At 69.6% G+C, this 57671-nt stretch carries 46 protein-coding genes and 1 pseudogene; 21 read left to right on the top strand and 26 right to left on the bottom strand.

Annotated elements, in window-relative coordinates:
* Nucleotides 1-112 precede the first annotated feature (112 nt).
* From ACWDAG_RS41350 to ACWDAG_RS41335, 4 genes are all read right to left on the bottom strand, one after another.
* Complete coding sequence (locus tag ACWDAG_RS41350; protein WP_450700719.1) at nucleotides 113-2149, bottom strand: NAD(+) synthase; 2037 nt, start codon at nucleotides 2147-2149, stop codon at nucleotides 113-115.
* Between the two features lie 187 nt (nucleotides 2150-2336).
* On the bottom strand, nucleotides 2337-4277 hold the full coding sequence (locus ACWDAG_RS41345) for a S53 family peptidase (RefSeq protein ID WP_450700718.1): 1941 nt from the start codon (nucleotides 4275-4277) through the stop codon (nucleotides 2337-2339).
* 224 nt (nucleotides 4278-4501) lie between these two features.
* On the bottom strand, nucleotides 4502-5134 hold the full coding sequence (locus ACWDAG_RS41340; protein WP_450700717.1) for a DUF305 domain-containing protein: 633 nt from the start codon (nucleotides 5132-5134) through the stop codon (nucleotides 4502-4504).
* Nucleotide 5135: 1 nt separating this feature from the next.
* Nucleotides 5136-5810: a DUF3105 domain-containing protein gene (locus ACWDAG_RS41335; RefSeq protein WP_450700716.1), complete on the bottom strand. Its 675-nt coding sequence runs from the start codon at nucleotides 5808-5810 to the stop codon at nucleotides 5136-5138.
* Nucleotides 5811-6163: 353 nt separating this feature from the next.
* Between ACWDAG_RS41335 and ACWDAG_RS41330 the strand changes: the two genes are divergently transcribed.
* Nucleotides 6164-7525, top strand: a complete 1362-nt coding sequence (locus tag ACWDAG_RS41330; protein ID WP_450700715.1) for a glutamine synthetase family protein — start codon at nucleotides 6164-6166, stop codon at nucleotides 7523-7525.
* A gap of 85 nt (nucleotides 7526-7610) precedes the next feature.
* Here ACWDAG_RS41330 and ACWDAG_RS41325 read toward each other — a convergent pair whose 3' ends face one another.
* The 3 genes and pseudogenes from ACWDAG_RS41325 to ACWDAG_RS41315 all read right to left on the bottom strand — a co-directional run bounded on the left by ACWDAG_RS41325 (nucleotide 7611) and on the right by ACWDAG_RS41315 (nucleotide 9657).
* Nucleotides 7611-8456: an alkaline phosphatase family protein gene (locus tag ACWDAG_RS41325; protein WP_450700714.1), complete on the bottom strand. Its 846-nt coding sequence runs from the start codon at nucleotides 8454-8456 to the stop codon at nucleotides 7611-7613.
* Nucleotides 8457-8634: 178 nt separating this feature from the next.
* Nucleotides 8635-9072: a VOC family protein gene (locus tag ACWDAG_RS41320; RefSeq protein ID WP_450700713.1), complete on the bottom strand. Its 438-nt coding sequence runs from the start codon at nucleotides 9070-9072 to the stop codon at nucleotides 8635-8637.
* A gap of 34 nt (nucleotides 9073-9106) precedes the next feature.
* Nucleotides 9107-9657 (bottom strand): annotated as a pseudogene (locus ACWDAG_RS41315) (pyridoxamine 5'-phosphate oxidase family protein).
* 160 nt (nucleotides 9658-9817) lie between these two features.
* Here ACWDAG_RS41315 and ACWDAG_RS41310 point away from each other — a divergent pair.
* Nucleotides 9818-12814: a bifunctional [glutamine synthetase] adenylyltransferase/[glutamine synthetase]-adenylyl-L-tyrosine phosphorylase gene (locus tag ACWDAG_RS41310; RefSeq protein ID WP_450700712.1), complete on the top strand. Its 2997-nt coding sequence runs from the start codon at nucleotides 9818-9820 to the stop codon at nucleotides 12812-12814.
* Nucleotides 12815-12928: 114 nt separating this feature from the next.
* Here the strand turns inward: ACWDAG_RS41310 and ACWDAG_RS41305 are convergent, their stop codons facing one another.
* Nucleotides 12929-13834 carry a phosphatase PAP2 family protein gene (locus ACWDAG_RS41305; protein WP_450700711.1) on the bottom strand — a complete coding sequence of 302 codons (906 nt, stop codon included), beginning with the start codon at nucleotides 13832-13834 and terminating at the stop codon, nucleotides 12929-12931.
* A 131-nt stretch (nucleotides 13835-13965) separates the two neighbouring features.
* Nucleotides 13966-15000, bottom strand: coding sequence for a LacI family DNA-binding transcriptional regulator (locus tag ACWDAG_RS41300; RefSeq protein WP_450700710.1), 1035 nt, complete (start codon nucleotides 14998-15000; stop codon nucleotides 13966-13968).
* Nucleotides 15001-15393: 393 nt separating this feature from the next.
* On the opposite strand from ACWDAG_RS41300, the gene ACWDAG_RS41295 reads away from it, so the two are divergent.
* The 10 genes from ACWDAG_RS41295 to ACWDAG_RS41250 all read left to right on the top strand — a co-directional run bounded on the left by ACWDAG_RS41295 (nucleotide 15394) and on the right by ACWDAG_RS41250 (nucleotide 31860).
* Nucleotides 15394-16665, top strand: coding sequence for an extracellular solute-binding protein (locus ACWDAG_RS41295; RefSeq protein WP_450700709.1), 1272 nt, complete (start codon nucleotides 15394-15396; stop codon nucleotides 16663-16665).
* Between the two features lie 109 nt (nucleotides 16666-16774).
* Complete coding sequence (locus ACWDAG_RS41290) at nucleotides 16775-17779, top strand: carbohydrate ABC transporter permease (protein ID WP_450700708.1); 1005 nt, start codon at nucleotides 16775-16777, stop codon at nucleotides 17777-17779.
* A 13-nt stretch (nucleotides 17780-17792) separates the two neighbouring features.
* Nucleotides 17793-18704 carry a sugar ABC transporter permease gene (locus tag ACWDAG_RS41285; RefSeq protein WP_450700707.1) on the top strand — a complete coding sequence of 304 codons (912 nt, stop codon included), beginning with the start codon at nucleotides 17793-17795 and terminating at the stop codon, nucleotides 18702-18704.
* Nucleotides 18705-18835: 131 nt separating this feature from the next.
* The gene (locus ACWDAG_RS41280) at nucleotides 18836-20518 is read left to right on the top strand and encodes a glycoside hydrolase family 13 protein (protein ID WP_450700706.1); all 1683 of its coding nucleotides are present in this window, start codon (nucleotides 18836-18838) and stop codon (nucleotides 20516-20518) included.
* Between the two features lie 63 nt (nucleotides 20519-20581).
* Complete coding sequence (locus ACWDAG_RS41275; protein ID WP_450700705.1) at nucleotides 20582-21100, top strand: GNAT family N-acetyltransferase; 519 nt, start codon at nucleotides 20582-20584, stop codon at nucleotides 21098-21100.
* Nucleotides 21101-21223: 123 nt separating this feature from the next.
* Nucleotides 21224-22597, top strand: a complete 1374-nt coding sequence (locus ACWDAG_RS41270; RefSeq protein WP_450700704.1) for an alpha-amylase — start codon at nucleotides 21224-21226, stop codon at nucleotides 22595-22597.
* Nucleotides 22598-22726: 129 nt separating this feature from the next.
* Nucleotides 22727-24124, top strand: coding sequence for a glycoside hydrolase family 30 protein (locus tag ACWDAG_RS41265; protein WP_450700703.1), 1398 nt, complete (start codon nucleotides 22727-22729; stop codon nucleotides 24122-24124).
* Nucleotides 24125-24357: 233 nt separating this feature from the next.
* Nucleotides 24358-29769 carry a pullulanase-type alpha-1,6-glucosidase gene (pulA, locus tag ACWDAG_RS41260; protein ID WP_450700702.1) on the top strand — a complete coding sequence of 1804 codons (5412 nt, stop codon included), beginning with the start codon at nucleotides 24358-24360 and terminating at the stop codon, nucleotides 29767-29769.
* Between the two features lie 70 nt (nucleotides 29770-29839).
* The gene (locus ACWDAG_RS41255) at nucleotides 29840-31462 is read left to right on the top strand and encodes a SpoIIE family protein phosphatase (protein WP_450700701.1); all 1623 of its coding nucleotides are present in this window, start codon (nucleotides 29840-29842) and stop codon (nucleotides 31460-31462) included.
* Between the two features lie 38 nt (nucleotides 31463-31500).
* Entirely contained in the window at nucleotides 31501-31860 is a 360-nt protein-coding gene (locus ACWDAG_RS41250) for a 5-carboxymethyl-2-hydroxymuconate Delta-isomerase (RefSeq protein ID WP_450700700.1), read from the top strand.
* Between the two features lie 130 nt (nucleotides 31861-31990).
* Here ACWDAG_RS41250 and ACWDAG_RS41245 read toward each other — a convergent pair whose 3' ends face one another.
* From ACWDAG_RS41245 to ACWDAG_RS41225, 5 genes are all read right to left on the bottom strand, one after another.
* The gene (locus tag ACWDAG_RS41245) at nucleotides 31991-32680 is read right to left on the bottom strand and encodes a TetR/AcrR family transcriptional regulator (protein WP_450700699.1); all 690 of its coding nucleotides are present in this window, start codon (nucleotides 32678-32680) and stop codon (nucleotides 31991-31993) included.
* Nucleotides 32681-32736: 56 nt separating this feature from the next.
* Nucleotides 32737-33777, bottom strand: a complete 1041-nt coding sequence (locus ACWDAG_RS41240; RefSeq protein ID WP_450700698.1) for a PDR/VanB family oxidoreductase — start codon at nucleotides 33775-33777, stop codon at nucleotides 32737-32739.
* Nucleotides 33777-34670, bottom strand: coding sequence for a metal-dependent hydrolase (locus tag ACWDAG_RS41235; protein WP_450700697.1), 894 nt, complete (start codon nucleotides 34668-34670; stop codon nucleotides 33777-33779). Before ACWDAG_RS41235 ends, ACWDAG_RS41240 begins: the two co-directional genes overlap by 1 nt.
* A gap of 99 nt (nucleotides 34671-34769) precedes the next feature.
* A complete protein-coding gene (locus ACWDAG_RS41230) occupies nucleotides 34770-36689 on the bottom strand; it encodes a hypothetical protein (protein WP_450700696.1) in 1920 nt (639 codons plus the stop codon).
* A gap of 49 nt (nucleotides 36690-36738) precedes the next feature.
* Nucleotides 36739-37266, bottom strand: a complete 528-nt coding sequence (locus ACWDAG_RS41225; RefSeq protein WP_450700695.1) for a tetratricopeptide repeat protein — start codon at nucleotides 37264-37266, stop codon at nucleotides 36739-36741.
* Nucleotides 37267-37365: 99 nt separating this feature from the next.
* Between ACWDAG_RS41225 and ACWDAG_RS41220 the strand changes: the two genes are divergently transcribed.
* The gene (locus ACWDAG_RS41220; protein ID WP_450700694.1) at nucleotides 37366-37782 is read left to right on the top strand and encodes a hypothetical protein; all 417 of its coding nucleotides are present in this window, start codon (nucleotides 37366-37368) and stop codon (nucleotides 37780-37782) included.
* Between the two features lie 117 nt (nucleotides 37783-37899).
* On the opposite strand, the gene ACWDAG_RS41215 is transcribed toward ACWDAG_RS41220, so the two are convergent.
* The 7 genes from ACWDAG_RS41215 to ACWDAG_RS41185 all read right to left on the bottom strand — a co-directional run bounded on the left by ACWDAG_RS41215 (nucleotide 37900) and on the right by ACWDAG_RS41185 (nucleotide 45569).
* Complete coding sequence (locus tag ACWDAG_RS41215) at nucleotides 37900-39456, bottom strand: DUF1996 domain-containing protein (protein WP_450700693.1); 1557 nt, start codon at nucleotides 39454-39456, stop codon at nucleotides 37900-37902.
* 189 nt (nucleotides 39457-39645) lie between these two features.
* Nucleotides 39646-40299 carry a LuxR C-terminal-related transcriptional regulator gene (locus ACWDAG_RS41210; protein ID WP_450700692.1) on the bottom strand — a complete coding sequence of 218 codons (654 nt, stop codon included), beginning with the start codon at nucleotides 40297-40299 and terminating at the stop codon, nucleotides 39646-39648.
* Entirely contained in the window at nucleotides 40284-41549 is a 1266-nt protein-coding gene (locus ACWDAG_RS41205; RefSeq protein WP_450700691.1) for a sensor histidine kinase, read from the bottom strand. The genes ACWDAG_RS41210 and ACWDAG_RS41205 overlap by 16 nt, the downstream gene beginning before the upstream one ends.
* 178 nt (nucleotides 41550-41727) lie before the next feature.
* On the bottom strand, nucleotides 41728-42720 hold the full coding sequence (locus tag ACWDAG_RS41200; RefSeq protein WP_450700690.1) for an SDR family oxidoreductase: 993 nt from the start codon (nucleotides 42718-42720) through the stop codon (nucleotides 41728-41730).
* 78 nt (nucleotides 42721-42798) lie between these two features.
* Nucleotides 42799-43371, bottom strand: a complete 573-nt coding sequence (locus ACWDAG_RS41195) for a winged helix-turn-helix domain-containing protein (RefSeq protein ID WP_450700689.1) — start codon at nucleotides 43369-43371, stop codon at nucleotides 42799-42801.
* A gap of 463 nt (nucleotides 43372-43834) precedes the next feature.
* Nucleotides 43835-44866: a glutamine synthetase gene (glnII, locus tag ACWDAG_RS41190; protein WP_365845755.1), complete on the bottom strand. Its 1032-nt coding sequence runs from the start codon at nucleotides 44864-44866 to the stop codon at nucleotides 43835-43837.
* 274 nt (nucleotides 44867-45140) lie between these two features.
* The gene (locus tag ACWDAG_RS41185; protein ID WP_450700735.1) at nucleotides 45141-45569 is read right to left on the bottom strand and encodes a MarR family winged helix-turn-helix transcriptional regulator; all 429 of its coding nucleotides are present in this window, start codon (nucleotides 45567-45569) and stop codon (nucleotides 45141-45143) included.
* Nucleotides 45570-45659: 90 nt separating this feature from the next.
* Here ACWDAG_RS41185 and ACWDAG_RS41180 point away from each other — a divergent pair, with 90 nt between their 5' ends.
* On the top strand, nucleotides 45660-46526 hold the full coding sequence (locus ACWDAG_RS41180; RefSeq protein ID WP_450700688.1) for an alpha/beta fold hydrolase: 867 nt from the start codon (nucleotides 45660-45662) through the stop codon (nucleotides 46524-46526).
* Nucleotides 46527-46529: 3 nt separating this feature from the next.
* Here the strand turns inward: ACWDAG_RS41180 and ACWDAG_RS41175 are convergent, their stop codons facing one another.
* Both ACWDAG_RS41175 and ACWDAG_RS41170 read right to left on the bottom strand, forming a co-directional pair.
* Nucleotides 46530-47243, bottom strand: a complete 714-nt coding sequence (locus tag ACWDAG_RS41175; protein ID WP_450700687.1) for a hypothetical protein — start codon at nucleotides 47241-47243, stop codon at nucleotides 46530-46532.
* Nucleotides 47244-47366: 123 nt separating this feature from the next.
* Complete coding sequence (locus ACWDAG_RS41170; RefSeq protein ID WP_450700686.1) at nucleotides 47367-47726, bottom strand: arsenate reductase family protein; 360 nt, start codon at nucleotides 47724-47726, stop codon at nucleotides 47367-47369.
* A gap of 154 nt (nucleotides 47727-47880) precedes the next feature.
* On the opposite strand from ACWDAG_RS41170, the gene ACWDAG_RS41165 reads away from it, so the two are divergent.
* Nucleotides 47881-48189: a hypothetical protein gene (locus tag ACWDAG_RS41165; RefSeq protein WP_450700685.1), complete on the top strand. Its 309-nt coding sequence runs from the start codon at nucleotides 47881-47883 to the stop codon at nucleotides 48187-48189.
* 93 nt (nucleotides 48190-48282) lie between these two features.
* Here ACWDAG_RS41165 and ACWDAG_RS41160 read toward each other — a convergent pair whose 3' ends face one another.
* Nucleotides 48283-49473 carry a winged helix DNA-binding domain-containing protein gene (locus tag ACWDAG_RS41160; protein ID WP_450700684.1) on the bottom strand — a complete coding sequence of 397 codons (1191 nt, stop codon included), beginning with the start codon at nucleotides 49471-49473 and terminating at the stop codon, nucleotides 48283-48285.
* Between the two features lie 323 nt (nucleotides 49474-49796).
* On the opposite strand from ACWDAG_RS41160, the gene ACWDAG_RS41155 reads away from it, so the two are divergent.
* The 6 genes from ACWDAG_RS41155 to ACWDAG_RS41130 all read left to right on the top strand — a co-directional run bounded on the left by ACWDAG_RS41155 (nucleotide 49797) and on the right by ACWDAG_RS41130 (nucleotide 55913).
* On the top strand, nucleotides 49797-51137 hold the full coding sequence (locus tag ACWDAG_RS41155; protein WP_450700683.1) for a DUF2252 domain-containing protein: 1341 nt from the start codon (nucleotides 49797-49799) through the stop codon (nucleotides 51135-51137).
* A 21-nt stretch (nucleotides 51138-51158) separates the two neighbouring features.
* The gene (locus ACWDAG_RS41150) at nucleotides 51159-51758 is read left to right on the top strand and encodes a chemotaxis protein CheB (RefSeq protein ID WP_450700682.1); all 600 of its coding nucleotides are present in this window, start codon (nucleotides 51159-51161) and stop codon (nucleotides 51756-51758) included.
* Between the two features lie 19 nt (nucleotides 51759-51777).
* The gene (locus ACWDAG_RS41145) at nucleotides 51778-53688 is read left to right on the top strand and encodes a CheR family methyltransferase (protein WP_450700681.1); all 1911 of its coding nucleotides are present in this window, start codon (nucleotides 51778-51780) and stop codon (nucleotides 53686-53688) included.
* A 24-nt stretch (nucleotides 53689-53712) separates the two neighbouring features.
* Nucleotides 53713-54576, top strand: a complete 864-nt coding sequence (locus tag ACWDAG_RS41140) for an ANTAR domain-containing protein (RefSeq protein ID WP_450700680.1) — start codon at nucleotides 53713-53715, stop codon at nucleotides 54574-54576.
* Between the two features lie 78 nt (nucleotides 54577-54654).
* Nucleotides 54655-55392 carry a GAF and ANTAR domain-containing protein gene (locus ACWDAG_RS41135; protein ID WP_450700679.1) on the top strand — a complete coding sequence of 246 codons (738 nt, stop codon included), beginning with the start codon at nucleotides 54655-54657 and terminating at the stop codon, nucleotides 55390-55392.
* Between the two features lie 221 nt (nucleotides 55393-55613).
* Nucleotides 55614-55913, top strand: a complete 300-nt coding sequence (locus ACWDAG_RS41130; protein WP_450700678.1) for a hypothetical protein — start codon at nucleotides 55614-55616, stop codon at nucleotides 55911-55913.
* A 31-nt stretch (nucleotides 55914-55944) separates the two neighbouring features.
* On the opposite strand, the gene pspAB is transcribed toward ACWDAG_RS41130, so the two are convergent.
* Together pspAB and htpX are read right to left on the bottom strand one after the other, a co-directional pair.
* A complete protein-coding gene (gene pspAB / locus ACWDAG_RS41125) occupies nucleotides 55945-56529 on the bottom strand; it encodes a PspA-associated protein PspAB (RefSeq protein WP_450700677.1) in 585 nt (194 codons plus the stop codon).
* A 1-nt stretch (nucleotide 56530) separates the two neighbouring features.
* A complete protein-coding gene (htpX, locus tag ACWDAG_RS41120; protein WP_450700676.1) occupies nucleotides 56531-57448 on the bottom strand; it encodes a zinc metalloprotease HtpX in 918 nt (305 codons plus the stop codon).
* Between the last annotated feature and the right edge of the window lie 223 nt (nucleotides 57449-57671).

Below are 57671 nucleotides of genomic sequence, written 5' to 3'. Positions count from 1 at the left end.
TGTGACTTCTCGGATCCCGTCTCGTTGGCGTGGCCATGGGGCGGGGAGATCCTACGAACGAAGAGTGGGCCCGGCTGAAGCCTCATCTACCGACGTCCGGTAGCCGGGTCGGCTAGTCGAAGCGGGCAAGATCCCGCAGCCAAGCCGTCGCCGAACTGTCCGACGGCGCCCGCCAGTCACCCCGCGGCGACAGCGAACCCCCCGCCGACACCTTCGGCCCGTTCGGCATCGCAGACCGCTTGAACTGCGCGAACGCGAAGAACCGTCGGCAGAACACCTCCAGCCAGCGCCGGATCTCCGCCAGGTCGTACGCCACCCACTTGGCCTCGGGGAACCCCGGAGGCCAGGCACCGCGCTCGACGTCATGCCAGGCATGCCACGCCAGGAAGGCGATCTTCGACGGCCGGAAGCCGTACCGCAGCACGTGGAAGAGCGTGAAGTCGTGCAGCGCGTACGGGCCGATCTTCGACTCCGTCGACTGCATCTCCTCGCCCGGCACCAGCTCCGGGCTGATCTCGGTGTCGAGGATCGCGGCGAGGATCTTGCCGGTCTCCTCGTCGAACTGCTCGCTGCTGATGACCCATCGGATCAGGTGCTGGATCAGCGTTTTCGGCACGCCGGAGTTGACGTTGTAGTGGCTCATCTGGTCGCCCACGCCGTACGTGGACCAGCCGAGCGCCAGCTCGGACAGATCGCCCGTGCCCAGCACGATCCCGCCCCGCTGGTTGGCCAGCCGGAACAGGTAGTCCGTCCGCAGCCCCGCCTGCACGTTCTCGAAGGTGACGTCGTACACCGGCTCACCGGCCGCGAACGGATGCCCCATCTCCTGCAGCATCAGCCGTGCCGTCGGCGTGATGTCCAACTCGGCCGCGGTGACACCGAGCGAGCGCATCAGCGCGTGCGCGTTGTCCTTCGTGTGGTCGCTGGTGGCGAAACCGGGCAGCGTCCAGGCCAGGATGTCGCTGCGCGGCCGTCCCGCCCGGTCCATCGCCCGCGCGGCGACGATCAGCGCATGCGTGGAGTCGAGGCCGCCGGACACCCCGATGACCACCTTCGGGCCGCCGATCGACGCGAGGCGCTGCTGAAGGCCCTCGACCTGGATGTTGTACGCCTCGAAGCAGTCCAGGGCGAGCCGCTCGGCATCGGCCGGCACGAACGGGAAGCGCTCCAGGCGACGGCGCAACCCCAGATCGGTGACCGGCGGTTCGAGCTCGAACCCGACCGTGCGGAAGTCACTCGTCCGCGCCCGGTGCGTGCGCCGGTTGTCGTCGAAGGTTCCCATCCGCGCCCGCTCCTGCCGCAGCAGGTCGAGGTCCACGTCGGCGATCGCGTACTCGTCGCCCAGCGGGAACCGCTCGGTCTCGGCCAGCAGCACGCCGTTCTCGTAGACCATCGCCTGGCCGTCCCAGGACAGGTCGGTGGTCGACTCGCCGAGTCCGGCCGCCGCGTATACGTACGCGGCGAGGCAGCGGGAGGACGCCGAGCGGCACAGCAGCTTGCGGTCCTCGGCCCGTCCGACCGTGATCGGGCTGCCGGAGAGGTTGACGAGGAGGGTCGCACCGGCGAGGGCCGCCTCCGCGCTGGGCGGCACCGGCACCCACATGTCCTCGCAGATCTCCGCGTGCAGGACGAGCCCGGGGACGTCGTCCGCCGCGAACAGCAGATCCACGCCGAAGGGGACCGTCTCGCCGCCGACCCGGATCGAACCACCGCGCTCGTCCGCACCGTCGGCGATCTGCCGGCGCTCGTAGAACTCCCGGTAGTTCGGCGGGTACGACTTCGGTACGACACCGAGGACGCGGCCGCGGTGCACGATCACCGCGCAGTTGTAGATCCGGTTGCGGTGCCGCAGCGGGGCGCCGACCACCAGTACCGGCAGCAGATCCGCCGAGCCGGCCACAACCTCACCGAGTGCCTGCTCGACCTGGTCGAGCAGCGCGTCCTGCAGCAGCAGGTCCTCGATCGAGTAGCCGCAGAGCACCATCTCCGGGAAGACGGCGACGGCGACCCCCTCCTCGGCGCACCGGCGTGCGTGGCGCAGGACCGCTTCGGCGTTGGCATGCGGGTCCGCGATGACGGTGTGGCCCGTACACGCGGCGACGCGTGCGAAGCCGTGCTGATAGATCGACCAGAAGTTCAAGGCAGGCACGAACGCCAGTGTAATCGTCAGAGCGACGCGATGGGTGGTGCGGGGGTCATGGGCGCCCCGGACAAGCCTCCGGAGATGCCTCAGGCACACCTCAGGCACACCTCAGGCATGCCCCAGGCACGCCGAAGGGGCGCGGGATGAACAACATCCCGCGCCCCTCAGCTGCCGTTACCGGCGGTGCGGTGCCTTACTGGCCCTTGTACGACTCCACGTAGCCGGTCGAGGGCGAGCCCACGCCGGTGACGTCGTCGTAACCCTTGACCGCGGACAGCGAGCTGTCCTTGCCGAGGCTGCGGACCGAGGTGGCCAGGCCGCCGGTGGCGTCGTAGCCGTTGACGAAGTCGACGCGCGCGACGGCGAGGTCCTTGCCCGTCGGCTTGTCGACGACGTCGTGGTAGACGGCCTTGCCGTACCGGGCGTAGATCTCCGGGTTGGCGAAGCCGAGCGCCTTGCCGCCGTGCGCCTCCTGGGCCAGTGCCTGGACGGCCGCGATGACCGGCGCGGCGAGCGAGGTGCCGCCGATGCGGTACTCGTCGTACGCCTGGGTCTTCCCGTCCGGCAGGGTCTGGGTCTGGCCGACCAGGAAGCCGGTGTTCGGGTCGGCGATCGCCGCGATGTCCGGAACGACGCGGTTGCCGTCGGCGCTGTTGGCCGTGGCGAGCGCGTTCGGGACGATGCCCTTCTGGTAGTAGGGCTCGGCGACCGTCTTGCTCGTGCCGCCGCCCGCACCCGAGGTGAACGCGCCGGGGAAGTTGGTCCAGCTCTTGCCGTCCGCGGACAGCAGAGCCTTCTCGGTGCCCCAGCCGGTCTCCCACTGGTACGTGTCGTTCTTGCCGACCGCCAGCGAGGTACCGCCGACCGCCGTCACCCACGCCGAGTTGGCCGGGGTGTCGACCTGCTTCGTACCGGTGTTGGCGACCTCGTCGCCGTTGTCACCGGAGGAGAAGTAGAAGCCGATGCCCTCGACCGCGCCGAACTGGAACACCTGGTCGTACGCGGCGGCGAGGTCCGGGGTCTGGTTGGCCTCGATGTCGCCCCACGAGTTGGACACGATGTCGGCGAGGTGCTTGTCGACCACCTTGCTCAGCGAGTCCAGCAGGTCGTCGTCCAGGCAGGACGCGGAACCCACGTACGTGACGTCCGCGGCCGGCGCGACCGCGTGCACGGCCTCGACGTCCAGGGTCTCCTCGCCGTACCAGCCGGCGGCGGAGCAGTCCTTGGTGTTCGTGTACTTCTTGGGCAGCACCTGGTGCAGCTGCCCGGTCGTCCACTTGGCGTCGCCGTGCTTGCCCGCGTAGGTCTGCGCGTCGAAGGCGATCGACGGCGAGGCGTACGCGTCCGTGATGGCGACGCGGACACCCTTGCCGGTGTACTTGCCCGCACCGTAGGCGGCACGCAGCTGCTTGCCGGTGTAGCCCTTGATCGCGTACGGGACCTTCGAGCCGTACGCGTCCGGCAGCGTGCTCGCGATGTTCGAGCCGAAGTACGAGGAGAACGGCCCGGAGTTGCGGAACACGGTCTCCGGCGGCGGCAGCTGGTCGTCGTGGGTCGCCTTGTGCGGCGCGTTGTCCAGGCCGGTGACGGTCAGGACGGCGCTTTTCAGGCTCTCCGGGACGGAGGCGGTCTTCGCCGGAGCCCGGTAGGTCTTCGAGCCCTTGGTGTAGTTGTGCAGCTGGGTGCCGAACGCCTTCTCGGCGGCGGCCACGTCACCGGAGACGGAGACGTAGTGCTGCGTGACGCCCGTGACCTTCAGGCCCGCGGACCTCAGCCACGACTTGACCGCGGCCACCTGGGCCTTGGTCGCGCCGTAGCGTGCCTTTGCCTGCTTGGCGCTCAGGTACTTGCCGTACGAGGCCGAGCTGGGGTCGGACACGGCCTTCGCGTACTCGGCGAGACCGGCTGCGTCCTTGCCCGCGAAATAGACCCTGAGGTTGACCTGGGCGCCGTTGGAGGAGTCGCCCTTGTCCGCCTTGGCCGTCGCCCACGCGGGCTTGGTGCCCGCGAGTGCGTTCCGGCCCGGGTTGTCCGCGGCGTGCGCCGCGGGTATGCCGAGCGCCAGCGCACCCGCGACCATGGGCAGAGTTGCTGCCATGCTCACGGCGCGCAGTTTGGCGCGGTTGGATCTCATAGAACCCCCTGCGATGCGGTTCTTCGCATGTGTGGTCGGTCGTCGCTGTGATCCGCGTAGATGTCCCGCTCCGCGGCGGAGGCGCGGGCATTGGATCAAGCGATGGGGGCCACTCTTTCCCTGAACCGTCCATGCCAGGGGAATGTGAAAGCCAAGAGAAGCTCAAGGAACCGTCATGTAGGGCGATTTGAGGCTTTCGTTCTTACGGCAGTGTTACGGAGCTGCTAAGAACGCGCTTTCGCTCCCCGCTCCTTGAGCATGCCCGCCATCAGCTCGATCTCCGACTGCTGCGCGTCGACCATGCCCTGCGCGAGACTCTTCTCCACCCCGACCTTGCACTTGGCGACACAGCCCTCGGCCATGTGGATGCCGCCCTTGTGATGGTCCGTCATGAGCTGCAGGTAGAAGACCTCGGCCTGCTTGCCGTTGAGCGTGCCGAGCTTCGTCATCTCCGTGTTGGTCGCCATGCCGGGCATCAGCGAGCCGTCGCCGCGCTCGGGCATGTCGCCCATGCCCATCCACGACATCGGCGGCTTCGCCGACACCTTCGGCAGCCCCCACAGATCCAGCCAGCCCAGCAGCATGCCGCGCTGGTTGGCCTGCGTCTGCGCGATGTCGTAGGCGAGCCGCCGCACTTCCGCGTTCTTCGTACGGTCGCGCACGATGTACGACATCTCGACGGCCTGCTGGTGATGCACCGCCATGTCCCGCGCGAACCCGGCGTCCGCGGAGTCGGCGGACGGTGTGCTCACGCCGCTGCCCGACCCGCCGTCCTCGGCGACCGCGTAGGTGATCGCCCCCGCGGCGACGAGCGCGGCCGCCGCTGCCCCGGCGATCCACCCGATGTGCTTCCTCATGTCACATCGTCCCGCCGGTGCACGAGGCACCCGGCTCCGGGGTCTGCTTGCCCTGGACGTACGTCTCGAAGAACTTGGCGACCTTCGGGTCGTCGGCGCTCGTCACGCTCAGCTGGTGCCCCCACGCCGACAGCTCGATCGGCGAGCTCTGGTTCGTGTACGGGCTCATCAGCGAGTACGGCGTCTGCTTCACCTTCGCCGCCAGCTTGTCCACGTCGGACTTCTTCGCCTTGTCGGTGTACGTCACCCAGACCGCGCCGTGCTCCAGGGCGTGCACGGCGTTCTCGTCGTGCACGGCCTTGGTGTAGACGTCGCCGTTGCAGTTGAGCCAGACCTGGTTGTGGTTGCCGCCGACCGGCGGGTGCATCGGGTAGCTGACGGTCCCGGTGACATGGGTGCGGGCCAGCTTGCCCGTCCAGGTCCGCACCCCGTCCTTGCCGGTGACGAAGTGCCCCTTGCCGTCGCCCGAGGACGTGGTGTCGCTCGCCTTGTCGTTCTTCTTGCCGTCCTGCGACTTCACGATGAAGACACCGCCGACCACCAGAGCGGCGACGACCAGCACGCTCGCGCCGATCGTCAGGATCCGGTTGCGCCGCTCGCGGGCCTGCTCGGCACGCCGCATCTCCTCTATTCGCGCCTTGCGTGCCGCGCTGCTGCTCTTCTTGGCGGTGGCCATCGCAGTGTCCTTCTGGGGGAATCGGGTGGGGAGTGGGAAAAAATGTCGGTCGGGTCGCCTGATGGTAGTGGGAGAGCGGTGACGTTTTGCAGACGGGGCAAGGGAAAGCCGGGCCTGCGGAGGCGCTCGTCACCTTCTGCCGGGCCTCCCATTACGGATGTCGGTCCGAGCAGGCAAGATGGGCGGTGAGCAGTACACCCGCCGTTGGTGAGGCGTTCAGCCCCGGGTCAGTCGGCCGATCATGGTCGGCAACGCGGACGAAATGCTGTTGTGGTGTGATGCTCAGGTGCCCGACCGCCTCCTGCGGGACAGGGAGACAGGCGGCCTGACCAGCAAGGATGGGGAAGCGGAAGATGGACAAGCAGCAGGAGTTCGTGCTCCGGACCTTGGAGGAGCGCGACATCCGGTTCGTACGCCTGTGGTTCACGGACGTGCTGGGCTTCCTCAAGTCCGTCGCCGTGGCCCCGGCCGAGCTGGAACAGGCCTTCGACGAGGGCATCGGCTTCGACGGCTCGGCCATCGAGGGCTTCGCCCGCGTATACGAGTCCGACATGATCGCCAAGCCGGACCCGTCGACCTTCCAGATCCTGCCCTGGCGTGCCGAGGCCCCCGGCACCGCCCGCATGTTCTGCGACATCCTCATGCCGGACGGCTCGCCGTCCTTCGCCGACCCGCGCTACGTCCTCAAGCGCGCCCTGACCCGCGGCTCCGACCTGGGCTTCACCTTCTACACCCACCCGGAGATCGAGTTCTTCCTGCTGAAGGACCGCCCGCTGGACGGCACGCGCCCGACGCCCGCCGACAACTCCGGCTACTTCGACCACACCCCGCAGAACATCGGCATGGACTTCCGCCGCCAGGCGATCACCATGCTGGAGTCGATGGGCATCTCCGTCGAGTTCTCCCACCACGAGGGCGCCCCGGGCCAGCAGGAGATCGACCTGCGCTACGCCGACGCGCTCTCCACGGCGGACAACATCATGACGTTCCGCCTGGTCATGAAGCAGGTGGCGCTGGAGCAGGGCGTGCAGGCGACCTTCATGCCGAAGCCCTTCTCCGAGCACCCGGGCTCCGGCATGCACACCCACCTCTCCCTCTTCGAGGGCGACCGCAACGCGTTCTACGAGTCGGGTTCGGAGTACCAGCTCTCCAAGGTCGGCCGCTCCTTCATCGCGGGCCTGCTCAAGCACGCGGCGGAGACCTCCGCGGTCACCAACCAGTGGGTGAACTCCTACAAGCGCATCTGGGGCGGCTCGGAGCGCACGGCCGGCGCCGGCGGCGAGGCGCCCTCCTACATCTGCTGGGGTCACAACAACCGCTCGGCCCTGGTCCGTGTCCCGATGTACAAGCCCGGCAAGACGGGCTCCGCGCGCGTCGAGGTCCGCTCCCTGGACTCCGGCGCCAACCCGTACCTGGCCTACGCGGTCCTCCTGGCCGCCGGCCTGAAGGGCATCGAGGAGGGCTACGAGCTCCCGCCGGGCGCCGAGGACGACGTCTGGGCGCTCTCGGACGCCGAGCGCCGCGCCATGGGCATCGAGCCGCTCCCGCAGAACCTCGGCGAGGCGCTCACCCTGATGGAGCGCAGCGACCTGGTCGCCGAGACCCTGGGCGAGCACGTCTTCGACTTCTTCCTGCGCAACAAGCGCCAGGAGTGGGAGGAGTACCGCTCCGAGGTGACGGCGTTCGAGCTGCGGAAGAACCTGCCGGTGCTGTAAGCGCAGGTCAGAGCGGGTTTTCCGCTGATGCGGCGAATGGGGCCGACGGTCACGGACCGTCGGCCCCATGGCGTCTCACTGCGTCTCAGGAGGCCCAGATCCCCGTGATGTCCGACGCCGAGGCCGCGTTGCCCGCGTGGGTCGTCAGGCCCTGCGAGTCCTCCAGGGTGCGGAGCAGGTCGTAGTGGTTGTACTTGGTGGAGCTGGTGGAGCCCGCCGTGACCGGCTGGCCGTAGAGGACCGTCGGGATGCGGTTGCCGGACAGGCGGTTGTCCTCGTCGAAGGTGATGACGAGGAGGCTGTTGTGGGTGGCTGCCCAGCTGGCGTAGGCGCCGAGGTTGTTCTTGATCCAGGTGTCGCCGGTCGACACCGAGCAGTCGTGCATGTCGCTGCACAGGTCGGGGGTGACGAAGGAGACGTCGGGGAGGGTGGAGAAGTCGGTCGGAAAGGCGTCGAAGGTCTTCGCGGACGACGTCGGTACGTTGCCGAAGCCGAACCACGGGTTGTGCTTCTGGGCGTAGTCGCCGTCGCTGCAGGTCGTGTCGCCCTCGCTCGGCAGCGACTCGTTGTAGCTGGCCCAGGTCTTGCCGGCGGCGATCAGTTCGGAGCCGAGGTTGTCGGCCGAGGAGAAGCCCGGGGTGACACAGCTGTCGTCGGTGACGCCCTGGGTGGAGCCCGAGAACAGCGCGTAGTAGTTGGGCTGGCTCGGATGGGTCTCGGCGTAGGACTGGGTGAGGCTCGCGCCACCGGTCCTGAGCGAGTTGATGTACGGGGCCTTGGACGAGCCGATCACCTGGCTGTACGCGTGGTTCTCCATGACCACGACGACCACGTGGTCCGGGGACGGCACCCCGGACGCGGCGGACGAGGAGCCGCCGAGGCCGGTCCACAGGCCGACGGCCGCGGCCGTGAAGGCGAGCGCGGACGCCACGGCCGTACGGCTGCGGCGAAACGGCGAAGGGCCAGAACGAACGGCGCGGGCAGAGCTGCTGCCGGGCACATCAACCTCCGGTGGGGGTAGGACGGGGGCGGCGGTGCGGACAGAGCATGCTCACGTCAAGATGCCCGCGTCCCACTCCACCCAACCCGGAGGATGAAGATCGGGTGAACTACTGCCGGGCGGCCAGGTCGGCCAGCACCTGGTGCAGCGGCTCCGTCTCCCGGCGCTTGTACTCCTGGATCGCCCAGCCGTTGCCGTCAGGGTCCTTGAAGTACATGAAGGTGGCGCCGTCCTGAGGGGCGAACTGGACGGGTTCGCTGACGTCCAGGCCACGGGCGGTGAGTTCCTCGTACGCCGCCTTCGCGTCCGTCACGCACAGCTGCATCCCGTGGTACGTCCCCGGCTGCGGCGTCCCGGTCGGCACCTGCAGCCCGTCGACCAGCGCGATCGAACACCCCGAGCCGGGCGGGGTGAGCTGCACGATCCGCACCCCCTCCATCACCTCGCCGTCGAGGTCCACATGGAAGCCGACCTTGTCCCGGTAGAACTCCTTGGCCCGGTCCACGTCCGAGACCGGCAGCAGGATCACTTCGAGGCTCATCTCCATGGAGCGACTCCCTTGTCGTTGCGTCGGTCGTACGTCACTCGAATCGCCACCGCGTCTGGCTGAACGGCTCCCCCTTACCGAAGCCGAAAACGGTGCGGGGCGCCACAGAGAATACGAACGCAGGCCCGCCACCGTGGTGGAACGCACCGTCCCGTACCTCGAAGTGCCAGAAGCTGCCGTACTTGGCCTCCCACGCGGCGGGCCGGCTCGCGCAGCCGGCCGTCCTCGGCCACGCGCACCGCCTCGCCCTCCACGACCAGGTCGAACCCCTTGTTCCAGCTGTTGCTGCCGGTCGTCAGCACGACCTGCGGATTGCCCGCGAGGTTCTTCGCCTTGCGCTCCTCGGGCCCCGTGCAGAAGTGCAGCGCACCGTCCGCCCTCCCCCACGCTCGGCTTCGCTCGCGCGGGAGGTGCCCCCATCGCGGGCAGCGGTGTCACATGCGGCCGCCCGTCCGGCCGCACCGTCGAGATCCAGAACAGCTCGGCCTCCGCGAGCAGCGCCTCGGCCTCGGACCAGGCGGTCGCGGTGGCCTGCGGGTCGCTGTAATCGGGGTCGAGACGGGTCTGCGGGTCGTTGTCCGCCATGGGCTGCCACTCCTCGTACCGGAGAATCCGTGCAGGAAGCCCTGCGAAGAGAAGACCGCGTCCGCCGGGGGAACTCATCGGTCCTCCCGCCCCGGCGCTTGTGTCAGTGTCTCCGGTTACGCTCGGGCCAGTACGACCTTGATCCGACAGGAGGACGGGGATGACGGTGCCTGGGCGCAGGAGCAGTACCTTCACGCGGCTGCTTCGGCACGGGTTCACCGATCCTTCCGCCGCCGAGCGGCTGCTCGACAGCGCGGAGCTCATGCCCGTGCGCAACGACCCGGTGCTGCTCGAAGCGCTGGGTGCGACCGCCGACCCGGACCTCGCGCTGCTCGGTCTGGTACGGCTGCTGGAGGCCCAGCCCGGCCCGACCGCGCGCCGCGAGCTGCTCGACACGCTGATAGCGGCCAAGCCGCTGCGCGACCGGCTGCTCGGCGTGCTCGGCGCGTCCGCCGCGCTCGCCGACCATCTGGCCCGGCACCCGCGCGACTGGGAGGCGCTGGTCACCTACGAGCCGCAGGACCTGCACCCGGGGGTGGAGGAGTTCGAGCGGGGGCTCGCGGAGGCCACCGACCCCGTCTCCCTGCGCGTCGCCTACCGCCGCTGCCTGCTGTCCATCGCCGCCCGTGACGTGTGCGGCACCACCGACCTCGCCGAGTCCGCCGCCGAGCTCGCCGACCTGGCCACCGCCACCCTGCGCGCCGCCCTCGCCATAGCCCGCGCCGCCGCGCCCGAGGACGCCGCGCTGTGCCGGCTCGCGGTCATCGCGATGGGCAAGTGCGGCGGCCATGAGCTCAACTACGTCTCCGACGTCGACGTGATCTTCGTGGGCGAGGCCGTCGACGGGGCCGACGAGGGCAAGGCCCTGCGCTCCGCGACCAAGCTCGCCTCGCACATGATGCGGATCTGTTCCGAGACGACGGTGGAGGGGTCCATCTGGCCGGTCGACGCCAATCTGCGCCCCGAGGGCAGAAACGGCCCGCTGGTCCGCACCCTCTCCAGCCACCTCGCCTACTACCAGCGCTGGGCCAAGACCTGGGAGTTCCAGGCGCTGCTCAAGGCCCGCCCGGTGGCCGGCGACATCGAGCTCGGCGAGGAGTACGTCGCCGCCCTCGAACCCCTCGTCTGGAAGGCCGCCGAGCGGGAGAACTTCGTCGCCGACGTCCAGAAGATGCGCCGCCGGGTCGTCGAGAACATCCCCGCCGCCGAGATCGACCGCGAGCTGAAGCTCGGCCCCGGAGGCCTGAGGGACGTCGAGTTCGCCGTACAGCTGCTGCAGCTGGTGCACGGCCGGGCGGACGCTGCGCTGCGCAGCGGCACCACCCTGGACGCGCTGCAGGCGCTGGCCGCGGGCGGGTACGTGGGGCGGGCGGACGCCGTGCAGCTCGATGAGGCGTACCGCTTCCTGCGGTCCATGGAGCACCGGATCCAGCTCTACCGCCTGCGCCGCACCCACCTCGTCCCCGAGGACGAGGCCGACCAGCGGCGCATCGGGCGCTCGCTCGGCCTGCGCGCCGACCCGGTCGCCGAGCTCAATCGTGAATGGCGGCGGCACGCGGCCGTCGTACGCCGTCTGCACGAGAAGCTCTTCTACCGCCCGCTGCTCGACGCGGTCGCCCAACTCGCGCCCGGCGAGGCCCGGTTGAGCCCGGAGGCGGCCCGTGAGCGGCTGGTCGCGCTCGGCTACGGCGACCCGGCCGCCGCCCTGCGCCACCTGGAGGCGCTGGCCTCCGGGGTGACCAGAAAGGCCGCCATCCAGCGGACTCTGCTGCCGGTGCTGCTCGGCTGGTTCGCGGACTCCGCCGACCCGGACGCCGGCCTGCTCAACTTCCGCAAGGTCTCCGACGCGCTCGGCAAGACCCCCTGGTATCTGCGGCTGCTGCGGGACGAGGGCGCGGCGGCCGAGAACCTCGCACGTGTGCTGTCCGCCGGGCGCCTCGCCCCCGACCTGCTGATGCGCGCCCCCGAGGCGGTGGCCCTGCTCGGCGACGGCGACGGCGGGGGTCTGGAGCCGCGGGAGCGGTCCCAGCTGGAGCAGGAGATCCTCGCCGCCGTCGGCCGCGCGGAGAACGCACAGCAGGCGGTCACCGCGGCCCGCGGCGTCCGTCGCCGCGAGCTGTTCCGTACGGCCGCCGCCGACATCGTCGGCTCCTACGGCACCGAGACCCAGCCGGCCGCCGCCGACCAGGGCGCGCTGGTGGACCTGGTCGGCGGCGCGGTGTCCGACCTGACGGCCGCGACCCTGGCGGGCACGCTGCGCGCGGTGGTGCGCGACGGCTGGGGCGACACCCTGCCGACCCGGTTCGCCGTGATCGGCATGGGCCGCTTCGGAGGACACGAGCTGGGCTACGGCTCCGACGCGGACGTGATCTTCGTGCACGAGCCGCGGGAGGGCGTGCCCGAGCAGGAGGCTTCGGAGGCCGCGAACCGGGTCGTCTCCGAGATGCGGCGGCTGCTGCAGATCCCGAGCGCGGACCCGCCGCTGCTGATCGACGCGGACCTGCGGCCCGAGGGCAAGTCCGGCCCGCTGGTGCGGACACTGAAGTCGTACGAGGCCTACTACCGCCGCTGGTCCCTGGTCTGGGAGTCCCAGGCGCTGCTGCGGGCCGAGCCGGTCGCCGGGGACGAGGAGCTGGGGCGTTCCTTCATCGAGCTGATCGATCCCCTGCGGTATCCGGCGGAGGGACTCGGCGACGACGCCATACGGGAGATCCGCCGCCTCAAGGCCCGTATGGAGTCCGAGCGGCTGCCGCGCGGCGCCGACCCCAAGCTGCACACCAAGCTCGGGCCCGGCGGCCTGTCCGACGTCGAATGGACCGTGCAGCTGCTCCAGCTGCAGCACGGCTGGGCCGAGCCGGGCCTGCGCACCACCCGAACCCGGGAGGCACTGGCGGCTGCGGCCGCGGCCGGGCTGATCTCGGCCGAGGACGCGTCCATCCTGGACGAGGCATGGGTCCTGGCCACCCGCGTGCGCAACGCCGTGATGCTGGTGCGCGGCCGTGCAGGGGACACCTTCCCTTCGGGCGTGCGTGAACTGGCCGCGGTGGGGCGGTACTTGGGGTACGGGGACGGACACGTGGGGGACATGCTGGACGGGTACCGCCGTACGGCGCGGAGGGCTCGGGCCGTGGTGGAGGTGCTGTTCTACGGGGCGTAGGACGGTAGGGGTGCGCGTCCCTGGGGGCTCCGCCCCCAGACCGCCGTTCGGCCCTTGAGGGGCCTCGTCCTCAAACGCCGGACGGGCTGGGTATGGCTGGCCTGCGCCTTGCCTTCAGGGACGCTGGGCTGTGTCCACTTGCGGCTCCGCCGCGGGGCGCGACCAGCCACGACGGCGCTGCAGACGATCGACGGCTCGGCCCGGCACTTCCGGCAGCGCATACGGCAGCACGCCGTACCAGACCCGCGCCACCGCGAACCCGAACGCCAGACACAGCAAACCCCCCACCGCATCCAGCCAGAAGTGATTGGCTGTAGCCACGATCACCGTCAGCGTCACCACCGGGTACAAAAGACCAAGGACCCGCACCCACGGCACCCTGGCCAGCGCGAAGATCGTCAGCCCGCACCACACCGACCACCCGATGTGCATGGACGGCATCGCGGCGTACTGGTTCGACACGTGCTTCAGGTCCCCGGAGGCCATCGACCCCCAGGTCTGATGGACCATGACCGTGTCGATGAAGGTGCTGCCGTTCATCAGCCGGGGCGGCGCGAGCGGATACAGGTAGTAACCGACCAGAGCCACACCCGTCGTCGCGAACAACACCAGACGGGTCGCCGCATAGCGGCCCGGGTGACTACGGTAGAGCCACACCAGGACACCCAGTGTCACCACGAAGTGCAGCGTGGCGTAGTAGTAGTTCATGCCGACGATCAGCCAAGTCACCGAGTTCACGGTGTGGTTGACCGACACCTCGACGGCGATGCCGAGATGGTGCTCCATCTGCCACAGCCAGTCGGCATTGCGCAGCGCCTGACCGCGCTGTTCCGGAACCGCGTTGCGGATCAGTGAGTACGTCCAGTAACTCACCGCGATCAGAACGATCTCGAACCAGAGATGGGGGCGGCGCGGGGTACGCAGCCGGCGCAGGAATTCCGGCCCGCTCACGGCCGTGAGGGAGTCGGGAGCGGCCGTCTGTTCACGGTCGTCCAGACTGGTCACGGTCGAGTCACCCATGGGCACAAAGTCTGCCAGAAACGCCTTCTGCGACCGATCATCCCGCGGTCGGGTTCGCGTCGCATGTTCTACAACAGACAGACGTGCGCGCCTACTCCCGACGCACTGCACGAAATCGAGGATTCTCCGCCCTAGGGACGATTCCGGTCCCCAGGCGCCGAAGCAGTCGACCCCCGCACCACCAGCTCCGGCATGAACACGAATTCACTGTGGGGCGCGGGCGTCCCGCCGATCTCCTCCAGCAACGTACGCACCGCCGCCTGCCCCATCGCCGGGACCGGCTTGCGGATCGTGGTCAGCGGCGGGTCCGTGAAGGCGATCAAGGGGGAGTCGTCGAAGCCCACCACCGAGACGTCCCGCGGGACTTCGAGGCCGAGTTGCCGCGCCGCGCGTATCGCGCCGAGCGCCATCATGTCGCTCGCGCACACCACCGCCGTGCAGTCACGGCCGATCAGCGCGGTGGCGGCGGCCTGGCCGCCCTCCAGGGTGTACAGCGAGTGCTGGACGAGTTCCGTCTCGATCGTCTGCGCGCTCAGGCCGGTCTGGTCCTGCATCGAGCGGATGAAGCCCTCGATCTTGCGCTGCACCGGCACGAAGCGCTTGGGGCCGAGGGCCAGACCGATCCGCACATGTCCCAGCGACACCAGGTGGGTGACCGCCAGTGTCATCGCCGCGCGGTCGTCGGGGGAGATGAACGGCGCCTGCACCTTCGGCGAGAAGCCGTCCACCAGGACGTACGGCACGCCCTGCGCGCGCAGCCGCTCGTAGCGCTCCATGTCGGCGGTGGTGTCGGCGTGCAGTCCGGAGACGTAGATGATGCCGGCGACCCCGCGGTCGACCAGCATCTCCGTCAGCTCGTCCTCGGTGGATCCGCCGGGGGTCTGGGTGGCGAGGACCGGGGTGTAGCCCTGCCGGGTCAGGGCCTGGCCGATCACCTGGGCCAGCGCCGGGAAGATCGGGTTCTCCAGCTCCGGGGTTATCAGGCCCACCAGGCCCTCGCTGCGCTGCCGCAGCCGCACCGGGCGCTCGTACCCCAGGACGTCGAGGGCGGCGAGCACGGACTGGCGGGTGGTGGCGGCGACGCCCGGCTTGCCGTTGAGGACGCGGCTGACGGTCGCTTCGCTCACCCCCGCCTGAGCAGCGATGTCGGCTAGCCGTGTGGTCACAGGGCTGGACTGTACCGGCCGACCGTCACTTTGCACACCAATCGGGCGCCGGGCGCGAGCGGTTGCACGGCCCCGAGCGGGTTGCTGCGTCATCGCGGTCCCTCGTGATTCTGGTGGGCGCCTGGTTCGGCAAGAGCTTGCAGAGTCTTGCACAACACTCCCACGGCCCGCTCAACGGCTTCAATACTCGGTTGCGCGGGGGTCGAGGAGAGGTCACGGGCCGGTAACCTTCGCGCCTCCTTGCAATTTTTTGCTGCAAGACCTTTCGCGCAGCTTTCAACGCTGTTACGTTCACGTCGCCCGGCGGCGGCAACGGCGCAGTCGGCACGACAGCAGGAACGGCAGACGGGGCCGCACCTGCACCACACGGGCTTTCACCCTCAAGGAGAACTCATGCGGCGTGGCATAGCGGCCACCGCGCTGGTGGCGTCCTTCGCCCTGGCGGCGACGGCGTGCGGCGGAAGCGGCAGCGGCGACAAGGCCGACGGTCCGGTCACCATCACCTGGTGGGACACCTCCAACGCCACCAATGAGGCGCCGACGTACCAGGCCCTGATCAAGCAGTTCGAGGCCGCCAACAAGGACATCAAGGTCAAGTACGTCAACGTCCCCTTCGACCAGGCGCAGAACAAGTTCGACACCGCCGCCGGCTCCAAGGGCGCCCCGGACGTGCTGCGTTCCGAGGTCGGCTGGACCCCCGCCTTCGCCAAGAAGAGCTACCTGCTGCCGCTGGACGGCACCGAGGCCCTCAAGGACCAGAGCAAGTTCCAGCCCAGCCTGATCAAGCAGGCCCAGTACGAGGGCAAGACCTACGGCGTGCCGTTCGTCACCGACACCCTCGCCCTCGTCTACAACAAGGCACTCTTCAAGAAGGCCGGCATCACCGAGGCCCCCAAGACCTGGGACGAGCTGAAGGCCGACGCCGCCAAGATCGACTCCAAGGCCAAGGTCTACGGCTACTGGGGCTCCACCCAGTCCTACTACGCGCAGACCTTCCTCTACGGCGAGGGCACCGACACCGTCGACGCCAACGCCAAGAAGATCACCGTGAACTCGGCGCCCGCGAAGAAGGCCTACGGCACCTGGCTGAGCCTCTTCAAGGGACAGGGCCTGCACAAGGCCGACACCACCGCCGACGCCTACGCCCACATCCAGGACGCCTTCGTCAACGGCAAGGTCGCCTCGATCATCCAGGGCCCCTGGGAGATCACGAACTTCTACAAGGGCTCCGCCTTCAAGGACAAGTCCAACCTCGGCATCGCCACCGTCCCGGCCGGCTCCGCCGGCAAGGCGGGCGCCCCCACCGGCGGCCACAACCTGTCCGTCTACGCCGGCTCGGACTCCGCCCACCAGAAGGCGGCCCTCAAGTTCGTGAACTTCATGACCTCCGCGAAGTCCCAGACGGAGATCGCCCTGAAGAACTCCACGCTGCCGACCCGCGACGACGCCTACACCGCCGAGGTCAAGGCCGACCCGGGCATCGCCGGCTACCAGACGGTCCTGCCCTCGGCCCAGCCGCGCCCGGCGCTGCCCGAGTACAGCTCCCTGTGGACCCCGCTGGACACCGAGCTGAGCAGCATCGCGGGAGGCAAGGAGTCCCTGGACAAGGGCCTGAGCAACGCCGAACTCGCCATGGCCAAGCTGGTGCCGGACTTCAGCAAGTAAGCCCCGAGTGACCGTCGGGTCCGCCTTTGAATGGGGGGACGGACCCGGCGGTCACCGGCCTGTGCCCAGCCACTTCTCAGAGCCGAAGAACTTCCAGAAGGTGTCGAACATGACAGTCGCCATCGACCGCGCCACCGGCAAACGCCACGGTGACCGCGCGCCGCGGCCCGGGCTGGGCCAACGCCTGAAGCAGAGCTACCAGAAGCACTGGTACGCATACGCGATGATCGCCCCCGTGGCGATCGTCCTCGGCGTCCTCGTCCTGTACCCACTCGTGTACGGCCTGTACCTGACGCTCACGGACGCCAACAGCCTCAACACCGCGCGCACGATCGGCGTCAATCACATCGACGCCACGTACAAGTTCGTGGGGCTCCACAACTACAAGGACATCCTCTTCGGTCCCTTGTCCTACGACCGCTTCTGGTCGCACTTCATCTGGACGGTCGTGTGGACGGCCCTGTGCGTGGCACTGCACTACACGATCGGCCTGGGCCTCGCGCTGCTGCTCAATGAGAAGTTCCGCGGCCGTACCCTCTACCGCATGGTCCTGGTCCTGCCCTGGGCCGTGCCCACCTTCGTGACCGTCTTCGGCTGGCGCTTCATGCTCGCCGACGGCGGCATCATCAACACCGCCCTGCACGCCCTCCATCTGCCCCAACCCTCATGGCTGGAGGACACCTTCTGGCAGCGGTTCGCCGCGATCATGGTCAACACCTGGTGCGGTGTGCCGTTCATGATGCTCTCGCTGCTCGGCGGCCTGCAGGCCATCGACGGCACGCTGTACGAGGCCGCCGAGATGGATGGTGCCACCGCCTGGCAGCGCTTCCGCTACGTCACCCTGCCGGGCCTCAGGTCCGTGAGCTCCACCGTCGTGCTCCTCGGCATCATCTGGACCTTCAACCAGTTCGCCATCATCTTCCTGCTGTTCGGCAACACCGCCCCGGATGCCCAGATCCTCGTCACCTGGTCCTACTACCTCGGCTTCGGACAGCAACCGCGCGACTTCGCGCAGTCGGCCGCGTACGGCATCCTGCTGCTGGCCATCCTGATCGTCTTCACCTCCTTCTACCGCCGCTGGCTGAACCGCAATGAGCAGCAGCTCGCGATCTGAGGCAGGAGCTCCCATGAGTACGACCACTGTCGAGACCTCCTCCACGGCGGCTGAGAAGCCGTCCATGGCCGCCCCCGGGCGCCGGGCGCGCCGACGCGGCGAGCGCGGCCCCCTCGCGGCCCTGACCACCCACACCATCCTGATCGTCGCGAGTCTGATCGCTCTTTTCCCGGTCGCCTGGCTGTTCTTCCTGTCCCTCGGCCCGGACAAGGACGACTACCTGCACCCCGGCCAGATCTGGCACACGATGACGTTCGACAACTACTCGTTCGTCCTCCAGCACACCAGCTTCTTCGACTGGCTGAAGAGCACGCTCATCGTGGTGGTCGGCACCACGGTCATCGGTGTGCTGATCGCAGCCAGCACCGGCTACGCGGTCTCGCGCATGCGCTTCCCCGGCTACAAGAAGTTCATGTGGCTGCTGCTTCTGACGCAGATGTTCCCGATCGCGGTACTGATCGTGCCGATGTACCAGATCATGTCGGACCTGGGCCTCATCGACACCTACCAGGGCCTCATCCTGATCAACTGCACCACCGTCGTCCCGTACAGCGCCTGGCTGCTCAAGGGCTACTTCGACACCATCCCCTTCGAGATCGACGAGGCGGGACGGGTCGACGGTTTGTCGCCCTTCGGCACGTTCCTGCGGCTGATCCTGCCCCTTGCCAAGCCCGGTCTCGCGGTCGCGGCGTTCTACAACTTCCTCACCGCCTTCGGCGAGGTCGCCTTCGCTTCGACGTTCATGCTCAGTGACGACAAGTACACCTTCGCCGTGGGCCTGCAGACCTTTGTCAGCGAGCACGACGCCCAGCGCAACCTGATGGCCGCCGCCGCGGTGCTGATCGCGATACCGGTCGCGATCTTCTTCTACCTCGTGCAGAAGAACCTGGTGACAGGCCTCACCGCGGGCGGCACCAAGGGCTGACCCCATGGGGTCCCCAGACCCGAGGCGGCCGCGGTCTCCATCCGACCCCGCTGTGACCGCGGCCGCCTCGTCAAGAAGTCGCCGTACGACACACCACTGACCCAATGACTCCGTTACGTATCAAGGACGCCATGAGCCAGCAGCAGTCCACCGACCCGGCCCCGACCTCCGCCGTAACCACCGTCGCCAAGCGCAGCGACTGGTGGCGGGACGCGGTGATCTACCAGGTCTATCCGCGCAGCTTCGCCGACAGCAACGGCGACGGCATGGGCGATCTGGAAGGCGTACGCTCCCGACTCCCGTACTTGCGCGACCTCGGCGTGGACGCCGTGTGGCTCAGCCCCTTCTACGCCTCCCCGCAGGCCGACGCCGGCTACGACGTCGCCGACTACCGGGCCGTGGACGCCATGTTCGGCAATCTCCTCGACGCCGACGCGCTGATCCGCGACGCCCACGAGCTGAGCCTGAGGATCATCGTCGACCTCGTCCCGAACCACTCCTCCGACCAGCACGAGTGGTTCAAGCGGGCACTGCGGGAAGGCCCCGGCTCCCCGCTCCGCGAGCGGTACCACTTCCGCCCCGGCAAGGGCGAGAACGGCGAACTCCCGCCCAACGACTGGGAGTCCATCTTCGGCGGCCCGGCGTGGACACGCGTCACCGAGCCGGACGGCACACCGGGGGAGTGGTACCTCCACCTCTTCGCCCCCGAGCAGCCCGACTTCAACTGGGAACACCCGGCGGTCGGCGACGAGTTCCGCTCGATCCTGCGCTTCTGGCTCGACATGGGCGTCGACGGCTTCCGCATCGACGTGGCCCACGGCCTGGTCAAGGCGGAGGGCCTGCCCGACCTCGGCACCCACGAGCAGCTGAAACTGCTGGGCAACGATGTCATGCCGTTCTTCGACCAGGACGGCGTGCACGAGATCTACCGCCAGTGGCGCACCATCCTCGACGAGTACTCGGGCGAGCGCATCTTCGTGGCGGAGGCCTGGACCCCGACGGTGGAGCGTACGGCCAACTACGTCCGCCCGGACGAACTGCACCAGGCCTTCAACTTCCAGTACCTGTCGACCGATTGGGACGCGGACGAGCTCCGCAAGGTCATCGACCGCACCCTGGAGGCGATGCGCCCGGTCGGCGCCCCCGCCACCTGGGTCCTGTCCAACCACGACGTCACCCGTCACGCCACCCGCTTCGCCAACGCGCCCGGCCTCGGCACCCAGATCCGCCTGGCCGGCGACCGCGCGCTGGGCCTCAGGCGCGCCCGGGCAGCCACCCTGCTGATGCTGGCGCTGCCCGGATCGGCGTACGTCTACCAGGGCGAGGAACTCGGCCTCCCGGACGTCGTCGACCTCCCGGACGAGGTGCGGCAGGACCCGGCGTACTTCCGCGGCGCCGGCCAGGACGGCTTCCGCGACGGCTGCCGGGTGCCCATCCCGTGGGCGCGCACCGGCTCCTCGTACGGCTTCGGCGACGGCGGCAGTTGGCTCCCGCAGCCCGAGGGCTGGGGCGAGCTGAGCGTCGAGGCGCAGACCGGCGTGCCCGGTTCGACCCTGGAGCTGTACCGCGCCGCCCTCGCCGTCCGTCGTGAACAGTCCGACCTGGGCGCGGGCGACACGGTGGAGTGGCTGCGCGCCCCAGAGGGCGTACTCGCCTTCCGGCGCGGGGAGTTCGTGTGCGTCGCGAACACCGGCGGCGAGTCCGTGACGACCCCGGCGTACGGCCGCGTCCTGCTCACCAGCGGCGAGGTCACCGAGGCGGACGGCGAGACGAAGGTACCGGCGGACACGACGGTGTGGTTCACGACGGCCTGACCCCGCCACCTTCCAGAGGCCTGCCGCCCGACCGGGCGGCAGGCCTCTGCGATGCTCACCGTCATGTCCGACACACCCGCCTTCCCCCAATGGCCCGCGTCCGTCACGACAACGCGCCTGCTTCTGCGCCCCGTTGAGCCACCGGACGTCCCGGCCCACGCCCGCCTGTGGACCGACCCCGATGTGCGTCGCCACCTGGGCGGTCCGGCCGACGAGGGCGTGGTACGTGCCCGCGAGCAGCGGTGCGTGGGTGCGCAGGGGCTCCTCAGTGTCGTACGGAGGGCGGACGGTCTCGTCATCGGCTCCGTGCTGGTGGAGCCGGGGGCGCGGGAGGGCCGTACTGAGCTCTCCTATCAACTGCTGCCCGAACACTGGGGTGTCGGGTACGCGCGCGAGGCCGTGGCGGCCGCCGCTGACTGGGCTCTGGCCATCCGGCCGGGAGCGGACCTCGTCGCCGTCACCCAGGAGGCCAACACGCGCTCCCGGAGGCTCCTCGACGCCCTGGGCGCCACACTCACCGAACGGTTCGTCGAGTTCGGGCAGCCGCAGGTCCTCTATCGGCTGCCGGTTCCCACGTCGTGAAAGTTCTTGCATCAACTTCACACAGCCCGCTGCCTTTTCCGGCAGCGGGCCTTTAACATCTCCGTCACCGCAAGTTGCGGGAAAGTTTCTGCAAGAGCCTTCAATGGTGAAGGAGACCCCCACATGGCACGCAGAACCCTCGCGGCGACCGTCGCCCTCACGGCGGCCGCCCTTGTCATGACCCCGACCGCCGCAGACGCAACTCCGCCCGGGACCAAGGACGTCACCGCCGTCCTCTTCGAGTGGAACTTCGCCTCCGTCGCCAAGGAGTGCACCAACACCCTCGGCCCCGCCGGCTACGGATACGTCCAGGTCAGTCCACCCGCCGAGCACATACAGGGCTCGCAGTGGTGGACCTCGTACCAGCCCGTGAGCTACAAGATCGCGGGCCGGCTCGGAGACGCGACGGCCTTCAAGAACATGATCGACACCTGTCATGCGGCAGGCGTGAAGGTCGTCGTCGACACCGTCATCAACCACATGACCTCGGGCAGCGGCACCGGCACCGGCGGCTCGTCGTACACGAAGTACAACTACCCGGGCCTGTACTCCTCGTACGACATGGACGACTGCACGTCCACCATCAGCGACTACACCAACCGCGCCAACGTCCAGAACTGCGAACTCGTCGGCCTCGCCGACCTGGACACCGGCGAGGAGTACGTCCGCGCCACCATCGCCGGCTATATGAACAGCCTCCTCGGCTACGGCGCCGACGGCTTCCGCATCGACGCGGCCAAGCACATCCCGGCAACCGACCTCGCGAACATCAAGTCCCGGCTGAGCAACCCGTCGGTGTACTGGAAGCAGGAGGTCATCTACGGTGCCGGAGAGGCCGTCCAGCCCACCGAGTACACGGGCAACGGCGACGTCCAGGAGTTCCGCTACGCCTACGACCTCAAGCGGGTCTTCAACAACGAGAAGCTTGCCTACCTCACCAACTACGGCGAGGGCTGGGGTTACATGAACAGCTCGGTGGCGGGTGTCTTCGTCGACAACCACGACACCGAGCGCAACGGCTCGACCCTGAACTACAAGGACGGGGCGAACTACACGCTCGCCAACGTCTTCATGCTGGCCTACCCGTACGGCGCCCCGGACATCAACTCCGGCTATGAGTGGTCCGACAAGGACGCCGGGCCGCCGAACAACGGCCAGGTCAACGCCTGCTGGCAGGACGGCTGGAAGTGCCAGCACGCCTGGCCCGAGATCATCCGCATGGTCGCCTTCCGCAACGCCACCCGCGGCCAGTCGGTGACCAACTGGTGGGACAACGGCAACAACGCCATCGCCTTCGGCCGCGGCAGCAAGGGCTACGTGGCCATCAACCACGAGCCGAGCAGCCTGACCCGCACATACCAGACGTCGTTGCCCGCGGGGACGTACTGCAACGTGCAGAACAACACCAGCGTGACGGTCGACTCCAACGGCCGGTTCAGCGCCACCCTCGGCTCCAACACCGCCCTCGCGATCTACGCGGGCAAGACGAGCTGCTGAGCGGAGAGAAAAGCAGCGGATCCACAACAACCAAAGGGGAACGTGGGATTGACGCTCACCGAGTGTCGTCCTACGTTCCCTGATGTCTGTGGGAGCGCTCCCAGATGGCGTTCCCGTGAAGGGAGCATCATGCAGCGCAGGCTCAGAAAGTGGGCGTTGACGTCCCTCGCGGCCCTGCTGACGGCCGCCGGCACCACCGCGGCCGCCCTGCCGGAGCCGGCCGCCACCACGGCGACCATCAACAGCTCGACCACGTACCAGCCGATCGACGGCTTCGGCTTCTCCGAGCACTTCGGACGAGCGGCCATCATGAACGGCTCGCAGGGATTGTCCGCCCAGCACCAGAAGGAGATCCTCGACCTGCTGCTCAACCGCAGCACCGGAGCGGGGTTGAGCATCCTGCGCCTGGGCATCGACTCCGGCATCCAGCCCACCGATCCCGGCGGCCCGAACGCGACCCCCAAGTACGTGTGGGACGGCGTCGACAAGGGCCAGGTCTGGCTTGCCAAGCAGGCCAGGGCGTACGGGGTGAACCGCTTCTACGCCGACGCCTGGACCGCCCCCGGCTATATGAAGACCAACGGCACCGACGCGAACGGCGGCACCCTGTGCGGACTGTCCGGAGCGACGTGCGCGAGCGGCGACTGGAAGAAGGCGTACGCGAACTTCCTGGTCCAGTACGCCAGGTTCTACCGCCAGGAGGGCATCGGCATCACCGACCTCGGGTTCACCAACGAGCCCGACTGGACGGCGACGTACGACTCCATGCGGCTGACCCCCGCCCAGGCCGTCGAGTTCATCAGGACCTTCGGCCCGATCGCGCGCGCGGCCGGGTACAAGGTCGCCTGCTGCGACTCCTTCGGCTGGGACGAGGAGAAGGCCTACAGCAGCGCGATCGAGGCGGATGCGAAGGCGCGGGGCCTGGTCACCACCCACACCGGCCACACCTACGCCAGCAAGGTCGACGGTCCGCTGCCCACGCACAAGCGCACCTGGATGTCGGAGTGGTCCCCCGACGGCACCACCTGGAACGAGAACTGGGACGACGGCAGCGGCTATGACGGCTTCACCGTCGCCTCCGCCATCCACGACGCGCTCACCAAGGGCAACACCAGCGGCTATGTGTACTGGTACGGCGCCTCGCTGGGCGCCACCCGAGGCCTGATCCAGATGGACGGCGACAGCTACCACGTCTCCAAGCGCCTGTGGGCGATGGCCAACTACAGCCGCTTCATCCGCCCCGGCGCCACCCGCATCGGCGCCACGACCGCCGACGCCGACCTCAAGCTGTCGGCGTTCCGCAACACCGACGGGACGGTGACCGTCGTCGCGCTGAACACCGCCACCAGTGCCACTCCGGTGACCTTCGACCTGAAGAACACGCGAATCCCCAAGGGAACGGCGACCCCGTACCTGACCGACGCCACACACAGCACGGCACAACAGCCGACCGTGGCGGTCAGCAGGAGCTCAATGACAGCCACGGTTCCGGCCCGGTCTCTGGTCACCTACACCATCAGGCGATAGGGCCCGCTCACTTCCAGGTGTCACGGGTGGTGTATCCGGACGAACTGCCCCTCGTGTACGAGCGGTTCGTCCGGACTCCCGGGTCACGGTCCCGGGGCTGTCCTTCTTGGGGAACTCAAGGCTCGTGAAAGTTCTTGCTAGGGGTTTCAAGTCTCTTGCTGTAAACCTTGCGTTAGCGATACGGTCGCGCGGGGTCGGACCCAGAGAGCCGTAATCGCAAGGAGCTCACGCCTGTGATACCGAGATGGCCGGCGCCCCGGACGCGCCGTACCGCCCATGCCGGACGGGTCACGGCCGTCGCCGTGGCCGCCCTCGCCGCAGCCCTGATCCAGCCACTCGCGGCCCATGCGGACTCCCCGCCTCCGCCGCCCTCCGACGCGAAGCTCGCCGCCGTGCCCGCCCGGCACGACGACACGCGCGAGCAGTTCTACTTCGTCATGCCGGACCGTTTCGCCAACGGCGACACCTCCAATGACAGGGGTGGGCTGACCGGCTCGCGGCTCTCCACCGGCTACGACCCCACCGACAAGGGCTTCTACCAGGGCGGCGACCTCAAGGGGCTGACCAAGAAGCTCGACTACATCAAGGGCCTCGGCACCACCGCCATCTGGATGGCCCCGATCTTCAAGAACCGTCCCGTGCAGGGGACGGGGAACAACGCCTCCGCCGGCTACCACGGCTACTGGATCACCGACTTCACCCAGGTCGACCCGCACTTCGGGACCAACAAGGACCTGGAAACCCTCATCGCCAAGGCGCACGCCAAGGGCATGAAGGTCTTCTTCGACGTCATCACCAACCACACCGCTGATGTCGTCGACTACAAGGAGAAGTCCTACGACTATCTCTCCAAGGGGGCCTTCCCGTACCTGACCAAGGACGGCCGGCCCTTCGACGACGCCGACTACGCGGACGGCAGCGAGAAGTTCCCCGCCGTCGACACCGACTCCTTCCCGCGCACGCCCACCGTCGCCGCCGCCGACAAGAAGGCCAAGGTGCCCTCCTGGCTCAACGACCCGACGATGTACCACAACCGCGGTGACTCCACCTTCGCCGGTGAGAGCGCCACGTACGGCGACTTCGGGGGCCTGGACGACCTGTGGACCGAGCGTCCCGAGGTCGTACAGGGCATGGAGAAGATCTACGAGCGCTGGGTGCGCGACTTCGACATCGACGGCTTCCGGATCGACACGGTCAAGCACGTCGACATGGACTTCTGGACCCAGTGGGCGACCGCTCTCGACGCCTACGCGGCGAAGCAGGGGCGCAAGAACTTCTTCATGTTCGGCGAGGTCTACTCCGCCGACACGTCCATCACCTCGCCGTACGTCACCCAGGGCCGCCTCGACGCCACCCTCGACTTCCCCTTCCAGGACGCGGCACGCAGCTACGCCTCCCAGGGCGGCAGCGCGCAGAAGCTGGCCTCGCTCTTCGGCGACGACTACAAGTACACGACCGACAAGGCCAACGCGTACGAGCAGGTCACCTTCCTCGGCAACCACGACATGGGCCGCATCGGGTACTTCCTGAAGCAGGACAACCCGAAGGCCACCGATGCCGAGATCCTCAAGAAGGACGAGCTCGCCAACCAGGTGATGTTCCTCAGCCGCGGCAACCCCGTCGTCTACTACGGCGACGAGCAGGGCTTCACCGGCTCCGGCGGCGACAAGGACGCCCGCCAGACGATGTTCGCCTCGAAGGTCGCCGACTACCTCGACGACGACGAGATCGGCACCGACCGCACCCACGCGAGCGACTCGTACGACACGGGCGCACCGCTCTACGAGCAGATCGCCGAGCTCAGCAAGCTCCGCAAGGACAACCCCGCCCTCACCGACGGGGTCCAGACCCAGCGGTACGCGGCCGACGGCTCCGGTGTCTACGCCTTCTCGCGTACGGACGCCAGGACCGGCCAGGAGTACGTCGTCGCCCTCAACAACGCCGACGAGGCGAGGACGGCGACCTTCGCGACCGGCTCGGCAGGTATGAAGTTCCATGGGATCTACGGGACTTCGGACGTCGTCACGTCGGACTCCGACAAGAAGATCACGGTCACCGTCCCGGCCGGTACGGCGATCGTCCTCAAGGCGGCGGGCAGGCTCGCCAGGCCCACGGTCAAGCCGACCCTCACCCTCAAGGCCCCTGACGCCGGCGCCACCGGCACCGTCGAACTCTCGGCCGACGTCGACGGCGGACAGCTCAACCGCGTCGTCTTCGCCGCCCAGGTCGGCGACGGCAAGTGGAGGGTCCTGGGCTCCGCCGACCACGCCCCGTACAAGGTCACGCAGGTCATCGGCAAGGACGCCCCGGCCGGAACCGCCCTGCGCTACAAGGCAGTTGTCGTCGACACCGCCGGAAACACAGCGAGCGCCACGGCGGCCTCCACCACCGGCACCCCGCCCACCGCGGAGACCCCCACCGCCTCCTCCCGCGACTACGCCGTCGTCCACTACAAGCGCACCGACGGCGACTACGACAAGTGGGGTCTGTACGCCTGGGGCGACCTCGCCGACGGCGAGTCGACCACCTGGCCGGCCGGTCACCCGTTCGTCGGCCGTGACGCCTACGGCGCCTTCGCCTACGTCAAGCTGAAGCCGGGCGCCTCCAGCGTCGGTTTCCTGGTCGTCGACAAGGACGGCAACAAGGACGTCTCCACCGACCGCACCATCGACGTCACCAAGACCGGCGAGATCTGGATCGAGCAGGGCAAGGAGGCCGTACAGACGACACGTCCCGACTACCCCGCGCAGGACAGGACCAAGGCGGTCATCCACTACCACCGCGCCGACGGGAACTACGACGGCTGGGGCCTGCACGTCTGGACCGGCGCCGCGAACCCCACGGACTGGTCGAGCCCGCTGAAGCCGGTGCGGACCGACGCCTATGGCGCGGTCTTCGAGGTGCCGCTCAGCGACGGCGCCACCAGCCTCAGTTACATCATCCACAAGGGCGACGAGAAGGACCTCCCGGCCGACCAGTCGCTGGACCTCAAGTCCAACGGCTACGAGGTGTGGCTGTTGAACGGCCAGGAGAAGTACCTGCTGCCGCAGCCCGCGGGCTCGGCGGCCGCGCTCGACCTGACCACCTCCAAGGCGGTCTGGATCGACCGGAACACGGTCGCCTGGAACGGCTCCGACGCCGCCGCCTCCACCCAGCTGCTGTACTCCCACGACGGCTCCATCGCCGTGAAGGACGGTGCGCTGACCAGCGACGACGAGCGCTGGCTACGGCTGGAGAAGACCACGCTCACCGACGCCCAGAAGGCCAGGTTCCCGCATCTGAAGGCCTACACGGCCTGGTCCGTCGACCCACGCGACCGCGACCGGGTGCGCGAGGCCCTCGACGGCCAGATCGTCGCCTCCCAGCGGGCCGCCAACGGTGCCGTGCTCGCGGCGACGGGCGTCCAGATCGCCGGAGTGCTCGACGACGTCTACGCGGGCGCGACCAAGGCCGAGCTCGGGCCGACCTTCCACAAGGGGCGTCCCACGCTTGCCGTGTGGGCGCCGACCGCGCAGAGCGTGGGTCTGGAGCTCGACGGCTCGGTCAAGAAGATGAAGCGCGAGGACTCCACCGGCGTCTGGTCCGTCACCGGCCCGGCGTCCTGGAAGAACAAGCCCTACCGGTACGTCGTCAAGGTGTGGGCGCCGAGCGTCCGCAAGGTGGTCACCAACAAGGTCACCGACCCGTACTCGGTCGCCCTCACCGCGAACTCCGGGCGCAGCCTCGTCGTCGACCTGGACGACAGGTCCCTCGCTCCCAGCGGCTGGTCGAGCCTCGCCAAGCCCAAGGCCGTACCGCTGAAGGACGCCCAGATCCAGGAGCTGCACATCCGGGACTTCTCCGTCGCGGACAAGACCGTGCCGGCCAAGGACCAGGGCACCTACCTCGCCTTCACCGACCGGAACAGCGACGGCTCGAAGCACCTGCGGCAGCTCGCGAAGTCGGGGACGTCGTACGTCCATCTGCTGCCCGCCTTCGACTTCGCGACCGTCCCGGAGAAGAAGGCGGACCAGGCGACGACGGACTGCGCTCTCGCCTCCTACGCCGCCGACTCCGACAAGCAGCAGGAGTGTGTCGCGAAGATCGCCGCGAAGGACGCCTACAACTGGGGTTACGACCCGTTCCACTACACGGTCCCCGAGGGCTCGTACGCGACCGACCCGGACGGGACCGGCCGTACCGTCGAGTTCCGCAAGATGGTGAAGGGGCTGAACCAGGACGGTCTTCGGGTCGTCATGGACGTCGTCTACAACCACACGGCGGCCGCCGGTCAGGCCGACACCAGCGTCCTCGACAAGGTGGTGCCCGGCTACTACCAGCGGCTCCTCGCGGACGGCTCGGTCGCGAACAGCACCTGCTGCGCCAACACGGCGACCGAGAACTCCATGATGGGCAAGCTGGTCGTCGACTCGGTCGTCACCTGGGCCAAGGAGTACAAGGTCGACGGCTTCCGCTTCGACCTCATGGGGCACCAGCCGAAGGCCAACATCCTCGCCGTGCGCAAGGCGCTCGACGCGCTGACCCTCGCGAAGGACGGCGTCGACGGCAAGAAGATCATCATGTACGGCGAGGGCTGGAACTTCGGAGAGGTCGCCGACGACGCCCGCTTCGTGCAGGCCACGCAGAAGAACATGGCCGGAACCGGCATCGCGACCTTCTCCGACCGCGCCCGTGACGCCGTGCGCGGCGGCAGCCCCTTCGACTCCGACCCCGGCGTCCAGGGCTTCGCCTCCGGCCTGTACACCGACCCCAACTCGTCCACGGCGAACGGCACTTCGGCCGAGCAGAAGGTCCGGCTGCTGCACTACCAGGACCTGATCAAGGTCGGTCTGTCCGGAAACCTCGCCAAGTACCGCTTCACCGACGACGACGGCAAGGAGGTCACCGGCGCGGAGATCGACTACAACGGTCAGCCGGCCGGTTACGCGGACGCACCCGGTGACGCCGTCGCCTATGCCGACGCGCACGACAACGAGTCCCTCTTCGACGCCCTCACCTACAAGCTGCCCGCCTCCACGAGTGCGGCCGACCGGGCCAGGATGCAGGTTCTCGCGATGGCGACGGCCACCCTCTCGCAGGGTCCGTCCCTCTCGCAGGCGGGCTCCGACCTGCTGCGTTCCAAGTCCCTGGACCGCAACTCGTTCGACAGCGGCGACTGGTTCAACGCCATCCACTGGAACTGCGCGGACGGCAACGGCTTCGGGCGGGGGCTGCCGATGGCGGCCGACAACCAGTCCAAGTGGCCGTATGCGAAGCCGCTGCTCGGCTCGGTACGGGTCGGCTGCCCGCAGATCGAGGGGGCCTCGGCCGCGTACCAGGACCTGCTGAAGATCCGTTCGACGGACGGCGTCTTCTCGCTCGACACGGCCGCGCAGGTGCAGTCGAAGCTGTCCTTCCCGCTGTCCGGGAAGGACGAGACGCCCGGCGTGATCACCATGCAGCTCGGTGACCTGGTGGTCGTCTTCAACGCCACCGCGCAGAAGCAGGCGCAACGCATCGACGCCCTGGCCGGAACCGGCTACCGCCTGCACCCGGTCCAGGCGGCGGGCGCCGACCCTATCGTCAAGACCTCTTCCTATGAGCGGGAATCGGGCACGTTCGCCGTTCCGGGGCGCAGTGTCGCGATATTCTCCCGGATCTCCTGAAAGGGGCATTACTTTGGTGGGGCAGGCCGAACCCCGGTCTGCCCCACCGGCGTTGTCCAAGGGCTGAAAGATGGACCTCAACGGCAAGCTGACAGACACGACCGTGCTGGTCGTGGACGACGTCGCGGCCAGCAGGTACGCGATGGGCACCGTGCTGCGCCGGGCCGGACACCAGGTCGTACCGGTCGCCACCGGCCAGCAGGCCCTCGTCGAACTCGACGTACGGCTGCGCAAGGGCACCCTGCCCGATGTGGCCCTCGTCGACGTCGACCTGCCGGACATGAGCGGTTTTGAACTGTGCCGGCGGCTCAAGGAGCGGCCGCACATGGCGGGCCTGCCCGTCGTGCACTTCTCGGCCGCCGCCGTCGCCCCGGGAGACCGCTGCCAGGGGCTGGACGCGGGCGCCGAGATCTATCTGACGGTGCCCGCCGAGCCCGAGGAGATCGAGGCGGTGGTCCGCTCCGCGGTGCGCACCGCCCGGCTGCGGGCCGACGACCAGGCACTGGTACGGCGGCTGACGCTGCTGTCCCAGGCGATCGTCACCATCCAGGCGGCACGCTCGCTGCAGGAACTCGCCGACGCCGCCGCCGACGGCACCGCGCGGCTCATCGGCGGTCCCGCCGCCGTCTTCGTCCTCGGCCCGGACGACGAGCTGTACCGCGGCATATCCCGGGACCGCACCTCCCTCGCCATGCCGGACGCGGGCGCCCACCGGACCGTGGCCGGTCTGCTGCGGCGGCTCACCCGCGGACAGGCCGGGGTGCAGATCACCACGGTGCCCGCGCCGCTGTGGCCCGCCGGGTTCTTCCGGCCCGGCGTACAGCACGACGCCCGGCTGGCACTGGTCCCCACCCAGGACGGCCAGGCCCCCGTGTGCCTGGCCACGCCCACCCGCGGGGTGCGCAGGGTGAACCCCGAGGAGGAGGCGCTGGTGGCCCAGCTGGCGCAGGCCGCCGCGCTCGCCGCCGAGCCGCTGCTCATGTACCAGGTCGAGCGGCATGTCGCCCTCACCCTCCAGCACAGCTTCCTGCCCCAGCCGCACCGACTGCCCGAACTGCCGGGCATCGACGTCGGGGTCCGTTACGTCCCCGCGTCCCGGGAGACCGAGATCGGCGGCGACTTCTATGCGGCCCTGCGCACCGAGGAGGGGGCGCTCACCGCGGTCGGTGATGTCGTCGGGCACTCGCTGGAGGCGGCCACCGTCATGGTCGAGATACGGCATGCGCTGCGCGCCTACTGCGTCGAGGAGAGCGACCCGGCCCTGCTCGCCGAGCGCCTCGACCGGATGCTGCAGCACTACCATCCCGAGGTCACCGCCACCGTCTGCCTGGTGCTGATCGACCCCGAGACGGGGCGCACCCGGATCGCCAACGCGGGTCACATCCCGCCGCTGATCCTGCGCACCACCGGCGACGCGGACTACGCCAAGGCGGACGGCCCGCTGCTCGGCCTCGGCCTGCCGCACCCGCCGCCCACCGAGCTGTTCCTGGACCCCGGCGACCGGCTCCTCATGGTCACCGACGGCCTGATCGAGACCCGGGGCACGGACCTGAGCCTCTCGATGGAGCAGCTCCGCTCGGCGGCCGTCGGCGCGCTGCCCGGTCTGGACGCGCTGTGCGACACCCTCCTGGCCTGCTTCGGGCACGACCGCGAGGACGACATCGCGATGCTGGCGCTCCAGCTGAGGAATTAGGCTGCTCCCGTCGCCGCCGTTCTGGAACAGGAGTGCCCATGCCGCAGATCACCGTCGACCACTCGAAGTCGATCAGCTTCGACCGGGAGGGCTTCGCCCACGACCTGCACACCGCGCTCGTCGAGGTCGCGGCCGCCAAGCCGGAGGCCTGCAAGACGCAGTTCCGCGCGTCCGAGGTCACCGCGTTCGGCTACGAGGACCCCTCGGACCAGGGTCACGCCGTGGTGCACGTCATGATCGGACTGCTCGCGGGCCGCACCGAGGAGACGAAGGCGAAGCTGACGGAGACCGCCCTTGAGCTGCTGAAGAAGCACGTCGAGGACGACGGTCATGCGGTGCTGCACGCTTCCGCCGAGGTGCGGGACCTCGATGCTTCATACCGGAAGTTTGAACGGTAGCGTTCCGCTGGAGGCGCCGCGCTGGGTTGTCGCTCGTCTGCGGGCCCGTTGTGGTTGCTCGCGCCCACGCGGCGGTAGCCGCAAATCGATACAGCCCCGCGCCCCTTCAGGGCGCTACGGGACCGCGGGCTCAAGAAGCAAGCGCGAGTAGCCGGGCCACCAGGTCCGCGAAGGGCCCGTCCGGCGGTTCGTCCTTGACCATACGGCGTAGCAGCGCGCCCATCTCCTCGTCGTACGCGGCGCTCACCGCCGCCAGCGCCGCGAAGTCGTGGACGAGTTGGGCTTCCAGCTCGGCTCGTGGGATGCGGCGGCCGTCCAGCCAGATCAGGGCGGTCGACTCGGCGAGGGAGATCCAGGAGCGTATGACCAGTTCCAGGCGGGCGGACGGGTCCTGGACGTCCAGATGCGACAGGATCTGTTCGTACGCCGCCTGGCGCACGGAGTCGATGAGCGCGTTGGTGGCCGAGGAGCCGACCGCCGGGCCGCCGCGCATCAGGGCCGAGAAGCCGGGGCCGTGGTCGTCCACGAAGTCGAAGAAGCGGCGCATCGCCCGTAGCAGCCGCGCGCCCAGCGGGCCTTCCTGCGGCTCCTTGAACCGGCCCGCCAGATCCTCCGCGGCACGCCTCAACGCGGCCTCGTACAGGCTGAGTTTGCCGGGGAAGTAGTGGTACACCAGCGGGCGTGAGATGCCCGCGGCGGCGGCTATCTCGTCGATGGAGACGTCGTCGGGAGAGCGTTGGCTGAACAGTTCGAGGGCGACGCCGATCAACTGCTGCCGCCGCTCCTCGACTCCCATTCTGCGGCGAACCCCGGTAGTCATGCGAACACCTTACCGATCGGATCCGGCCCGGAACGGTCCGGTCCGGCCATCGGTGTTCACATATCCAGCACGAGACGCTCACTTCGTGCCCGCGAAACGCAGATCAACATCGAGTCGGCGCGCTCGGCGTCCGTCAGCAGTTCGTCCCGGTGCTCCACCTCGCCCTCCAGGACCCGCTGCTCGCAGGTGCCGCAGAACCCCTGCTCACAGGAGTAGGCGGTGTTCGGCAGCTCGGCGCGCACGGCGGCCAGCACGGTCGAGTCGGCCGGCACGGTCAACGTCCGCCCGCTGCGCCGGAGTTCGACCTCGAAGGCGCCGTTGCCGTCGGCCGACGTACGGGGTGTGAACCGTTCCAGGCGAACCTGCGTGAACCGCTCCTCCATCGCGGCGATGAGCGCCTCCGGCCCGCAGCAGTACACGGCGGCATCCTCGGCCGTGTCCGCCAACAGGCCGTCGAGGTCGGGCAGTCCGTCCTCGTCCTCGGCGACGACGGTCACCCGGTCGCCGCCCAGCTTCTGGATCTCCTCCAGGAACGGCATCGACGCCCGAGTCCGCCCGCCGTACACCAGCCGCCACTCTGTGTCCTCCCCGAGTGCCCGCAGCATCGGCAGCACGGGAGTGATCCCGATGCCGCCGACGACGAAGACGTACGACGGGGCCTCGATGAGCGGGAAGCGGTTCCGCGGCCCGCGCACCTCCAGCTCCATCCCCTCCGTGACCTGCTCGTGCACCTCGCGCGAGCCGCCGCGCCCGTCCTCGATCAGCCGGGTGGCGACGGTGTACGACGAGGTGTCCTCCGGGTCGCCGCACAGCGAGTACTGCCGCACCAGCCCCGACGGCAGTACGAGGTCGAGATGCGCGCCGGGCTCCCAGCGCGGCAAGTCCCTTCCCTTCAGGCGCAGTTGTACGACGCCGTCGGCGACCGTCTCGCGCGAGGCGACCAGCAGCCTCAGCGCCCTGGACCGCGGCCGCCCGGAGGTCGGGTTCTCCAGGGCGGGCATGGGCCACAACGGCGAGGTCCGGATACGGTGTCGCATCGCCCGCCTGACCAGCATCGCGGCGCCCGCGACGGCCACGACCGTGCGCAGCTTCGGCATCACAGGGCTCCCTTCTCCGCCGCGAGGGCCGCAACCGCCGCGGGGGAGGAGGCCAGATAGGCGACGGCCTGCTCGGTGGAGCCCTCCTGGGAGGGGTGGTAGGCCCGGCTGAGATACCGCGGGATGGACCTGAGCATGTCGCCGGTTGCGGGCAGGGTGCCCCGTCTGCCGCGCACGTAGAAGTCCTTGAAGCTCGCGTGGCCGTCGATCAGCGTCGGGTCGTTCTCCATGAAGAAGCGCGCCCCCCGCTGCCACAGGAACACGATCGCCGCGAACGCGGTGGCCCAGGTGCGCACCCGCCGCCGGTAGCCGCCGTCGACATGCATGAACAGGTCGAAGGCGACGGACCGGTGCTCGACCTCCTCCGCGCCGTGCCAGCGCAGTAGATCCAGCATGGTCGGGTCGGCGCCCCGCCGGTCCAGTTCCTCCGCGTTGAGCACCCAGTTGCCGAGGAACGCGGTGTAGTGCTCGATCGCCGCGATGATCGCCACCCGCTCCATCAGCCACCACTTGCGCGCCCTGCCCGGTGGCAGCGTCCGATCGCCGAGCAGCTTCTCGAAGAACCAGTCGACCTGCGCGGTGTACGGCGTCGGATCGAGCCCGAGCTCCTTCAGGTGCGGCAGGACCTCGTCGTGGGCCTGCGAGTGCATCGCCTCCTGCCCGATGAACCCGATGACGTCCTCGCGCAGCCGCTCGTCCCGGATGTACGGGAGCACCTGCTTGTAGACGTGCACGAACCACCGCTCACCGGCGGGCAGCAGCAGATGCAGCACATTGATGGTGTGCGTGGTGAACGGATCCCCAGGCACCCAGTGCAGCGGCGTCTCCTCCCAGGAGAAGGACACCTTCCGCGCCTTGAGGGCGACCCGCTCCGAGGCCTGCGTGTTAGACATGGCGTCAATGTACTGACGGGTAAGTCCGAGGGAAACCCTTCGGCGGGGACTTGTTGACGCCGATGTCAGCAAGAGGGGTGGAGGGCAGCGACCCGGCGGCTAGTGCAGTCCGCTGATCGACCTGCCGTCCTCCAGGGTCCCCGCCAGCTCGGCCCGCGCCCCCTGCTTGGCCCGTACGGCCAGGAGGTTCCCCGGGGCGGAGGCGCTGACCCCTCCCGTCGTGCTGATCGACGAGGTCCCCGGGCTGCCGGCCGCGAGGAGGTACCAGTTCTTCGCCTCCGACTTCCACAGCACCCCGGCCAGCACATGCGGGTCCTTCGCCCCGCACGCCGGTACGTTCTCCGCCTTCGCCGCGACCGCCCCGTACGCCCCGCCCGGCGTGTGGAACTGCGCCAGTACGCGCGTCCCGCCGCCCCGCCAGGTGTCGGCCCGGGTGCACACCCAGTCCGCCGCGCCGCTCGCGTCCGGCAGCGGCTGCCGGCCGTACGCCCACGCGTTGACCGTGCGCACGCCCGCCGAGCGCATCGAGGCCAGCGAGCAGGCGTACGGCGCCCAGGTGTGCAGGGCCCCGGCACCCGCGGCCTCGTGGGTGGCGCCGGGCCGCCCGGCGGTGAGATGGGCGGGGACGAGCTCGCCGAGGTCGGTGCTGAGGCGGGTGCCGGTGGCGTCGGTGAGCTGGAGCACCTTCCACGACGTGCAGTCGCCGGTCTCGGCGGCGGAGCTGGCCAGGGGCGCCGTGACCCCGCCGGTCAGGGCGAGGGCCGTCGTGCCGACGCCCGGCTTGAGGAGGTCCCGCTCGGCGGCCTGCTTCACCCAGGGGGCCGTCAGATAGCGGACATTGCCGTCGGCGCGGTTGAGGACCAGTGCGTTCGCCTCGGCGCGGTCGGCGCCGTCGACCCGTGCGAAGTCGAGGGCGGCGCCCTTCGTGCCGCTCTTCGGCTCGGCGTACCGGACGATGCGCAGACCGTCGTAGAGCATCACCACGCGTGCGCTGTCGACGGTCCCGGCGTACAGCAGCTGGGGCGGACCGGACGGGCCGCCGGAGGGGGTGCCGGGGGTCGCGGAGACCTGGACGCTCTCGCCGGGGCGCGCCCAGACGGCGAGGGCGCGGCGCAGCAGGGCCTTGTCGCCGGTGAGGTCGCCGCGGGCCGGCCACACGGAGAAGTCGGTGCGTGCGGAGGTCGTCCAGGCGGTGGGGGCGACCCGCAGCAGCTTGGCCGGGTCCAGCGCGGCTACCGCCGCCGGGTTCTGCGCGTACACGGGGGCGGCGGCGCCGTCGGGGGCCCAGCCGTCCCCCGGCAGACCGAGCAGCACCCCGCACACGGCGACGGCCGCCGCGGCGGCGAGCGCGGCCTTGGTGTGCTGTCTGCGCCGCATCAGATCGGTGGGCCGGGCGTGCAGTGAGCAGGGGTCGAACTCGGGGGAGTCGAGCAGGGCGTACTGCTCCGGGACGTCGTCGGCCTCCCGGAGCGCGCCCTTCGGGTCCTCACAGCCGGCGGCGGTCAGCACCTTGGCCACGTCACCGTCGGGGAGTTCCTCCAGGCCGCGCAGGACGTAGGCGGCGCGGGCGGGCCCGGACAGGGCGGACAGGCGCTGGTCCAGGGCGAGTTCGTCGGCACCGCCCGAGCGGGGGAAGAGGCGCAGGCCCCACACCTGGGGGAGCAGCGGCGGCAGCTGGGAGCGCTTGGGGAGCGCCGTGCGCCTCAGTGGCAGGCCCGCCTCCAGTGCCGTGCGCAGCACCTGGAGGCGGACGAAGGCGTACCCGGGGTCGCCGTTGCGCCCGGTCGAGCGGGCCGGGATCGCGGGCGCCTGGGCCCGGCCCCGGGGCAGGGCGCGCTGGGTGAGGGCGTGTGCGGTCACCACGCGCCGGTTGCGGCCGAGGCTCGGCGGCAGCACCAGATAGGCGAGCCGGACCAGCCGCGGGTAGTGCTCGACGAGCGCGGCCTCGGCCTGTTCGACGTCGACGGCCGGGTCGGAAGGGGACGGTGCGGGGGGCGGGGCGACATCCTGTGACTGCACGTTCAGCAAAACGAGCGAATCGTGGGATAGTCACCGCCGCCCCGGTGACTTACGTCTCGGGCTCGACAAGTGCCCGCGCGTAGTTCGCCATCGAGCGCTGGTACCTCGGGAGATGGGGCGCCAGGGCGCCGAGCACCAGGGAGAGTCCCTCACGGTCCCGGCCGAGGCTGGACAGGCACAGTGCCAGACACGCCCGTACCGCGTCGTCCAACTCGTCGGAGGGCGCGTCCAGTTCGGGTGTCAGCAGCTTGACGCCCTCCTCGGCCCGGCCGATGTTCCTGAGCGAACTCGACATCTGGATCTTGGCCCTGCGGCCCTTGTACTGGCTGACCTCGCTCAGCCCGCGCTCCAGCGCCTCCCGGTACAGCGGCTCGGCCTTGTCCGAGTGCCCGGTGGAGTCCCAGGCGCAGGCCTGCTCGAAGAGGCCGAGCGGGCTGCCGTCGGGCACCTCGGCGGCCAGGGCGTCGATCACGGTCCGGAAGTCGGCGGCCCGCTCTTCCGGATACTCGTCGAAGGTGGCCCAGGCGGCGGTCACACGATCTTCCCAGTCTTGATTCACCGAAGCACCTTCGCACACGCGTGCACGGCAGTCAGCCGTATTTTTGAGCGCGTCAGCTGTCACAGCCGTATCGAAGGGGACGGGCCCAAGGGCCAGCAGAGCAATCCGGAGGAACAGATGAGGTTGACCCGACCGATGCTCGCCGTGGCCTCAGCCGCGGGCGTCCTGGCGCTGGCGGGCTGTGGAGCCGGAAACAGCGACGCGGCCGCCAAGGTGCCGACCGCCGCCACCGGCAGTCTGGAGAGCCTGGCCGCCAAGGTGAAGTGCAAGCCGGACATGCAGATCGACTCCGACGAGGTCCGTCAGGCCATCTGCAAGACCTCCGACGGCAAGTACGTCTTCGCCACCTTCGCCACCGACCGCGGCCAGCGCGAGTGGATCAACGACGCGAAGGACTACGGCGGTTTCTACCTCGTCGGCCGCAAGTGGGTCGCCGTCGGCGAGGACAAGGTGGTCAAGACGCTGCAGCACACGCTCGGCGGCGAAGAGGAGATCGGCACCAACCACAGCGCGCACTCCGGCCACCACGGCTGACAGCCTGTGTCATATCCCGGCCGGGCGACCGGGGATATGACACAGGCTCTGAGCTTCGCGGGACATACGAAAAGCGGGCGGTGGGAGATTCCCACCGCCCGCTTTCCTAGGACCTCGTCACAGGCAACGCTGCCCGCTGTTGATGCAGTTGGCGATCTTGTTCGCCAGGTTGTTCTTGAAGACCGCGATGAAGTCGTCGTGGTCCGTGGCCGCCTTGTGCAGCTGCTCGGGGAAGCCGTCCACCGCGTAGGCGTTCTTCACCTGGCCGTTCTGCAGGACCGGCGGGTTGATCTTGTACACCAGACGCATCGTCAGCTGCGGGATCGCCTTGAAGCCGTTCTGGCAGTTGCCGTTGGCGTCGGCGAAGGCGACGTGCGTGCGGTGGTTGGCGCTGTCGATGTTCTTGCCGTCCCAGCAGGACTGGAAGGCGAAGGTGCGCACCACGTTGCTGCCCTGCGGGCAGATCGGGTACTGCGTCGTCAGCTGGACCTTGTTCTCGAAGCCGGTGCAGCTCCAGTGCGCGTTGGCGTTCGCCAGACCGTTGGTCGTGGTCTTGGCGTCACCGGTGATGATGCGCAGGAACTGGGGCATGGCCGTGACCTTGCTGGTCGGGCTGCCGACGTACTTGATCTGCGCCTGGACCGGCGTCAGGATCTTGCCGACGTTGCCCTCCTTGCCGCCGCCGTCCTTGTTCTGGTCGAAGTCCTGCGAGCCGTCCTGGATGCGGACCACCGGCCAGTAGTAGGCCGACAGGTCGCTCTGGTTCTGGCAGCTGGTCTGGTCCGCGATCAGCGTGTTGTTGTTCGCGAACGCGTCGACCTTCTGGTTGCCGACGTAGTCGTGCAGGTGGTGCGCGCCGTTGGTCACGCCGGGAGCCACGATCACGTTGTCCGTGTTGTGGTTCTTGTTGGCGTTCACACCGCACTTGGTGATGAAGACGCCCTTCGAGGCGTTGCCGTTGGCCTGCGGCTTCCTGGCGACGTTCGGCTGGACCTTGGTGATGTCCACGAAGTCGGCCGCGACCGGGCCGTTGCCGGCCTGACCGCCGATGTTCTGAGCGGCCCCGGCCTGCCCGTTGCCCTGCTGCTGGCCGCCATTTTGCTGCTGGCCGCCATTTTGCTGCTGGCCACCGTTCTGCTGCTGCTGGCCGCCGTTCTGCTGCTGGCCGCCGTTCTGCTGGCCACCGGCGGTGGTCTGGTTGGCGGTCTGCGTGGTGCAGGCGGCGAGCGCCTGCAGCCCGGCCGCGTCGACCTGGCCGCCCACCCGCTGGATGTCGATGCGGATGCGGTTGAGCGTCGCGGCGCGCTTCTCCTTGAGCGGGCCGACGATCGCGTTCTGCACGAAGTTCGCGTCGCCCGCCTGTGCCTGCCGGGTGGAGGCGAGCCGGGCGTACGCCTCGGTGATCTGCTTGTCGAGGTTCGCCAGCTCCGTGGCCACGCCCTGCTGGGCCTGGGCCGGAATGTTCGTCAGCTTCTGCTGGACGTCGGGGCAGGCGATCGTGGCGACCTGACCGGCGGCGGCCTTGGTCTGGTTCTGCCCGTAGTTGTTCGACTCGTGCGCCGAGGCGTAGAAGTTCGCCCAGATCAGCCCGCCCCCACCGAGCGCTAGGGCCGCCGATGCGGCTATGGCCTTGGTGGCCAGCGGCGTACGGCGTTTGCGTGTGTTGCGTCCCATGGAACTCCTCTGACTTCCTTGCGGGCTTGGCGGGGCATCGAGGCGCCCGACAGGAGTGAAGCGGCGCCTACTCATACGCGCGTGGTCCCAGGGGTGTTCAGCCGCCCCACAAACAAATCAGAGGTTTGCCCGGCCTTTGCGCACCAACCGCCGCCTGAGCAGCGGAAGTTACGGAGAATCAGCAAGCGCTTACCGGTCCCGGTCCAGATAGGCGAGAACCGCCAGGACGCGACGATTGTCGTCGTCCGAGACCTCCAGGTCCAGTTTGGTGAAGATGTTGGAGGTGTGCTTGGCAATGGCCCGTTCTGTGACCACCAGCTGCCCGGCGATCGCCGCGTTGGAGCGGCCCTGCGCCATCAGTTCCAGCACCTCCCGCTCCCGGGGCGTCAGCCGCCCGAGCGGCCGGTCGTCGGCGGCCCGCCGCGAGAGCAGCTGCTGGATCACCTGCGGGTCCATGGCCGTACCCCCGGCCGCGACCCGCCGTACGGCGTCCACGAACTGCTCCGCGTCGAACACCCGGTCCTTCAGCAGATACCCGACACCGCCGCTGCCGTCGGCGAGCAGCTCGCGCGCATACAGCTGCTCCACGTGCTGGGAGAGCACCAGCACCGGAAGCCCGGGTCTGTCCCGTCGGGCCCGCAGCGCGCACTGCAGCCCCTCGTCGGTGTGCGTCGGCGGCAGGCGTACGTCGACCACGGCGACGTCCGGCTCCAGCTCGGCCAGCGCCTGGGCGAGCTCGGGGCCGGACTCGACGGCCGCGGCGATCTCGAAGTCGTAGGCCTCCAGCAGCCGCACCAGACCGTCGCGCAGGAGGAAGAGGTCTTCGGCTAGGACAACGCGCAAGGGATCTCCATGGTGACCATGGTGGGACCGCCCGCGGGAGAGCTGACGGCCAGGACGCCGTCGAATGTACCCAGCCGCCGCTCGACCCCGGCCAGGCCCGAACCGGCCCCGATCACCGCGCCGCCCTTGCCGTTGTCGGTGACGGTGATCCGCAGCCTGTCCTCGCTGTGATGCAGGTCGATCCAGATACGGTCCGCGCCGGAGTGCTTCACCGCGTTGGTGAGAACCTCGCTGACCGCGAAGTAAGCGGCCGACTCGACCGGCGCGTCCGCGCGCCCGTCCAGCTCGACGTTCACCTCGGTCGGCAGCGGCAGCCGCAGCGCCAACGCCCTCACGGCGTCACCGAGTCCGCGTTCGGCCAGCACCGGCGGGTGGATGCCGCGCACCAGGTCGCGCAGTTCGGCGAGCGCGTCCACGGAGGACTGCCGGGTCCGGGCGAGAAGCTGCCTGGCCTTCGCCGGGTCCTTGTCGAGGAGCATCTCGACGGTGCCCAGGTCCATGCCCATGGCCACCAGCCGCGCCTGCGCCCCGTCGTGCAGGTCCCGCTCGATACGGCGCAGTTCGGCGGCGGAGGTGTCGACGGCGTCCTTCCGGGTCTCGGTCAGCACCTGCACCCGCTCGGCCAGTTCGGCCTGACTCGCGCCGAGCACGGACCGGGTGAGCCGGAAGTGGGCGGTCAGCAGGGAGGGGGCGTAGCGGTAGGCGAGGGGCAGGAGCACGAGGGCCAGGGCACCGGCGCCGAACGCGGATGCCTGGTCGGTGACGTGCACGAAGCCGTACCAGTAGCCGCCGGCCTCCGACAGCGGCCGCCACAGCCCGGCCGCCACCGCGAGGCCCTCCAGGGGGTAGAAGACGAGCAGCGCGGGCAACAGCGCGGTGACGAACCCCGCCGTCATGTCCACCTGCAGCCAGCGCACGTCCCGCCAGACAGCCGGGTCGCGCAGCATGGCGTACGTGCGCGCCCACGGGTTGGCCCCCTCGGGGACCGGCCGGTACGCCGACGGTATCCGCACCCCGCACCACTGGGCCGCGAGCTCCCGCCGCTTGTCCGCGAGGGTCCGCACGGCGTTGAGGATCGGTGGGGTGGTGACGACACCGACGCCGATCGGGATGAGCGCGACGGAGACGAGCGTCAGGACGAACAACAGCACCGACAAGGGCAGCACGGCCACGGCCAGTGCAAGTCCCCGTACGGCAGCCAGTAGTACCTCTCGGGCCCGCGCCCGGGCACGGTGCGTGTCGGTGTTCATGGCAGAAGTCTGGCCGAGCGGGGACGGGGGGTCACGGGGCCGGGCCCCCCGGGTGGGGGGTGGTGCCAGGTACACCCCCGGGGACGACAACTCCCCTGTTTTCAGGGGCGCGGGGCGGCGTCGATGTGCGGCTCCGCCGCGTGGGCGCGACAAGCCCCACCGGCCCGCAGGCGTATCACTACCTCCCCAACACCTTCGCCTCCAACTCCGGATCAAGCCCCACCGGCGGCCGCCCCGGCCGTACGGGCGCGGTGCCGCCGATTTCCTGGAGCCAGCGCCAGGTATCGGCGACGGTCTCCTCGACGGGGCGGCAGACCAGCCCCGTCGCGAGCGCACGGGAGACGTCCATGCTGTGCATGGAGTCGTGCATGTCGGTGTGCGGCGGCACCCACACCGGCAGCTGAGTCCACGGCGCGATACCCGCATCGAGGATGACCCCGGGGGCGATCCACCGCAGCTCCGCATCCGACCCGGTGGCGGCGAGACACGCGTCCAGCAGGCTGCCCATGGTGGCATGCCCCTGCTCGCTGACCATGTTGTACGGCCCGCTCAACTCCCGCTCGACCGAGCCGAGGATCCACTCCGCCATGTCCCGCACGTCGACGTACTGGAGCGGCAGCTCCCGCGGCCCCGGGGCGAGGACCGGTCCGCCCCGCGCGATCCGCCCCAACCACCACGGCAGCCGGCCTATGTTCTCGTACGGGCCGAGGATCAACCCGGCCCGTACGAGCACGGAGCGCTCCGCGCCGAACGCCTCGACGGCGGCGATCTCCGCACCCCGCTTGTCCCGTGCGTAGTCCGTCTGATCCGCGTCGGGCTCGGCCCCCTCGACCAGCGGGGCACTCTCGTCGTGCCCGGCCGGCGCGGGCCATGCGTACACCGAGCAGGTGGACACATACACATACCGCCCGGCGCGACCCCGCAGCAGCCGCGCAGCGCTGTGTACCGCCCGGGGCGCCGCCGACCAGGTGTCGACGACGGCGTCCCACTCGCCCTCCGCGAGCGCGGTGAGCCCGTCGGGCGCGGTGCGGTCGCCTTGCAACGCCCGCACCCCGGAGGGAAGTCCGTGCCGCCCCCGGTTGAAGACGGTCACCTCCCAGCCGCGCCCCAGGGCCGCCTCCACGACGGCCCGTCCCGCGAACTCCGTCCCACCCAGCACCAGAAGTCTCATGCCGGTGAGCCTGCCCGATCGGCCCCCGGGACGGAACGGCAATCTGCCGTCAGCAGAGGACCGACGGGCGGTGGACGGTCAACGGCCGGTCGGCGGCGTGTACTTGTACCCGACCCGCCGCACCGTCTGGATCGTCCCGCGGTGCTCGGCGCCCAGCTTGCGGCGCAGGCGGGCGATGTGGACGTCGACGGTGCGGCCGTCGCCCACATGGCCGTACCCCCACACCGTGGTGACCAGCTGGTCGCGGGTGTGCACCCGGTGCGGATGCGCGACGAGATGCGCGAGCAGCTCGAACTCCAGGTAGGTGAGGTCGAGTTGGCGCCCGTCCACCTCGGCGGTGCGCTGTACGGAGTCGATCCGGACGAGCGGGCTGCCGCTGCCCCGCTCGTCAGCGGTGGGGTCGGGCACCGCCACGGGAAGGAACGGCGGCTGCTGGTCGGCCGGGACGAGCACCAGGTAGCCGATCATCGGCGGCTGGCCCGGCAGGGTGGGCAGGGCGTGCTGCGGAGCGGGCAGCCAGGTGGCGCCCGGCGGCAGGAAGTCCGTCACGTCCACGACCTCGTCCCGGTCGACGGCCCGCAGCCTGTGCCGGGCGCCGTTCTGGGCGGGGGAGGTGAGGGTGGCGGTGGAGAGAGAACGAGTGGTCGCCATGAGAGGTCAGCTCTTTCGCGCGAGGAGTTCGTCTGGGGAACGGCGGCCGCGATTCGTGGTCGGGCTCGCCGGGACGTACGTCGTGTCGCGCTGGCCGAAGGCCGGGGGTGTACGGCTTTAGAGGGCCCGCGCGTTCATCGCGCGACAACACACCCGGTCGAAGTCATGGTGCTGACGGGAAGGCCAGAACGGCTCGAGGTCATGGCGACCCGTCGCGGTGTGGTTCTGGAAGCTGGCCATGCGCCCATTGAAGCAGACCACGGGCCTGATGAGGACCCTTCTCTCACTGCGTGGACACTTCCTTGCCATGAAATTGGCGTTGCGTGCAACACACCCCTCAGGGGCGCGGGGCTGCATCGATGTGCGGCTCCGCCGCGTGGGCGCGATCAACCCCCACCGGCCCGCAGACAAAAGAAAGAGGCGCCCACCGCGAACGGTGAACGCCCCTTCCGAGGAGCGGAACTCAGACCTGCCCGGCCTTCTCCAGCGCGGAGCAGCAGGTGTCGACGAGCAGCCGCGTCACGACGTACGGGTCGACGTTGGCATTGGGACGGCGGTCCTCGATGTAGCCCTTGCCGTCCTTCTCGACCTGCCACGGGATACGGACCGAGGCGCCACGGTTGGAGACGCCGTAGGAGTACTCGTTCCACGGGGCGGTCTCGTGCAGACCCGTCAGACGGTCGTCGATGCCGGCGCCGTAGTTCTTGACGTGGTCGAGCGGCTTGGAGCCCTCGCCGAGCGACTCGGCGGCGGTGATGATCGCGTCGTAGCCCTCGCGCATCGCCTTGGTGGAGAAGTTGGTGTGCGCGCCCGCGCCGTTCCAGTCGCCCTTCACCGGCTTCGGGTCCAGCGTCGCGGCGACGCCGAAGTCCTCGGCGGTGCGGTACAGCAGCCAGCGGGCCACCCACAGGTGGTCGGAGACCTCCAGCGGGGAGACCGGGCCGACCTGGAACTCCCACTGGCCGGGCATGACCTCGGCGTTGATGCCGGAGATGGCGAGGCCGGCCGCGAGGCAGTTCTCCAGGTGGGCCTCGACGATCTCACGGCCGAAGATCTCGTCGGCGCCGACACCGCAGTAGTAGCCGCCCTGGGGGGCCGGGAAGCCGCCCTTGGGGAAGCCGAGCGGGTAGCCGTCCTGGAAGAAGGTGTACTCCTGCTCGATGCCGAAGATCGGCTCCTGCGCGGCGAACTTCTCGGCGACCTCGGTCAGCGCGGCACGCGTGTTGGACTCGTGCGGCGTGAAGTCGATGTTGAGGACCTCGCACAGGACGAGGACGTCGTCGCCGCCGCGGATGGGGTCCGGGCAGGTGAAGACCGGCTTGAGGACACGGTCCGAGGAGTGGCCCTCGGCCTGGTTCGTGGAGGACCCGTCGAAGCCCCAGATCGGCAGCGCGTCCAGACCGGCGGGCTCGCCCGCGATGATCTTCGTCTTGGAACGGAGCTTGGCGGTGGGCTGGGTGCCGTCGATCCAGATGTACTCAGCCTTGAAGGTCACGGGCCACTTCCTTCGGGGATGTGTCTACGCATTGCGGGTGCTGCGGCGCTGCGGCACTGAGGCGCCGCGGTGGATGCCCGCGAGCCTGTCAACAGGCGATTTCCCGGCCATTGCTCAAGTGTGAACCCCGTGTTACCTGGCGGTGGTGTGGCGCGATTCACGGTGTGAGGGCGTGCGGGGCACATCAAGTCGACAGGTCGACGCGGTCGTCGGGCGCGGACGGGCTGTCGTACGGCGGCTCGTATGCGATGGGGTTGTGCGGAATGCCGGACGGTCAGCCGCCGGCCGCGGCCGCGTCCCGCACCCCGGTGAGGAACCCCTTGATCGCGGCCAGCTCCCGCTCGTCGTACCCCTGGAGCAGCTCCACCGTGCGCTCGATCAGCGGCCCGAAGGACGACCACCCGAGCTCCACCGCACGCTCGGTCACCTCGATCACGACCTTGCGCCGGTCCCGTGGGTCACGGACGCGCCGCACATGTCCGGCCCGCTCCAGCCGGTCGACCAGCGCCGTGGTCCCCGCAGAGTTCAGCCCGAGCGCGCTCCCGAGCCGCCCCGCCGTCATCTCCTCACCCGCGCGGGAGACGTCCATGAGGGCGATCAGGGCGCGCACGTCCGTGGGGTGCATGCCGTGGCGGGACGCGAACCGGGCGCTGTGCAGGGCGAGTTCGACGGTCGCCGCACGCAGCAGGTGGACGACCTCCATCCCGGGGCCCTGGGGGTTCGGCACGGGCTGCCTCCGACTAGTATCTCGCTCATCGAGTATCTCGCTCAACGAGATAATAGGGGGTTCCCGGTGTCTGCTCGCAGCGCCTACGACATGGACGGCTTCCTCGCCGCGTACGACAAGGTCATGGCCAAGTGGCCGGCCGAGCGTGAGGCGGTGACCGTCCCCACGCCCTTCGGGACGACGTACGTCAACATGTGCGGCCCGGTCCACGCGCCCGCGGTCGTCCTGCTCCCCGGCGGCGGGGGAGCCACCTCCGCCGGCTGGTACGCGCAGGCCGCCGATCTGGCCCATACCCACCGCGTGTTCGCGGTCGACCTCCCCGGCTGCGCGGGCCGCGGCACCGAGGCCGGCGACCGTCACCCCCGTACGGTCGCCGACCTGGTGGTCTGGCTGGACGCGGTCCTGGACGACCTCGGCCTGGACGAGACGGACCTGGGCGGGCACTCGTACGGCGGCTGGATCGCCCTGCACTACGCGCTGCACGCACGCGCACGCGTGCGCCGCCTCTTCCTCCTGGACCCCACCCAGTGCTTCACCGGCTACCGACTCGCGTATCTCCTGCACGCCCTGCCGATGCTGCTGCGGCCGACGCCCCGCAGCGTCCGTGCCTTCCTGGAGTGGGAGACCGGGGGAGCATCCCTCGACCCCGACTGGCTCCGCCTCCAGGAGGCGGCCGCCGGCTTCCCCTCCGTCTCGAAGCCGGTGACCGGTCCGCGCCCGGCGCCCGACGCGCTGCGCGGGCTGGACATGCCCGTCCTGCTGCTCCTGGCCGGGAACAGCAGGACGCATGACACGTACGAGGTGGCGGCGAAGGCGGATGCGCTGCTGCCGCGCGCGGAGGTGGACGTGGTCCCCACCGTGTCCCATCACGCGCTGCCGCAATCCGCACCCGCCGAACTCGGCCGCCTCCTCACGGAGTTCTTGAGCTCCTGAGCCTCACCCCACCTTCTCGATCAGTGCGTGGCGGATCAGGAACTTGCCGGGCTCCCGGACCTGTTCGAAGGCCGCGTTGTTGAGCAGGGCGCAACTGCCGGAGACCGAAGTGACCTTCACCGTCGTGGACTTGTTGTTGTCCAGGTTGGTGACCTTCAGCGTCGTCCCCGCCGGGAACTGGTTGCTGGAGGCCGCAGGTGCGCCGCCCTCGCCGGAGAGCGTGACGGTGGAGCCGTTGCACACCTGCTGACCCGAGGCGGCAGCGCCACCACCCGCGTTCCCGTTCGCGTTTCCCGCGGGAGCCGAGGCCGCCTGCGAGGGCGGCGCGGACTGCTGCGCACCACCGGCCTGCTGTCCCGCACCGTTCTGCGCCGGCTGCGTCGCCTGGGAGCCCTGAGCCGACTCCCCAACGGTGCAACCGGACGCCTTCTGCTGGACCTTGATCTGCGCGATGACCGCCTCGCGGTTGGCGATCCGGGCCGCGGACTGGGCGTCCGGGTTGGCCTTCTGCCCGTCGATGAACTTCTGGTTGTTGCCGAGGGCGGTGGCGAGCCCCTGGCAGACGTTCGAGCCCGCGGCCGACAGGGTCTTGGCCTGGGGGCTCTGTGCGGCGTTCGAGGTGCTCGCCATGACGAAGGCACCGCCTCCCGCCACCGCCGCCGCGCTCACCAGCAGCGCGATCTTCTTCTTCGTACCGAGACTTCTCCTACGCGACATGCGCGCCTCCTGAGAGGTAGGGGAGCGTACGCCGCTATGTACGAGATACCGAACGAAGTTACTCAGCGGTTACAGGAGTCACTGAAGTAACGTACGTCACAGGAAAGTTGAAGCCGATGGTGCTTATCGGGACAGGGCGTCCCGTACGGCCTCCTCGGACCGCCCGACCACCGCCGTGCCGTCCTCCGCCGTGATGATCGGGCGCTGGATCAGCTTGGGGTGCTCGGCGAGCGCCTTGATCCACCGTGCGCGCGACGAGTCGTCCCGCGCCCACTCCTTCAGCCCGAGCTCCTTGGCGTCGGCCTCCTGGGTGCGGGTGATGTCCCACGGTTCGAGGCCGAGACGGTCGAGTACGTCCCTGATCTCGTCCTCGCTCGGTACGTCCTCCAGGTAGCGGCGGACGGTGTAGTCGGCGCCCTCGGCGTCGAGGAGGGTGAGGGCGCTGCGGCACTTCGAACATGCGGGGTTGATCCAGATCTCCATGGGGTCAAAGGTACCCCTGAGGTCCCTTCAAAGCCCCTGTGGCCAGGGCCTTTTGTCAGTGCCGGGCGGTACACTAGAAGAAGTGTTCGAGGGTGTTGGGGGGTGCCGAAACCCCCGTTCATTCGCACACCCTCACCGCGACAGGAGGATGCCTGTGCCCGCTGCCGCACTGAAGCCGAAGCCGACCCAGTCCACCGCCAAGCACCCCGTCCTGCTCGACCTGCCCTACGCCCCCGTGGAGAAGCGCCCGCTGCCGCCGGGCCGTCCGCGCGAGTGGTACGTCACGCACAACCGCCGCCTCAAGGCGATGCGGCTCGCCATCGCCCTGCTCGACACGGGGGTGTACGTACCGAACCAGGCCCGCAACGAGACGATCCGGAACACGGCCGAACTGATCGGCATCCACCCGCCGTCGGACACCACCTGCCACATGGTGCGGGCGCTGATGCGGTATTCGCGTTGAGCGTGGTGCCGGGTGCCCCGTGCTCGCGGGGTGCCCGGCACGTGCGTGGCCGTAGTGCTGACGCCGGACGGGCTGAAGATGCGCGACTGGCGCTCAGAGCTGTCCCGGCTGTCCCGCCAACTCCTTCTCCAGCGGCGTCCGGAACCGTGGGGTCACCTTTGTCGCCCCCACCCACCCCCGCAGCCGCTCCGCCTCTGCCGCGATGGCCGCCTCGGCCTCGCGGCCCACCCCGTCCGTGTCGAGCAGCCGCCAGACGATCTCGCCGCCGGGGCCCTGGGCCCAGCCGCCCACCACTCGGCCGTTCCACCACACCGTCGGCCCCACATTGCCGCTGTAGTCGAACAACGACGGCCGCAGCTCCGGCGCCAGATACCAGTCCCGCTCCCGCCATCCCATGGCCGTCGGATCCAGGGCGGGCAGCAGCGCCGCCCACGGCTGCTCCGGGCCGAGAACCGGCTCGACGTCGCCGTCGACGACGTACCCCGTGCCCTCGTCCAGAGACACCTCCTGCGCGCCGATCGCCGTCAGCGCACGCCGGACGTCCGTGACCTTCCAGCCCGTCCACCACTTCAGATCGGCCTCCGTGGCGGGCCCGCACGCCGCGAGCCAGCGGTGGAGCAGCACCGACTGCGCCTCGGCCACGTCGAGTTCGGGGTGCGGCGGAGCCACGGCCCAGCGGAACTGGCTGGACGTCCACGAGCCGAGCGGCCGCCCCCGTACGACCTTGCCCTCCACGCCGAGCACCCTCAGCAGCCGGGTCGAAACGGTGTGCACGCCCTCGTAGCTCTTGCCGGCCGCGTACACGAACTGCTCTCTCAACCGCGGCTCGTCCTTGGCGAGTTCGGCCGCGGTCGCCTGCCCGCGCCGCGCCAGGGCCGCCAAGGCCGACTCCTCGACGTCCTTCAGCCAGGCCGCGTCCGGCGCCCCGGCCTTCGCCATGTCCTTGAGCAGCGAGGCCCGCTCCCGCGCGGCAACCGTGAGTCCGGTCGAGGCGTGCACGACGGCGGTGAGGTCGGTCGGGAACACGAACACCGTGTGCCGCATGCCGTGCATGCGCACCAGCGACCGGTCCGTGTACAGCGCCCGCTCGGTCTCCCCCACGGTCCCGGCCGCGTCCGCGAGCCGAGCCCCCACGGCCAGAGGCACCGTCGCCGGGTCCGAGCCGTGCAGCGCCACCAGAGTGCCGGCCACCGCCTCCGGGCTGTCCGCCCGCGCCGCCGGAGCCAGCCGCTGCCGCAACGCAAGCCGCGCCCGCCGCTCCGCCACCCCGATGTACCGCACCATCCCGGCCTCCCCGTCACACCATCCGTCCCCTCATCCTGCACGAGAGCACTGACAACGAGGGGTCCTCCCTCTCAGCCCGTCCGGCGTCTGAGGACGAGGCCGTTCAGGCCGAAGCGGGGGTCTGGGGGCGGCAGCCCCCAGGTACGGGACGGGTAGGGGCGGCGGGGGCGAGAAAACCGGGGCGTCGGCGGAAACCTCCTCACCCGATCGCCGCCCCCGGCATGCGCCCGCCCCCGCGCCCGCCTTCACTGCGATCAGGAGGCGATGGAAGGCGACCGCACCGGAGGCGTGATGGGCAGGGGCGGTGTATCGCGGTGGGTGTCGTGAGTACGCCCGTTGTCCGCGCCGAACGGGGGAAGGCCGCCCGTCGGCGGATGGCGCGGTCCGCGCATGCCGGGTGGGTTGCGCCCGTCGACCGGGCCGACCCCGTCGCCGTACTGGAGCGGCAGGGGCGTGACCGGCTGCCGGAGCTGCTGCCGATCCGGTACGGGCGGATGGCCGCGTCGCCGTTCGCGTTTCTGCGTGGTTCGGCCGCCGTGATGGCCGCCGACCTCGCCTCCCGGCCGCACACCGGGCTGATCGTGCAGATGTGCGGCGACGCCCATCTGCTGAACTTCGGTCTGTACGCCTCCCCGGAGCGGGCGCTTCTCTTCGATCTCAACGATTTCGACGAGACGTTTCCCGGGCCCTTCGAGTGGGATGTCGAGCGGCTGGCCGCATCCGTCGCCGTGGCCGGGCGGGCGAACGGGCACGCCGAGGCCAAGGTGCGGCGAGCGACGCTGGAGTCGGCGGCCGCGTACCGGACCGCCATGCGGCGGCTGGCCGGGCGGGGCGAACTCGCCGTCTGGTACGAACGCATCGACGCCGACAGCCTGCTGCCCCTCGTCCACTCCGCCCGCCGCCGCAGACAGGTCGCCTCCAGCCTCACCCGCGCCCGCCGCCGCACCAGCCTCCAGGCCCTCGGCAAGCTCACCGAAGTGGTCGACGGGCGCCGCCGTATCATCCACGACCCGCCGCTCCTCGAACCCGCCGGCGCCTCCGACATGGCCTCCCTGCGCAAGATCTTCAGCGACTACCGTTCCACCCTCTCCGAGGAGCGCCGCCTGCTCCTGGACCGCTACCGCTTCGTGGACGCCGCCCGCAAGGTCGTCGGCGTCGGCAGCGTCGGCCTGCGCTGCTTCGTCGTACTGCTGACGGGGCGCGATCAGAGCGACCCCCTGTTCCTGCAGATCAAGGAGGCCCGCAAGTCCGTGTGGGAGGAACATCTGCCGCACGGGCCGTACGTCCACCCGGGGCATCGCGTCGTCGCAGGTCAGCGGCTCCTGCAGGCGGCCAGTGACATCTTCCTGGGGTGGATGAGCGGGCCGCAGGGGCGCGCCTTCTACTGGCGGCAGCTGCGCGACATGAAGGGCTCCGCGGACGTGGCCGGCATGAGCCCGGCCGATCTGCTCGGTTACGCCCGCCTCTGCGGCACCGCCCTGGCCCGAGCCCACGCCCGCTCCGGCGACCGCATCGCCATCGCCGCCTACCTCGGCGGCGCCGACACCTTCGAGCAGGCCGTCGCCGACTTCGCCCTCGCCTACGCCGACCAGACCGCCAAGGACCACGCAGCCCTCGGCGCGGCGATCGCCGCAGGCGTGGTCGCGGCGGCCCCCGAGACCTGACATCCGGCCTAGGCTGGCCAGGTGCAGTCCTCCGCACCTCAGTCCGACGGCTTCGAAGTCGTCGTCGTCGCCTCCTCGGCCGGCGGCATCAACGCCCTGGTCGTCCTGCTCGGCGCCCTCCCCGGTGACCTGCCGGTGCCGGTACTGGTCGTGCAGCATCTGGACCCCCGTCACCGCACGGTCATCGCGGACGTCCTGGGCCGCCGTACACGGCTGATCGTGAAGCTCGCCGAGGACCACGAGCAGACCTGTCCCGGCACGGTGTACATCGCGCCCCCGGACCGGCACCTGCTGGTGCGGCCCGGCGCCATGCTGGCCCTCACCGACAGCGAGCTGGTGCACTTCGTGCGGCCCTCCGCCGACCTGCTGTTCGAGTCCGTCGCAGGGGCCCACGGGCCCAAGGCCATCGCATGTGTGCTCAGCGGTACCGGGCGGGACGGCGCGATGGGCGTGGACGCGGTCAAGTCGCGCGGCGGCACCGTGATCGTGCAGGATCCCTCCACCGCGGAGTTCAGCGGCATGCCCGAGGCAGCCGTGGGTACGGGGACAGTGGACTTCGTGCTACCTCTGGAGGAGATCGCCGCGGTGATCCGCGGACTGGTCGGGACCGAGAAGCAGTAGCAGAGAAGTGGCGGCAGCAATGGGCGACGGACAGCCGGACCTGGAGACCGACGAGGAACTGGAGGACCTCCTCGGTTTCCTCCGTGACGCCCGCGGATTCGACTTCACGGGCTACAAGCGTTCATCGCTGGGCCGCCGCATCCGCAAGCGGATGGCAGACGTCCAGGTCGAGACGTACAGCGACTACCGCGACCGGCTCGAAACCAATGCCGATGAATTCAACGCCCTGTTCAACACCATCCTGATCAACGTCACGTCCTTCTTCCGCGACCCCGACTCCTGGACCTTCCTGCAGCGCGAGGTACTGCCAGAACTGCTCGCCCGGACCAGCTCCCACGACGAGATCCGGGTCTGGAGCGCCGGCTGCTCCAGTGGTGAGGAGGCCTACTCCCTGGCGATCATGTTCGCCGAGGCGCTGGGCCTGGACGAGACCTTGGAGCGGGTCAAGATCTACGGCACGGACGTTGACGACGAGGCCCTGCGCGACGCCCGTTCCGGCCTGTACTCGGCCAAGTCGCTCGCACCGCTGGAGCCCGAGCTGCGCGACAGGTACTTCGAGCAGAACAGCGCCCGCTTCGCATTCCGCCCCGATCTGCGCCGCAGAGTCATCTTCGGCCGTCACGACATCACCCGCGACGCCCCGATCTCCCGCCTCGACCTGCTCGTGTGCCGCAACACGCTGATGTACTTCAACGTCGAGGCGCAGACGCAGATCGTCGACCGCTTCCACTTCGCGCTCGGCGAAGGCGGCTTCCTCTTCCTCGGCAAGGCCGAGATGCTGCTCAACGACGCCGAACGGTTCTCGGTCATGAGCATGCGGCAGCGGGTGTTCCGACGCCGCCCCGGCGAGGCCGCGGCGCCCTACCAGCCCGCTCCGGTGAAGATCAGGAGCGGCCTGAGCAGCGAACTGCACTCGATCGCCCGCCACCGGCAGCTGCGCGACCTCATCCTCGACTCGACCCCGAGTGCGGCCGTGGCCGTCGACTCCGACGGCAGCGTCCTGCTCATCAACAGCCACGCGCGCGTGCAGTTCGGCCTCACCACGAACGACATCGGGCGCCCCTTCCAGGATCTGGAGATCTCCTACCGCCCCGTCGAACTGCGCTCCCTCATCGAACAGGCCGCGCACGAACGCCGCACCCTTCGCGTCAACGGCGCCGAGCGGCGGACGGGCGAGGAGATGCAGTACTACGACATCCTCGTCCAGCCCCTGAACGGGGTGGACGGAATGACCGCCGCCACTTACATCACCTTCACCGACGTCACGGTCACCACCCAGCTCAAGGCGGAGATCAAGCGCGTACGCGAGGACCTGGAGACGGCGTACGAGGAACTCCAGTCCACCAATGAGGAGTCGGAGACCACCAACGAGGAACTCCAGTCGAGTATCGAGGAGCTGGAGACGACCAACGAGGAACTCCAGTCCACCAACGAGGAGTTGGAGACGACCAACGAGGAACTCCAGTCCACCAACGAGGAGTTGGAGACGACCAACGAGGAACTCCAGGCGGGCAACGAGGAGCTGGAGACCATGAACGAGGAGATGCGGGTCCGCACCGAGGAGCTGGACGAGGCCCGCACCTTCCTGGAGGCCGTGCTGACCTCCATCGCCGCCGGAGTCGTCGTTCTGGACCAGGGACTGAAGGTCAAGAGCTGGAACCGGGGCGCAGTGGACCTGTGGGGCCTGCGTCCCGACGAGGTCATCGACCAGCCCTTCTTCGGTCTCGAGTTCGGTCTGCCCACGGAGAAGCTGCGCGAGAGCATCCAGCGCTGCATCGACACCGGACGGCGGGGAGACCCGCTGCCCGTGCCGTCCATGAACCGTCTGGGCCGGGCCATCACCTGCATGGTGCAGTGCAGCCCCTTCGACGCCCACAACGGTGGAGTCGTTCTGCTCATGGAAGAAGGCAAGGCGAACGGCCCCGAGTGAGCGAGCGGGGCGTACGCTTCCGGTATGGCCACTGTGGGCGGGTCCACGGACCCCATGGCTTCCGCGGAGCGGAAAGCCGCTGCGGCGCGTGCACGTTTCGCGCAGGAGACCAGGAGCGCCGAACGGCACGAGACCCTCGCCGACGAGGCCGTCACCGAAGTGTGCAGGAACGTGCACCTGCGGATGGCCGCCCTCCACCACGCGACCGCGTCCCGTCATCGGACCGCGGCCCGGCTCCACGAGAGCTACGCGGCCCGGATCGAAGGCTGGGCGGGTGCCACGAGAACTCCGCGGCCGCTGTTCATGACAGGTGTCGCGGCGGCCTGCGGTACGCGCAGCGCCGCCCTCACGCTGGTCGGAGCCACCTTCGACCAGCTCTCGCTGGCCGCCTCCGACGAACCCTCCCGTGCCGCCCAGGAGCTGGAGTTCCTGCTCGGTGAGGGCCCGGCCCGGGATGCGACCAGACAGGTCCGGGCGGTGTCGGCGACCGGCTCGGGAATGACCGACCGCTGGCCCGGCTACGGGCCGGCAGTCAGCGAACTCGGCATCGAGGAGGTGACCGCCGTACCGCTCAGCATGGAGGGCACCTGTGTCGGCGCCCTCACCGTCTTCGACGCCGCCTCTCGCATGACCGGCTCGGACACCTTCGCGGAGGTCGCCGAGGTCCTGACCCGCACCATGATCCTCAACCCGGCCGGCGACCCCGATCTGTACGGCGGCACGGACATGCGCGCCCTGGTGCATCAGGCCGCCGGCATGGTCTCCGTCCAGCTCGACTGCTCGGTGACTGACGCACTGGAACTGATCAAGGCGCGTGCCTTCACCGAGGGCGTCTCCGCGCACGCCGTCGCGGACCGCATCGTGCGGGGCGAGCTGCGACTTGCCTGAAACGGGGAGTCGCAGGGCGCGGACAGGGAAGACTGCGGTACCCGGGCCGCGACCGGTTCGGGATACGAAGGGAAGCTGATGAGCACGGTATCCCCGTCGCGGCAGCAGCAGCTGGCACAGGCGTTCGTCGACCTGGCCGCCCGCCCGGTCACCGCACCATCCGACCCGACGGGGCTCCTCGCCGCCCTCGCCGCGCACGGAACCGAGCTGCTCGGCGACTGCGCCGTGGTCGTGCTGTACGCCCCCGACGACTCCTGCGGTCCCGAGGTGGCCGGCACCGGCAAGGAACTGCTGCACCTGGCACGCTCCGCCGCCACCTGGGGCGAGGGACCGGGGTCGGAAGCCCGCCGCACCGGTTTCCCGGTGGCGGACACCGCCCTCGACGGCGACCGGGCCCGCCGGGACTGGCCGCGCTACACGGCCCGGGCGGTGGAACTGGGCTACGGCCGGGCCGCCGCGCTGCCCCTGCACGTCGGCGAGGACACACTGGGTGCCCTGGTGCTGCTGGGCCCCGGAAGCACCCCGCTGCCTCACGAGCTCCTGGCGCTGGGCCAGGCACTCACCGACGCCGCCGGCTGGACCCTGGAACGAGAGCGCCGACTGCGCGAGACTCAGGTCCTGGCCGACCAGTTGGGCCAGGCGCTGACCAGCCGTATCGTCATCGAACAGGCCAAGGGCACCCTCGCCGCCCGGCACTCCGTCACGGTGGACGAGGCCTTCCGCCTGCTGCGCTCCCACGCCCGCTCCCACCGCCGCCGCCTGGCGGACGTGGCCCGCGAGGTGGTGGAACGGAAGCTGGATCTGAACGCGGACTGAGCGCCGGCGCAGCCGGAAAACCGGATGCACGCCCAGTGACCGTCTCCCTACGCTGGACATGCGTCGCGGAGCTGCCCACCACCGCTTTCCGCAGGACAGGCATCACCCTGCGGACTCGGGGCTACTCTCTACGCACCGACGGACGGACGCCCATCCCCCAGCGCCCCGTCGGACGACAAACCGTCACCGCTCACTCATCCACGCCCACACGGAGGCCCGTCATGGGCACCATCGTCATAGCCGGGACCGCGGTCCTGGTGCTCTTAGGATTCGGAAACCACGTCTGGTGGCTGGCCGCGGCCGCCGTGCTCTTCCTGTACACGCAGTACGGGCGGAGCGGCACCAAGGGCGACTCCTCCTCGCAGTCATCGCCGTCGTCGGGGGGATCCTCGTCGGGGTCCATGCCGGCCACGTACAAGGCCTACCGCGACCGCCGTGACATGCAGGCCAAGTGGGAGCGCCGCTACCGTCGCGAGCGCCCCCTGGAGTCGCGCCGCCAGGAGCGCGAGAAGAGCAAGTGAGACGACGTGAACCGCTGGTGGGCGCGGCCGGTCACAGCCCGGGCGCACCCCACACCGGGAACCAGCGGCTCAGGTCCTGTTCCATCCGCAGGTCGTCGGCGAGCGCCGCCTTCACCTGCAGTTCCAGCGCGTTGTCGCGCCGCTGCCCACCGCCGGGCAGCGGCGCGAACGGGTAGAACGTGCCGCGCTTGTAGAGATAGACCAGCGCGAGCCGCCGGCCCCCCTCGCTCTGGAAACCGGCCAGGGAGCACAGCAGTTGCGGCCCGAAGCCGTTGACCTCCATCGAGCTGTTCACCGCGTGCAGATCGTTGACCAACTCGGACAGCTGGGCGGGGGAGCGGCGCGAGACCAGCCAGGAGTAGCCGTACTCGTCCTGGCTGAGCTCCACCGGAGGTCCATCCCGGTCGGCGTCCGCGTCCAGCAGGGCCTGGACCTCCCGGTGCGTCTGCTCGAAGGCCCCGCCCTCGACCGTGGCGAAGCACACCGCGCCCGTGCCGGTCGGCGTGAAACCGGCCGCGGCCTCGAGGGTCACGGCCGCCGACGGCAGCGCGAAGAGCTGGTCGAGATCGGGCAGGACCGGTTTCGTACGGCCGAGCAGAATGTCCAGGAGCCCCATGTCACCCCTTTCCGGGTGTTGTCGCCTCACCCAACTCGGCGGAGATCCGCCCCAGTTGGTCGAGCCGCTGCTCCAGGCTGGGGTGCGTGGAGAAGAACCGCTCGATGCCGGGCTCCTTGCCGGTGGCCGGGGTGAAGTAGAAGGCGTTGAAGGCCTGCGCCGTCCGCAGGTCCTTGGTCGGGATCCTCGCGATGTCGCCGGAGACCTTGGTCAGCGCGGAGGCCAGCGCCGAGGGCCGACCGGTGAGCAGCGCCGCCGCCCGGTCCGCGGCCAGCTCCCGGTACCTCGACAGCGCCCTGATCAGCAGGAAGCTGATCGCGTACACGGCCGCCGACACAGCCATCACGGCGGCGAAGACGGCAGCGGTGTTCTGGTCCCGGCGACCCCCGCCGAACAGCTGGCTGTAGAAGGCGAACCGCACGATCAGGCCCGCGATCACGCCGAGGAACGACGCGATCGTGATCACGGCGACGTCCTTGTGCGCCACGTGCGACAGCTCGTGCGCGAGCACGCCCTCCAGCTCCGCGGGCTCCAGCCGCCGCAGCAGCCCGGTCGTCACACACACCACCGCATGGTCGGGATTGCGCCCGGTCGCGAACGCGTTCGGCATGTCCATCTCGGACACGGCCACCACCGGCTTCGGCATGTCGGCGATCGCGCACAGCCGGTCGACCACCGCGTGCAGCTCGGGATACTCCTCGCGCTCCACGACCCGCCCGCGCATGGCGAACATCGCGATCCGGTCGGAGAACCAGAACTGCGCGACGAACATCGCCGCCACCAGCACCACGACCAGCAGCCACGACTTCAGCAACACGATCAATGCGGCCACGAAGGCCACGTACAGCAACCCGAGCAGGAACATCGTGACCGTCATCCGCACGGTCAACCGCCGGTCGCTCCGGAAGCGGCTCTGCATCTGCCATCACCCCGCAGTCAGGCACTCGTCCCACTGCCAGTGTGCACCCGGCCACTGCCATGAAGTGGTCCCGAACGGCTCTAGGAGCCGCAAAAGGTCCCTGTGAGGGGCTTCTGGGCGAGAGGCCTCTAGGGTCTGTTGTGAAAGTGCTGGTCACAGCCACTCATTGAGGACTGCGACCAGCACGGTCGCTTCGTAGCGGACCGCGAGTTTGTCGTACCTC

The organism is Streptomyces sp. NPDC001157 (assembly GCF_053598255.1).
The sequence above is the reverse complement of the archived record's forward strand: the minus strand, read 5'-3'. Positions and strand labels throughout refer to the sequence as shown.

Excerpts from the sequence above, each read along its gene's own strand:
- ACWDAG_RS41345 (WP_450700718.1), bottom strand. The coding sequence starts at position 4,277 with ATGAGATCCAACCGCGCCAAACTGCGCGCCGTGAGCATGGCAGCAACT.
- ACWDAG_RS41340 (WP_450700717.1), bottom strand. The coding sequence starts at position 5,134 with ATGAGGAAGCACATCGGGTGGATCGCCGGGGCAGCGGCGGCCGCGCTC.
- ACWDAG_RS41335 (WP_450700716.1), bottom strand. The coding sequence starts at position 5,810 with ATGGCCACCGCCAAGAAGAGCAGCAGCGCGGCACGCAAGGCGCGAATA.
- ACWDAG_RS41330 (WP_450700715.1), top strand. The coding sequence starts at position 6,164 with ATGGACAAGCAGCAGGAGTTCGTGCTCCGGACCTTGGAGGAGCGCGAC.
- ACWDAG_RS41320 (WP_450700713.1), bottom strand. The coding sequence starts at position 9,072 with ATGGAGATGAGCCTCGAAGTGATCCTGCTGCCGGTCTCGGACGTGGAC.
- ACWDAG_RS41310 (WP_450700712.1), top strand. The coding sequence starts at position 9,818 with ATGACGGTGCCTGGGCGCAGGAGCAGTACCTTCACGCGGCTGCTTCGG.
- ACWDAG_RS41305 (WP_450700711.1), bottom strand. The coding sequence starts at position 13,834 with ATGGGTGACTCGACCGTGACCAGTCTGGACGACCGTGAACAGACGGCC.
- ACWDAG_RS41295 (WP_450700709.1), top strand. The coding sequence starts at position 15,394 with ATGCGGCGTGGCATAGCGGCCACCGCGCTGGTGGCGTCCTTCGCCCTG.
- ACWDAG_RS41290 (WP_450700708.1), top strand. The coding sequence starts at position 16,775 with ATGACAGTCGCCATCGACCGCGCCACCGGCAAACGCCACGGTGACCGC.
- ACWDAG_RS41285 (WP_450700707.1), top strand. The coding sequence starts at position 17,793 with ATGAGTACGACCACTGTCGAGACCTCCTCCACGGCGGCTGAGAAGCCG.
- ACWDAG_RS41280 (WP_450700706.1), top strand. The coding sequence starts at position 18,836 with ATGAGCCAGCAGCAGTCCACCGACCCGGCCCCGACCTCCGCCGTAACC.
- ACWDAG_RS41275 (WP_450700705.1), top strand. The coding sequence starts at position 20,582 with ATGTCCGACACACCCGCCTTCCCCCAATGGCCCGCGTCCGTCACGACA.
- ACWDAG_RS41270 (WP_450700704.1), top strand. The coding sequence starts at position 21,224 with ATGGCACGCAGAACCCTCGCGGCGACCGTCGCCCTCACGGCGGCCGCC.
- ACWDAG_RS41265 (WP_450700703.1), top strand. The coding sequence starts at position 22,727 with ATGCAGCGCAGGCTCAGAAAGTGGGCGTTGACGTCCCTCGCGGCCCTG.
- ACWDAG_RS41255 (WP_450700701.1), top strand. The coding sequence starts at position 29,840 with ATGGACCTCAACGGCAAGCTGACAGACACGACCGTGCTGGTCGTGGAC.
- ACWDAG_RS41250 (WP_450700700.1), top strand. The coding sequence starts at position 31,501 with ATGCCGCAGATCACCGTCGACCACTCGAAGTCGATCAGCTTCGACCGG.
- ACWDAG_RS41245 (WP_450700699.1), bottom strand. The coding sequence starts at position 32,680 with ATGACTACCGGGGTTCGCCGCAGAATGGGAGTCGAGGAGCGGCGGCAG.
- ACWDAG_RS41240 (WP_450700698.1), bottom strand. The coding sequence starts at position 33,777 with ATGCCGAAGCTGCGCACGGTCGTGGCCGTCGCGGGCGCCGCGATGCTG.
- ACWDAG_RS41235 (WP_450700697.1), bottom strand. The coding sequence starts at position 34,670 with ATGTCTAACACGCAGGCCTCGGAGCGGGTCGCCCTCAAGGCGCGGAAG.
- ACWDAG_RS41220 (WP_450700694.1), top strand. The coding sequence starts at position 37,366 with ATGAGGTTGACCCGACCGATGCTCGCCGTGGCCTCAGCCGCGGGCGTC.
- ACWDAG_RS41215 (WP_450700693.1), bottom strand. The coding sequence starts at position 39,456 with ATGGGACGCAACACACGCAAACGCCGTACGCCGCTGGCCACCAAGGCC.
- ACWDAG_RS41205 (WP_450700691.1), bottom strand. The coding sequence starts at position 41,549 with ATGAACACCGACACGCACCGTGCCCGGGCGCGGGCCCGAGAGGTACTA.
- ACWDAG_RS41200 (WP_450700690.1), bottom strand. The coding sequence starts at position 42,720 with ATGAGACTTCTGGTGCTGGGTGGGACGGAGTTCGCGGGACGGGCCGTC.
- ACWDAG_RS41195 (WP_450700689.1), bottom strand. The coding sequence starts at position 43,371 with ATGGCGACCACTCGTTCTCTCTCCACCGCCACCCTCACCTCCCCCGCC.
- ACWDAG_RS41185 (WP_450700735.1), bottom strand. The coding sequence starts at position 45,569 with ATGGAGGTCGTCCACCTGCTGCGTGCGGCGACCGTCGAACTCGCCCTG.
- ACWDAG_RS41175 (WP_450700687.1), bottom strand. The coding sequence starts at position 47,243 with ATGTCGCGTAGGAGAAGTCTCGGTACGAAGAAGAAGATCGCGCTGCTG.
- ACWDAG_RS41170 (WP_450700686.1), bottom strand. The coding sequence starts at position 47,726 with ATGGAGATCTGGATCAACCCCGCATGTTCGAAGTGCCGCAGCGCCCTC.
- ACWDAG_RS41160 (WP_450700684.1), bottom strand. The coding sequence starts at position 49,473 with ATGGTGCGGTACATCGGGGTGGCGGAGCGGCGGGCGCGGCTTGCGTTG.
- ACWDAG_RS41145 (WP_450700681.1), top strand. The coding sequence starts at position 51,778 with ATGGGCGACGGACAGCCGGACCTGGAGACCGACGAGGAACTGGAGGAC.
- ACWDAG_RS41140 (WP_450700680.1), top strand. The coding sequence starts at position 53,713 with ATGGCCACTGTGGGCGGGTCCACGGACCCCATGGCTTCCGCGGAGCGG.
- ACWDAG_RS41135 (WP_450700679.1), top strand. The coding sequence starts at position 54,655 with ATGAGCACGGTATCCCCGTCGCGGCAGCAGCAGCTGGCACAGGCGTTC.
- ACWDAG_RS41130 (WP_450700678.1), top strand. The coding sequence starts at position 55,614 with ATGGGCACCATCGTCATAGCCGGGACCGCGGTCCTGGTGCTCTTAGGA.
- pspAB (WP_450700677.1), bottom strand. The coding sequence starts at position 56,529 with ATGGGGCTCCTGGACATTCTGCTCGGCCGTACGAAACCGGTCCTGCCC.
- htpX (WP_450700676.1), bottom strand. The coding sequence starts at position 57,448 with ATGCAGAGCCGCTTCCGGAGCGACCGGCGGTTGACCGTGCGGATGACG.